Source organism: Mesorhizobium sp. HAY1-8B, from assembly GCF_056868045.1.
Genome location: NZ_CP200321.1, coordinates 5,937,920 through 5,995,590, shown reverse-complemented (window position 1 = coordinate 5,995,590; position 57,671 = coordinate 5,937,920). Strand labels below are relative to the sequence as shown.

The 57,671-nt window shown below is 64.4% G+C and carries 49 protein-coding genes (2 of these 49 running past the window's edge); 26 read left to right on the top strand and 23 right to left on the bottom strand.

Annotated features, from left to right (window positions below; all coding sequences use genetic code 11):
- Window positions 1-596, bottom strand: partial view of a MarR family winged helix-turn-helix transcriptional regulator gene (locus AC1VON_RS28780; protein WP_483125701.1) — the 5' portion only. 58 nt of this gene lie to the left of the window's left edge; only the first 596 of its 654 coding nucleotides appear in the window; it begins with the start codon at window positions 594-596; the stop codon falls past the left edge of the window.
- A 118-nt stretch (window positions 597-714) separates the two neighbouring features.
- On the opposite strand from AC1VON_RS28780, the gene AC1VON_RS28775 reads away from it, so the two are divergent.
- Complete coding sequence (locus AC1VON_RS28775) at window positions 715-2,241, top strand: MDR family MFS transporter (protein WP_483125700.1); 1,527 nt, start codon at window positions 715-717, stop codon at window positions 2,239-2,241.
- Between the two features lie 265 nt (window positions 2,242-2,506).
- Here AC1VON_RS28775 and AC1VON_RS28770 read toward each other — a convergent pair whose 3' ends face one another.
- Together AC1VON_RS28770 and AC1VON_RS28765 are read right to left on the bottom strand one after the other, a co-directional pair.
- Complete coding sequence (locus AC1VON_RS28770; RefSeq protein ID WP_483125699.1) at window positions 2,507-3,013, bottom strand: hypothetical protein; 507 nt, start codon at window positions 3,011-3,013, stop codon at window positions 2,507-2,509.
- A 323-nt stretch (window positions 3,014-3,336) separates the two neighbouring features.
- A complete protein-coding gene (locus AC1VON_RS28765) occupies window positions 3,337-4,230 on the bottom strand; it encodes a LysR family transcriptional regulator (protein WP_483125698.1) in 894 nt (297 codons plus the stop codon).
- Window positions 4,231-4,359: 129 nt separating this feature from the next.
- Here AC1VON_RS28765 and AC1VON_RS28760 point away from each other — a divergent pair, with 129 nt between their 5' ends.
- Genes AC1VON_RS28760 through AC1VON_RS28745 form a run of 4 tightly spaced genes read left to right on the top strand, consistent with a single transcriptional unit; the run spans window position 4,360 to window position 9,433 of the window.
- Window positions 4,360-5,601 (top strand): FAD-dependent oxidoreductase, encoded by a 1,242-nt coding sequence (locus AC1VON_RS28760; protein WP_483125697.1) that lies wholly within the window; start codon window positions 4,360-4,362, stop codon window positions 5,599-5,601.
- 11 nt (window positions 5,602-5,612) lie between these two features.
- On the top strand, window positions 5,613-5,864 hold the full coding sequence (locus tag AC1VON_RS28755; protein WP_202326476.1) for a sarcosine oxidase subunit delta: 252 nt from the start codon (window positions 5,613-5,615) through the stop codon (window positions 5,862-5,864).
- 1 nt (window position 5,865) lies between these two features.
- On the top strand, window positions 5,866-8,760 hold the full coding sequence (locus AC1VON_RS28750) for a 2Fe-2S iron-sulfur cluster-binding protein (protein WP_483125696.1): 2,895 nt from the start codon (window positions 5,866-5,868) through the stop codon (window positions 8,758-8,760).
- Between the two features lies 1 nt (window position 8,761).
- Window positions 8,762-9,433 carry a hypothetical protein gene (locus AC1VON_RS28745; protein WP_483125695.1) on the top strand — a complete coding sequence of 224 codons (672 nt, stop codon included), beginning with the start codon at window positions 8,762-8,764 and terminating at the stop codon, window positions 9,431-9,433.
- Window positions 9,434-9,529: 96 nt separating this feature from the next.
- Here the strand turns inward: AC1VON_RS28745 and AC1VON_RS28740 are convergent, their stop codons facing one another.
- Window positions 9,530-10,744, bottom strand: a complete 1,215-nt coding sequence (locus AC1VON_RS28740; RefSeq protein ID WP_483125694.1) for a pyridoxal phosphate-dependent aminotransferase — start codon at window positions 10,742-10,744, stop codon at window positions 9,530-9,532.
- Window positions 10,745-11,064: 320 nt separating this feature from the next.
- Here AC1VON_RS28740 and AC1VON_RS28735 point away from each other — a divergent pair, with 320 nt between their 5' ends.
- The 8 genes from AC1VON_RS28735 to AC1VON_RS28700 all read left to right on the top strand — a co-directional run bounded on the left by AC1VON_RS28735 (window position 11,065) and on the right by AC1VON_RS28700 (window position 20,882).
- Entirely contained in the window at window positions 11,065-13,089 is a 2,025-nt protein-coding gene (locus tag AC1VON_RS28735; protein WP_483125693.1) for a CocE/NonD family hydrolase, read from the top strand.
- Between the two features lie 66 nt (window positions 13,090-13,155).
- The gene (locus tag AC1VON_RS28730) at window positions 13,156-14,106 is read left to right on the top strand and encodes an ABC transporter permease (RefSeq protein WP_172349260.1); all 951 of its coding nucleotides are present in this window, start codon (window positions 13,156-13,158) and stop codon (window positions 14,104-14,106) included.
- A complete protein-coding gene (locus AC1VON_RS28725) occupies window positions 14,090-14,977 on the top strand; it encodes an ABC transporter permease (protein ID WP_483125692.1) in 888 nt (295 codons plus the stop codon). Before AC1VON_RS28730 ends, AC1VON_RS28725 begins: the two co-directional genes overlap by 17 nt.
- Window positions 14,974-15,939: an ABC transporter ATP-binding protein gene (locus AC1VON_RS28720; RefSeq protein ID WP_483125691.1), complete on the top strand. Its 966-nt coding sequence runs from the start codon at window positions 14,974-14,976 to the stop codon at window positions 15,937-15,939. Before AC1VON_RS28725 ends, AC1VON_RS28720 begins: the two co-directional genes overlap by 4 nt.
- Window positions 15,936-16,964 (top strand): oligopeptide/dipeptide ABC transporter ATP-binding protein, encoded by a 1,029-nt coding sequence (locus tag AC1VON_RS28715; protein WP_483125690.1) that lies wholly within the window; start codon window positions 15,936-15,938, stop codon window positions 16,962-16,964. Before AC1VON_RS28720 ends, AC1VON_RS28715 begins: the two co-directional genes overlap by 4 nt.
- Window positions 16,965-16,980: 16 nt before the next feature.
- A complete protein-coding gene (locus tag AC1VON_RS28710) occupies window positions 16,981-18,528 on the top strand; it encodes an ABC transporter substrate-binding protein (protein ID WP_483125689.1) in 1,548 nt (515 codons plus the stop codon).
- Between the two features lie 141 nt (window positions 18,529-18,669).
- Complete coding sequence (locus tag AC1VON_RS28705) at window positions 18,670-19,350, top strand: TetR/AcrR family transcriptional regulator (RefSeq protein ID WP_483125688.1); 681 nt, start codon at window positions 18,670-18,672, stop codon at window positions 19,348-19,350.
- A gap of 110 nt (window positions 19,351-19,460) precedes the next feature.
- Window positions 19,461-20,882: a hypothetical protein gene (locus tag AC1VON_RS28700; protein ID WP_483125687.1), complete on the top strand. Its 1,422-nt coding sequence runs from the start codon at window positions 19,461-19,463 to the stop codon at window positions 20,880-20,882.
- 41 nt (window positions 20,883-20,923) lie between these two features.
- Here the strand turns inward: AC1VON_RS28700 and AC1VON_RS28695 are convergent, their stop codons facing one another.
- Window positions 20,924-22,462, bottom strand: coding sequence for a trimethylamine methyltransferase family protein (locus tag AC1VON_RS28695; protein WP_483125686.1), 1,539 nt, complete (start codon window positions 22,460-22,462; stop codon window positions 20,924-20,926).
- A gap of 71 nt (window positions 22,463-22,533) precedes the next feature.
- Window positions 22,534-24,636, bottom strand: coding sequence for an oxidoreductase (locus AC1VON_RS28690; RefSeq protein ID WP_483125685.1), 2,103 nt, complete (start codon window positions 24,634-24,636; stop codon window positions 22,534-22,536).
- 318 nt (window positions 24,637-24,954) lie between these two features.
- Here AC1VON_RS28690 and AC1VON_RS28685 point away from each other — a divergent pair, with 318 nt between their 5' ends.
- From AC1VON_RS28685 to AC1VON_RS28670, 4 genes are all read left to right on the top strand, one after another.
- Window positions 24,955-25,245 (top strand): YciI family protein, encoded by a 291-nt coding sequence (locus AC1VON_RS28685; RefSeq protein ID WP_206681914.1) that lies wholly within the window; start codon window positions 24,955-24,957, stop codon window positions 25,243-25,245.
- 118 nt (window positions 25,246-25,363) lie between these two features.
- Window positions 25,364-26,425, top strand: a complete 1,062-nt coding sequence (locus tag AC1VON_RS28680) for a maleylacetate reductase (protein WP_483125684.1) — start codon at window positions 25,364-25,366, stop codon at window positions 26,423-26,425.
- 30 nt (window positions 26,426-26,455) lie between these two features.
- Window positions 26,456-27,373: an intradiol ring-cleavage dioxygenase gene (locus AC1VON_RS28675; RefSeq protein WP_246740937.1), complete on the top strand. Its 918-nt coding sequence runs from the start codon at window positions 26,456-26,458 to the stop codon at window positions 27,371-27,373.
- 91 nt (window positions 27,374-27,464) lie between these two features.
- A complete protein-coding gene (locus AC1VON_RS28670) occupies window positions 27,465-29,162 on the top strand; it encodes an extracellular solute-binding protein (RefSeq protein ID WP_483125683.1) in 1,698 nt (565 codons plus the stop codon).
- 4 nt (window positions 29,163-29,166) lie between these two features.
- Here AC1VON_RS28670 and AC1VON_RS28665 read toward each other — a convergent pair whose 3' ends face one another.
- From AC1VON_RS28665 to AC1VON_RS28615, 11 genes are all read right to left on the bottom strand, one after another.
- Complete coding sequence (locus AC1VON_RS28665) at window positions 29,167-29,973, bottom strand: SDR family NAD(P)-dependent oxidoreductase (protein ID WP_172349270.1); 807 nt, start codon at window positions 29,971-29,973, stop codon at window positions 29,167-29,169.
- Between the two features lie 11 nt (window positions 29,974-29,984).
- Complete coding sequence (locus AC1VON_RS28660; RefSeq protein WP_483125682.1) at window positions 29,985-30,842, bottom strand: sugar phosphate isomerase/epimerase family protein; 858 nt, start codon at window positions 30,840-30,842, stop codon at window positions 29,985-29,987.
- Between the two features lie 12 nt (window positions 30,843-30,854).
- Complete coding sequence (locus AC1VON_RS28655; RefSeq protein ID WP_172349272.1) at window positions 30,855-31,652, bottom strand: SDR family NAD(P)-dependent oxidoreductase; 798 nt, start codon at window positions 31,650-31,652, stop codon at window positions 30,855-30,857.
- Window positions 31,653-31,718: 66 nt separating this feature from the next.
- The gene (locus AC1VON_RS28650; RefSeq protein ID WP_483125681.1) at window positions 31,719-32,696 is read right to left on the bottom strand and encodes a sugar ABC transporter substrate-binding protein; all 978 of its coding nucleotides are present in this window, start codon (window positions 32,694-32,696) and stop codon (window positions 31,719-31,721) included.
- A gap of 203 nt (window positions 32,697-32,899) precedes the next feature.
- Complete coding sequence (locus tag AC1VON_RS28645; RefSeq protein ID WP_172349273.1) at window positions 32,900-33,856, bottom strand: ABC transporter permease; 957 nt, start codon at window positions 33,854-33,856, stop codon at window positions 32,900-32,902.
- A gap of 29 nt (window positions 33,857-33,885) precedes the next feature.
- A complete protein-coding gene (locus tag AC1VON_RS28640; protein ID WP_483125680.1) occupies window positions 33,886-34,851 on the bottom strand; it encodes an ABC transporter permease in 966 nt (321 codons plus the stop codon).
- Window positions 34,852-34,886: 35 nt separating this feature from the next.
- The gene (locus AC1VON_RS28635) at window positions 34,887-36,398 is read right to left on the bottom strand and encodes a sugar ABC transporter ATP-binding protein (RefSeq protein ID WP_483125679.1); all 1,512 of its coding nucleotides are present in this window, start codon (window positions 36,396-36,398) and stop codon (window positions 34,887-34,889) included.
- A 182-nt stretch (window positions 36,399-36,580) separates the two neighbouring features.
- The gene (locus AC1VON_RS28630; RefSeq protein WP_483125678.1) at window positions 36,581-37,720 is read right to left on the bottom strand and encodes an alpha-hydroxy acid oxidase; all 1,140 of its coding nucleotides are present in this window, start codon (window positions 37,718-37,720) and stop codon (window positions 36,581-36,583) included.
- 1 nt (window position 37,721) lies between these two features.
- A complete protein-coding gene (locus AC1VON_RS28625; protein WP_483125677.1) occupies window positions 37,722-38,567 on the bottom strand; it encodes a Rossmann-like and DUF2520 domain-containing protein in 846 nt (281 codons plus the stop codon).
- 89 nt (window positions 38,568-38,656) lie between these two features.
- Window positions 38,657-39,754 (bottom strand): isocitrate/isopropylmalate dehydrogenase family protein, encoded by a 1,098-nt coding sequence (locus AC1VON_RS28620; protein WP_483125676.1) that lies wholly within the window; start codon window positions 39,752-39,754, stop codon window positions 38,657-38,659.
- A 27-nt stretch (window positions 39,755-39,781) separates the two neighbouring features.
- On the bottom strand, window positions 39,782-40,525 hold the full coding sequence (locus AC1VON_RS28615) for a glucose 1-dehydrogenase (protein ID WP_483125675.1): 744 nt from the start codon (window positions 40,523-40,525) through the stop codon (window positions 39,782-39,784).
- Window positions 40,526-40,667: 142 nt separating this feature from the next.
- Between AC1VON_RS28615 and AC1VON_RS28610 the strand changes: the two genes are divergently transcribed.
- Window positions 40,668-42,164, top strand: coding sequence for an aldehyde dehydrogenase family protein (locus AC1VON_RS28610; RefSeq protein WP_483125674.1), 1,497 nt, complete (start codon window positions 40,668-40,670; stop codon window positions 42,162-42,164).
- A 165-nt stretch (window positions 42,165-42,329) separates the two neighbouring features.
- Here the strand turns inward: AC1VON_RS28610 and AC1VON_RS28605 are convergent, their stop codons facing one another.
- The 6 genes from AC1VON_RS28605 to AC1VON_RS28580 form a co-directional block, all read right to left on the bottom strand.
- Window positions 42,330-43,226 (bottom strand): LysR family transcriptional regulator, encoded by an 897-nt coding sequence (locus AC1VON_RS28605; protein ID WP_172349280.1) that lies wholly within the window; start codon window positions 43,224-43,226, stop codon window positions 42,330-42,332.
- Window positions 43,227-43,350: 124 nt separating this feature from the next.
- Window positions 43,351-44,847 carry a sugar ABC transporter ATP-binding protein gene (locus tag AC1VON_RS28600; RefSeq protein ID WP_172349281.1) on the bottom strand — a complete coding sequence of 499 codons (1,497 nt, stop codon included), beginning with the start codon at window positions 44,845-44,847 and terminating at the stop codon, window positions 43,351-43,353.
- A gap of 4 nt (window positions 44,848-44,851) precedes the next feature.
- On the bottom strand, window positions 44,852-45,946 hold the full coding sequence (locus AC1VON_RS28595) for an NHL repeat-containing protein (protein ID WP_483125673.1): 1,095 nt from the start codon (window positions 45,944-45,946) through the stop codon (window positions 44,852-44,854).
- The gene (locus AC1VON_RS28590; RefSeq protein WP_172349283.1) at window positions 45,943-48,060 is read right to left on the bottom strand and encodes an ABC transporter permease; all 2,118 of its coding nucleotides are present in this window, start codon (window positions 48,058-48,060) and stop codon (window positions 45,943-45,945) included. Before AC1VON_RS28590 ends, AC1VON_RS28595 begins: the two co-directional genes overlap by 4 nt.
- Before the next feature lie 12 nt (window positions 48,061-48,072).
- Window positions 48,073-49,089, bottom strand: coding sequence for a sugar ABC transporter substrate-binding protein (locus AC1VON_RS28585; RefSeq protein WP_056570822.1), 1,017 nt, complete (start codon window positions 49,087-49,089; stop codon window positions 48,073-48,075).
- Between the two features lie 36 nt (window positions 49,090-49,125).
- Entirely contained in the window at window positions 49,126-50,130 is a 1,005-nt protein-coding gene (locus AC1VON_RS28580; RefSeq protein ID WP_483125672.1) for an ABC transporter permease, read from the bottom strand.
- Window positions 50,131-50,392: 262 nt separating this feature from the next.
- On the opposite strand from AC1VON_RS28580, the gene AC1VON_RS28575 reads away from it, so the two are divergent.
- The 8 genes from AC1VON_RS28575 to AC1VON_RS28540 form a co-directional block, all read left to right on the top strand.
- The gene (locus AC1VON_RS28575; RefSeq protein WP_483125671.1) at window positions 50,393-50,704 is read left to right on the top strand and encodes a hypothetical protein; all 312 of its coding nucleotides are present in this window, start codon (window positions 50,393-50,395) and stop codon (window positions 50,702-50,704) included.
- A gap of 150 nt (window positions 50,705-50,854) precedes the next feature.
- Window positions 50,855-52,009: a GNAT family N-acetyltransferase gene (locus AC1VON_RS28570; protein WP_483125670.1), complete on the top strand. Its 1,155-nt coding sequence runs from the start codon at window positions 50,855-50,857 to the stop codon at window positions 52,007-52,009.
- 14 nt (window positions 52,010-52,023) lie between these two features.
- Window positions 52,024-52,851: a MurR/RpiR family transcriptional regulator gene (locus tag AC1VON_RS28565; protein ID WP_140710033.1), complete on the top strand. Its 828-nt coding sequence runs from the start codon at window positions 52,024-52,026 to the stop codon at window positions 52,849-52,851.
- Window positions 52,835-53,731, top strand: coding sequence for an N-acetylmannosamine kinase (locus AC1VON_RS28560; protein ID WP_483125669.1), 897 nt, complete (start codon window positions 52,835-52,837; stop codon window positions 53,729-53,731). Before AC1VON_RS28565 ends, AC1VON_RS28560 begins: the two co-directional genes overlap by 17 nt.
- 64 nt (window positions 53,732-53,795) lie before the next feature.
- Window positions 53,796-54,503, top strand: a complete 708-nt coding sequence (locus tag AC1VON_RS28555; RefSeq protein ID WP_483125668.1) for an N-acetylmannosamine-6-phosphate 2-epimerase — start codon at window positions 53,796-53,798, stop codon at window positions 54,501-54,503.
- Window positions 54,500-55,522 (top strand): Gfo/Idh/MocA family protein, encoded by a 1,023-nt coding sequence (locus AC1VON_RS28550; RefSeq protein ID WP_483125667.1) that lies wholly within the window; start codon window positions 54,500-54,502, stop codon window positions 55,520-55,522. The genes AC1VON_RS28555 and AC1VON_RS28550 overlap by 4 nt, the downstream gene beginning before the upstream one ends.
- Before the next feature lie 62 nt (window positions 55,523-55,584).
- The gene (locus tag AC1VON_RS28545; RefSeq protein WP_483125666.1) at window positions 55,585-56,877 is read left to right on the top strand and encodes an ABC transporter substrate-binding protein; all 1,293 of its coding nucleotides are present in this window, start codon (window positions 55,585-55,587) and stop codon (window positions 56,875-56,877) included.
- 74 nt (window positions 56,878-56,951) lie between these two features.
- A protein-coding gene (locus AC1VON_RS28540; protein ID WP_483125665.1) for a carbohydrate ABC transporter permease crosses the window boundary here: on the top strand, window positions 56,952-57,671 show its 5' portion. It continues 156 nt past the right edge of the window; only the first 720 of its 876 coding nucleotides appear in the window; its start codon is at window positions 56,952-56,954; the stop codon falls past the right edge of the window.

Below are 57,671 nucleotides of genomic sequence, written 5' to 3'. Positions count from 1 at the left end.
GCATCCGCCGACCTGCGCATCCCCGCTTCGTCGATGGCCCAACCGGCGAAGCGTTCCAGCAGGGTGGCGAACGTCACCAGTTCCTGCTCGTCCCATTGCGCGAGTGCTCCGGCGAAGATCCGCAATTTGGTCTGGCGCACCGCCGTCACCAGGCGCTCGCTCTTGGCGGTGAGTTTCAGGCAAATGCGCCGGGCATCGAGTTGCGATGCGACGCGGAAGGCGTAACCGCGTTCGACGAGATCGGCCGAGATGCGGCTGGCGCGGGAGGGATCGATCCCCATGCGTTCGGCGATGATGCCGACCGTCACCTCGTCCTGCGGCGTGTCGCCGACGATCGCGCTGAGCGCTATGATCGCATCGAGATGGCTCACTTCCAGCGAGGGATCGATGCGCTCCAGGATCAAGCGACCGAATTCCCGGCGCTGCACCGAGCGGCGCACCTTGTTCATTACCGCATCGATGGCGGCGACAGCCTCGGCCGCCGCTTCCGACAGGCCACTGCCGCGCGCCAGATCCGCCAGATCCTGATCGCCATGCGTCTGGCACGGTGTGGAAAATCGGTCGGGCTTGCCCGGCCCGGTATCGTTGCTGCTCATATCACAGCGCGCTAACAAAAATACATGTCGATGTCAATTACATGCTAATGGCATATATCTGATATTGACATATATCTGCCGTGAGCACATAAACCGCGCCCAGCCTGCGGAGATACCGATGACTCTCGACTCGACCCTTCCGGATGCGGCGCCCGTAGAGGACGCCGGGCCCGACATTGCGACGCTGATCGTCTATTTCGGTGCGTTGATCGCCATGTTCATGGCCACCATCGACATGCAGATCGTGGTCACCGCCTTGCCCACCATCGCCGGAGAACTGGGCAATTTGCATCTGTTCGGCTGGGTCGGCGCCGCCTACCTGCTGTCGACGGCCGCGGTCGCGCCCTTCTACGGCAAGCTCGGCGACATGTATGGCCGCAAGAACGTCGTGTTGACGGCGATCACCTTGTTCCTGCTGGGCTCGCTGGTCTGCGGCACGGCATGGTCGATGGAGAGCCTGATCGCCGCGCGCGTCCTGCAGGGTCTCGGCGGCGGCGGCCTGATGGTCTCGGCCTTCGCCATGATCGGCGAATTGTTCGGGCCGCGCGACCGCGCCAAGTATCAAGGCTACAGTTCGGCGGTGTTCGCCCTGTCCTCGGTCCTTGGTCCGTTGGCCGGCGGCTATATCACCAGCCTGTTCGGCTGGCGCTGGGTGTTCCTGGTCAATCTGCCGATCGGCATCGTCGTGCTGGCGGTGCTGGCGTTCGCCATGCGCAGCCGGTTCAACGAGAAGAGGCACCGCATCGACTATCTGGGCGGCTTGCTGCTGGCCGTCGGCACCACGGCAATCGTCTACTGGGGCTACCATGTCTTGGACCCGGCCGGGCCGGATCTGCTTACCTTCGTGCTGCCGGCCCTCGCCTTGGCGGCAATCGCCTCGTTCATCATGGTCGAGCGGCGGGCCGAGGAGCCGATCGTGCCCTTGCGGCTGTTCGGCATCTCGACGGTGCGTATCGTCTCGGGCGTGTCGGTGGTCGCCGGATCGGTGACGCTCGGTATGTTCTTCTATTTCGCGCTCTACATGCAGACGCTGACCGGACTGAGCCCGGCCGAAGTCGGCTTCCTGTTCCTGCCGGCTTCCCTGACCTCGATGGTCATCTCGATCGTGGCCGGGCGGGTGATTGCCGCGACCGGCCGCTACAAATGGATGCCGGTGGTGGCGATGGGTATTGGCGGGCTGCTGATGATAGGTTTTGTCTTCATCAATTCGCACACGCCGATCTGGGTGCTGGCGGTGATGATGGGTCTGTTCGGCATCAGCATGGGCCTGCAGTTCCAGGTGCTGATCGTGGCGATCCAGGCCGCGGCGCCGCTGCAGGATATCGGCGCGGTGACGTCGCTGATCACCCAGGCGCGAACGATCGGGGCATCATTGGGACTGGCGCTGAACGGCGCGGTGATGACATGGGCCCTCAACCGACAGACTTCGGAGCTTCCGGCCGATGCCGCCGCGCTGCTGCCGGACGGCCTGACCGGGCTGAACCCGCATCTGGCCTCGAGCCTGCCGGTCGCGGTCCGCGATGTGGTGCTCGGCCACTACTCGAGTGGCTTCAACGTGATGTTCCTCTGGGTGGCGGCGCTCTACTTCGTCGCCATGGCCCTGACGCTCCTGCTCGAGGATATCCAGATCCCGAAGCGGGGCTGAGCCCGAGCATCGGCAAGTGGGGTTGGGCCTGCCGAGGTGAACCTGGCAGCAGGTGGTTGGCTATGGCTGGCGGACCACTTTGCTGCCCGACGTTCTCGGCGCGCCGTGGCTATCGATCGGTTCGATCAGAGTTGCGCGCGTCTGTTTTCGATTGCACAAAGTGTCAAACATTCACCAAGGGCAAGCGACCTTAAGTTCTCGCATCGCCTCGTCGTAGTTATTCATTCTATATTTTGACTTGCGAGACCAGCTTCCATCGTTGGCTTCATACCGTATTGAGAGAGAGTGCAGACTTGCTAGAGAGTTCTAGAAACCGCCCAGCTTCCGCGGTCTTCCAAATGCCAGGCAGCATCCGCTCTACGGCCCAGATCTCCTTGCGCTCCGAACCTTCATCCCGACGGACAAAAATATCGTGGAACTCGCCGCTGATACCAACGTCCGACACCAGTGCGACTGTCAGGTTACCCGCCTTGCAGCCCACTGAAATCAGAGAAGAAGTTGGCGAAGTAGCTTTCTCCGGCTCATCAAGCCAAGGAACGAGAAACGCGGAAACTTCAGGCGCCCCCATCGCGTCCTTGGTTTTCGTAATGAACCACGCGCTGCGCGAGCTACGGTCCACTTGCGATTGTTTGGCGTCAGCAAGGCGTGCGGCAAACAGAGCAGCCAACATCGCACCGAACGCCAACTTCAGCACTAAGGATCGCTTCGGACTGTTGTGCAGAATCGCCGCGTCATTTGACGAACTGCCCCCGGCGAAATATCGGTTGCGCATAGAACCCCACCGCTTATGGTTGCCGGCGCCAACAGTATTGTTTCGAAACACTTAATATTCTATGGCTTACACTTCTATATGATAACAGGATCGATACCTCAGATCCACTTGTTCTGCAATAAGGGTTTCCTTGATATAAATGATATTTCGTCGGACAGAGCCATTCGGTGCGCTCCTTATCGAACGATGGAAACAAAGGGCTATTTTCTGAGCCATACTTCTAACGAGATTTGCATCCTATCTTGCCGATGGGCTTCCATGGCATGTCGCGCTACCCTAGGACGGAAGACCGATCTCTTTTGAGCCGAGCAAGGATCGGTGAGCTAGATCTCGCCGTGGAGCGGGATCTCCCCTGACAGCCATTGCACGAACAGCGTCGCCGACCGCGAGAGGCGGCGGTGCTGATTGGGAACCACATGCAAGGCAACCGGCAGGATTTCGCCCGCGCCGAATGGCGCCACCAGCCGCCCCGAGGCCAGATAGGCCGCCGCATAAGTCGACATGACCGCGGTGATGCCGCCCGCGCATGCCGCAACCTCCAGTGCCGCCGCCGCATTGTCGGCCTTGATCGGCGCCTTTTGCGGCGCGATGACGATGTTTTCCTGCTTCGCCCAAAGATCCAGCAGCTGCATCCTGCCCTGGACGTAGATGAGCCGGGCGGCGTTGAGCCAGTTTGCGCTGGGTTTCGCTGCGGCCTGGCGGCCGGTCTCGGGGTCGCAGAGAAGCATCAGCCGCTCCTGTCCCAATTGCACGGCACCCGCTACCGGCTGCAACGGATCGAGCGCCAGAATGCTGAGATCCGCCAGTTCCACATTGGGGTCGGTCCAGATCGTGCTGTTCAGCCGCACCTCGATGCGCGGATGGGCAGCGGAGAAACCAGCCAGGTGCTGTGCGAGCCACAGCGTGACGAAGCTGAGCGGGGCTGAAACCGTCACGCTGGTCCGCGCCTGTGCGCCGAGCATACCTTCGGTCGCTGCCTCGGCCCGATCCAGGGCCTCGGCTATTCCCGGCAGATAGGCCGTGCCGACTTCGGTGAGTTCCAAACCGTTGCTGCGTCGGTGGAACAGCGGCCGGGCGAAGAATTGCTCCAGCGCCCGCACCCGTTGGCTGATCGCCGCCTGGGTGCAGTTCAGTTCCTCGGCGGCCCGGGTGAAGCTCAGATGCCTGGCCGCTGCTTCAAAGGCTTCGAGATAAATGAGATGCGGCAGGTTTCGCACGGAGAGACCTCATTCAGATTTCTCATGCATTACGGAAACGTGGTCACTGGGTAAAGAACGATTTCTTGCGCCAGGTCCGCCCGGCGGGTTTTCTGAAAGCCATTCCCAGCCGCTGAACCGCAGGAAACCATGCCTTTCTCTCTGCTGAAATACGGCCTGCGTTCCAGGCATGTTCCCTTTCGCGACATCCCTGCGACGCCCGAGCTGAAACGATCCTACGACGTGGTGATCATCGGCGGCGGCGGTCACGGCCTCGCGGCGGCTTACTACCTGTCCAACGTGCATGGCATCCGCAATGTCGCCGTGCTGGAAAAGGGCTATCTCGCCGGCGGCAATACGGCCCGCAACACCACCACGATCCGCTCGAACTACATGACCGAGGAATCGGTCCGCTTCTACAAGGAAGGTGTCGAACTGTTCGAAACCATGTCGCGGGATCTTGGCTTCAACGTCATGTTTTCGCAGCGCGGGCAACTGACGCTCGCGCATTCCGAGGCGACGCTGCGCAGCTTCCACCTGCGTGCCGAGATGGGCAAGCATATGGGCACAAGGATCGAAGTGGTCGATGTCCGGACGGTGAAGGAGCTTTGCCCGCATCTCAACCTAGATCTCGGCGGTCAGCACGAGGTGATGGGCGGGCTCTGGCATGCCGACGGCGGCACGGCCCGCCATGACGCCGTGGCTTGGGGCTATGCCAGGCATGCCGGCGCGCGCGGCGTGGAGATCCACCAGCGCACCGAGGTGACCGGCTTCGACCACGCCGGCGACCGGGTCACCCGCATCAGGACGAACCGTGGAACGATCGCCGTGGGCCAAGTGCTGCAGGCAGTCGGCGGGCTCAACGGCCAGGTCGCCGCCATGGCGGGCATCCGGCTGCCGATACGCTGCTTCCCGCTGCAGGCGATGGTGACGCAGCCGCTGAAGCCATTCCTGGACATACTCGTCTCGTCGGCCAATCTGCACACCTATCTGGTGCAGTCCTCGCGTGGCGAGGTCGTCATCGGCGGCGGCTCCGATCCGTACCAGCTGGCTTCGACGCGCTCGACGCTGGACCAGAAGGAACACCTCGCCGAAGGCGCGCTGCACCTCTTCCCCTTCCTGCACAAGGTCAAGCTGTTGCGGCAATGGGCCGGGATCACCGACATGACGCCGGATTACAGCCCGATCATGGGCGCCTCGCCGTTGCGGAACTATTGGCTCGACTGCGGCTGGGGCACCTGGGGCTTCAAGGCGACGCCGGTGGCAGGCAAGCGCATGGCCGAGACCATCGCCAGCGGGCGCGTGCCCGATGTCCTGAAACCGTTCGACCTGCGCCGGTTCGACAGCTTCGCGCTGCTGAACGAAATGGGCGCCACGGCCGCCAGCCACTGACGAGTACTCCGATGAAGCTCTTGACCTGTCCGGTGAACGGCCCGCGCAACATCACCGAGTTTCAGTATCTCGGACCGGTCCGCGAGGCCAGCGCCGACCAGCCCGAGCAACTGATCGAAGCCCTGTTCTATGCCGAGAACCCGCTCGGCGTGATGCGGGAGTGGTGGCGGCACACCCCGTCCAACACCGTGCTGATCGCCGAACGCCACACCGTCAGCGACCAGATCCTCGCCACCTATCTTCCCAATCGAAAGCCTGCCTGACATGACCGAACGGCTGCCGCTTCCGTGGGGATCGCGCCTCGACCGCACCCAAAAAATCCGTTTTGATTTCGACGGCCGACCGCTCGAAGGTTTCGCCGGCGACTGCATTGCCTCCGCCATGGCCGGCAGCGGCCGCTGGATCCTGTCGCGCTCCTTCAAGTATCACCGTGCGCGCGGCATCCTCACCATGGCCGGGCAGGACGCCAACACGCTGGTGCAACTGCCTGACGAACCGAATGTGCGGGCTGATCTGCGCCCGATCGCCGAAGGGCTGAGGGTCACTGCCCAGAACGTCAACGGCACCGCCGAACGCGACCGGGGCGCGGTGCTCGACAGGTTGGGCCGCTTCATGCCCGTCGGGTTCTACTACCGCAGCTTCTTTGGCCCCGGCGCGAAAAGCTGGCTCAAATTCTGGGAGCCGTTGATCCGCAGGTCGGCCGGTCTCGGCAAGGTCGATCTCACTGCCGGTCATGGCCATTATATCAGGGAAAACCTGCACACCGACGTGCTGGTCGTCGGCGCTGGCCCGGCGGGGCTTTCGGCGGCCATCAAGGCAGCCGAGGCGGGCGCCGAGGTGCTGCTGGTCGACTTGAACCCGGAAATCGGCGGCGCCTTGACCTATGCGCGCTTCGACCTCGAGACGGCGGAGGCCGAGGCGACCTTGCAGGCGTTGCGCGACGCGGCCGAGAAACTCGGCAATCTGCGGGTGCTGACCGGCGCCACCTGCAATGGGTGGTTCGCCGACAACTGGCTTCCGGTGCTGCAGGGCGAGACGCTCTATCGCGTTCGCGCCAAGCAGGTCGTGGTGGCCGCGGGATCGCATGAACAGCCCCTGGTGTTTCGCAACAACGACCTGCCCGGCATCCTCCTGTCGTCCGCGGCACAGCGGCTGATGCGCCACTATGCGGTTCGCCCTGGCCGGCGCGCCGTGGTCTTTGCCGGCAACCGGGATGGATATCTCGCCGCTCACGACCTTCTCGACGCAGGCGTGTCATTGGCCGCCGTTCTCGACCCGGCAGCCAATGCGTCCGACAACACCCTCGCGCAACACCTCGTCGAGTGCGGCGTCCGGATCATCCCGAATGTCACCGTCACGGAAGCGCTGGGGACCGGGGGCAATCGCCATATAAGAGCCGTCCGCTTCAGCACGCCCGAACATGGCGCGGAGCTGCTGGAGTGCGATCACCTGGTGGTGGCGGCGGGCTACACGCCGTCTTACCAGCTGCCGCTGCATGCCGGCGCGAAGCTGGGATTTGACGAGACCAGCCGGCAATTCGTGCTGAGCAATCTGCCGGAGGCGTTTCATGTCGCCGGTTCGGCGGCAGGCTGTTTCGAGCTGAACTCGGTGCTGCGCAGCGGCGAGATCGCGGGCGCGGCGGCGGCGCGGGGGGCGGGGCATGATGCCGAACTGCCGGCGATCATCCCGGATGCCGGCGCGGCGGCGATGAACCATTTTCAACCGTTGTCCGCGCACGCGAAGGGGCGGGACTTCGTGGATTTCGACGAGGATCTGCAGGTCAAGGATATCAAGAACGCCGTCAGCGACGGCTATAGCGAGCTCGAGCTGGTGAAGCGCTATTCCACCGTCGGCATGGGGCCGTCGCAGGGACGGCATTCCGCGCTGGCAACGGCCAGGATCGTGGCGGCGGAGACGGGCCGCTCAGTGGGCGAGGTGGGTATCACCACGTCGCGGCCGCCATTCGGCCCGGAAAAACTGGGACTGCTGGCCGGCCCGAACCATGTGCCCTACCGGCATACGGCGATCCACGCCGAACATGTCGCAAGCGGCGCGAAGCTGACACCTGTCGGTGCGTGGTGGCGACCGCTGCACTACGGTGGAGATGGCGATGCCGGCGGGACGATCTCCGACGAGGTCAGGCTGGTGCGTGACAAGGTCGGCATGCTTGACGTTTCGACCCTGGGCAAGCTGGCGATACGAGGGCCGGATGCCGGCGCTTTCCTCGACCGCATCTATACGATGGCGCATGCCAGGCAGCCGGTGGGGCGCGTGCGCTACTGCCTGATGCTGAACGACATGGGGTCGGTCATCGACGACGGGGTGGCTTATCGGCTGTCCGAGACCGAATTCTACGTGACCGCCACCACCGGCGCCGTTGCCCGCGTCTTCACCGACATGCTGTTCGCGAACACGCAATGGGGCATGCGGGTCGATATCCAGAACGTCACCGCCGCCTTCGCAGCGATCAATGTCACCGGCCCTTCGGCACGCAAGGTTCTTGAGGCACTCGGCGGGGACATCGATCTCTCCCCGGAGGGCTTCCCCTACCTCAATGGCCGCAGCGGCGTGATCGGCGGATGCCCGGTCCGGGTCATGCGCATCGGCTTCACCGGCGAACTGAGCTACGAACTTCACGTGCCGCAATCCTTCGGCGCGGCACTCTGGCGAAAGCTGCTGGAGGTGGGGGCGCCCCACGGGCTGCAACCCTATGGGCTGGAAGCCTCGCGCATCCTGCGTCTGGAAAAGGGGCACATCATCATCGGCCAGGATACCGACGCGCTCTCGACCCCCGACGAACTGGGCATGGGTTGGGCGCTGTCGAAGGCCAAGACGCGCTATGTCGGCAAGACTGCCATCGAGGCGCGGGGCGGGCTGGGCCTCAAGCGCAAGCTTTGCGGCTTCGAACTGCCCGAGGGACACGGCATCCGGCTGGCGGAATCCTGCCTCGTGCTGCGCGACGGACGCCCGGTGGGCTTCGTCACCTCGACCTGCTTCTCGCCAACGCTGGGCAAATGGATCGGCCTGGCCTACGCCGACCCGCGTGACGCGGCGCCGGGATCCAGCCTGCGCATACGCGGCCTGTGCGGCAAGGAACTGCAGGCCAGGGTGGTGCCGACACCGTTCCATGACCCCGAAAACCAGCGGCAGGAGATGTAGCATGCCCCCGAGCAGCCATTCCGCGTCGGTCGGTCATCCCGAGGGTATTGATCCCGGTCTGCGCCACCACGCCCTGGCGCGGCGCCTCGCGCGCAGGGATGGGCCGCCCGGAGCGCAGGAGAACGTCGTGCTCGATTGCACGCCGACCGAGCGGTTCGGACTGCGTGGTCCCGGCACAATGGACTGGCTCGGTGAAGCAGGTCTTTCGACACCGGAAACGGTGAATACCGCCATTGTCTTGCCTTGCGGCACGTCGGTGCTGCGACTTGGCCAGCAGGAGGTGCTGCTGGCGGCGCCTCCCGGCGGCGGCGGTGCGCGGTTGCGCGACCTGCGCAAGGCCTGGCACGACAGTGAGCTTCCCTCCAAGGGATATGACGCCTATCGCGACGAAGGCTGGGCGTGGTTCGTGATATCGGGTCCGGCGGCGCCCGCGCTGATGCGGCGGATCTCGATGGCCGATCTGAGGCCGGAAAGCCTTAAGGCCGGTGATCTCTCCCAGACCCGCGCCTTGCATCTGGACGCGGTCGTGGCCCGCTTCGACCGTTTCGGCGCGATATCCTATGATATTTTCTTCGACATCGCCTCGGCGGCGTTTGCATTGGATGTCCTGACCGAGACGGCTGCCGGAACGAATGCCGGCTTTCAACTGGCGGCTCTCCACCCCGCGGAATAGTTCGGTCCTCGCCTGTTTCCTGCTCGGGTCGCGGTGAACATCACGCCGCCATGCCGCGTCGCGGGGAGGCCCGTTGTTGATCCTAACTGTTGCCGCTCACGCGCGATATCGGTCGACGAGGGTCACCAGACGCTCGCAGGCCGCAACAGCGGCGGCGTGATCCTGCGAAAAGTTCAGGCGGACGCTGTTTTCGGAAAACGGACTGAATTCCGTTCCGGGTGTCACGATGACGCCCGCCTGCAGGCGCAGGATGCGGACAAAATCACCACCTGCCACGGCCAGGCGGGGCAGAGCCGGAAAGATGTAGCTGCCGGCCTCGGTCGTGCGGACCTGGATTCCGGAAGTCGCGCGGAAAACCTTCAACAAATCGTCGCGGATCGCCTGGTGCTCGCGGATGCGCTGGTCCATCCAGCCGGCCGGTTCGTCGAACCAGCTGCGCAAAACGGCCTGGCTATAGCCACCGGCGCGCAAGGAGACGATGGCCTGCAGCTTCTCCATGCGGGCAATGATTTCTTTCGATCCGAAGGCCACCCCCAGCCGATAACCGCTGAGCGATTCCGTCTTCGATGGCCCCATGATGGTCACGACGTTTTCCGCGTCCAGCTTCTGCGCGCGCAAGTGGGTGTAGTCCATGCCGGAGTACAGCAGGCGCGAGTAAAGCTGGTCGACGATGACGGTCGCGCCGTACTGGCTTGCCAGCGCGGCAATCGCTTCGATCTCCGCTCGGGAGTAGACCACGCCGGCCGGATTGTTTGGGTTCGAGAACAGGAAGATTTTTGCGCCCGACCTGAATGCGTCTTCCAACTGGCCAAGATCGAGGCCCGAACGGCCTTCGGTCGTTGCGTAGTCCATCCGGACGGGAATCATTTCGCCTTCGCAGAATTCCACCAGTTTGCGGTTGGCAAAATAATCGGGCTGGACGATCGCCACCTTGTCGCCCCGCGACACGGTGGAGGCGACGGCCAGGAACAGCGCGCCCTGGGTGCCGGGGGTGATGATCAGGCCGTCGCGCGCATCGACAGGGGCTCCGGTAAAGCCTGCCAGCCGCGTGGCGAGTTCTTCGCGGATGCCAAGATCGCCGCGATATTCCGTGTAGGCCTGCCTGCCGCCGGCTTCGACGCCGGCCGAGAAGACCTCGAACGAGCCCGGTGTCGGGGTGAACGCGTCCACGTCACCATGCGAAAAATCCACCGGCCGGCCGGTGATCACGTCGCCCAGCAATACGGCGTCGATCCCGCCGGACAACTGGCGGCCCTCCTGTCCGGGCGCCGCGTCGGTGCCGAGGCCGCTGAATTTGCTCTGGATCGTCATCGGAAATTCCTGATTGGAGGCACTGCCGCTGCCGCGATGCCATAGCAGCACATATCAAGCAATGAAATTTAGAAGATGGAACCCCCCGATTTCCGGAGCGCTTTCCGACCCTCGCGGATGCGGTTCGATCGCGAAGGCATACCGGCTGTACTTCAACATCGCGATGACAGACGCCGGCCTCCACCCGACCAGGAAGCCCAACGGCGCCTCACGGCCGCCGAAGAACGGTTCGCATTCGGCGTCAAAAAAGCGAAGCGGGATTGCGCCGCAAATGCTCTTGTTGTACGAACGTTCAACAAGAGCATTTGCGGGTACCTGCCGTGGTACGAACCGAGTTTCCCTTTGCCGTCGAAACCGTCGATCCGCTGTGGATCGCGCTGGCCGACGGCACCCGCATTGCCGCGACGCTGTGGCGTCCGCGCACCGAGGGCAAGGTGCCTGTCGTCGTCGAGATGGTGCCTTATCGCCGCCGTGACGGCACCGTGGCGCGCGACATCGACATCCACCCCTGGCTTGCCGGCCACGGCATTGCCTGCGCCCGGATAGACATTCGCGGCAGCGGCGATTCCGACGGTGACCTGGCCGATGAATATCTGCCGCGTGAACAGGAAGATGCCTGCGAGATCATCGCCCATCTGGCGGCGCTTCCCTGGTGCAACGGCAATGTCGGCATGACCGGCATTAGCTGGGGCGGCTTCAATGCGCTGCAGGTCGCGGCGCGCCGGCCGCCGGCCCTGAAGGCGATCATCGCCAATTGCGCCACCGACGATCGCTACGCCGACGACATCCACTATATGGGCGGCGCGCTGCTGACCGAGCAGGAGATGTGGTCGAACTTCATGCTGGTGAAGAAGGCGATGGCGCCTGACCCGCGGATCGTCGGCGACGCCTGGCGCGCCATGTGGGAAAGCCGGCTTGCCGCGACAAGCTCGCTCTCGGAAGTGTGGCTCGCGCATCAGCGCCGCGATGACTATTGGCGGCAAGGTTCCGTCTGCGAGGATCATTCCGCGATCGAATGCGCCGTCATGGCCGTCTGCGGCTGGGAGGACAGCTATTCCAACTTCGTGCCGCGCCTGCTCGAGCATCTGCCGGGGCCGAAGCTCGGCATCGTCGGGCCGTGGTCGCATGCCTATCCCTGCCGCGGTGCGCCGGGGCCGCTGATCGGCTATCTGCAGGAGGCGCTGCGCTGGTGGCGGCATTGGCTGTGCGGCGAAGACACCGGCATCATGGATGAGCCGCTCTACCGCGTCTGGATCACCGGCGAGGAGAGGCCGCGGCCATTCTATCTCCCCGATCACGCCGGCAACTGGGCCGCCGAGGACCATTGGCCGTCGCCGCGCATCGAGCGCCGCACGCTGCATCTGAACGCCGCCGGGCTGGGCAGCGAACCCGCGCCGGGAGCGACGCTTTCTGTGCGCTCACCGGCGACCGCCGGCCGCGACTGCGGCCGCTGGGGCGGCTATGGCGGCGCCTGCCCGGACATGCCCATCGACCAGCGCCGCGAGGATGGGATGGCGCTATGCTTCGACACGCGACCGCTGGATGATGATCTGACATTGCTTGGCGCGCCGGAACTGGACCTGCTCGTCAGCGTCGACCAGCCGCATGTCAATCTCGCCGCGCGGCTGTGCGACGTCTATCCCGACGGCACCTCGGCGCTGATGACCTATGGCGTGCTCAATCTCAGCCACCGCGACAGCCATGAGCATCCGACACCCTGTCCGGTCGGAACGCCTTTTCGCGTCAAGCTGAAGCTCAATGATTTCGCCCGCACCGTGCCCAAGGGCCATCGCATCCGGCTGGCGCTGGCCAACCAGCACTGGCCGATCCTGTGGCCGCAGCCGAAATTGTCGACGCTGTCGGTATCGAGCGGCGACAGCACCATGATGCTTCCGGTGCGCCCGTCGTCGCCGCGCGATCGCGACGTCCGTTTCGGGCCTGCCGAAACCGCGCCGCCGGTGCCCACCACGACGCTCGACGAGGGCTTCGACCGCCGCGTCGTCACCGACGATGTCGGCTCGGGCGTGCAGACCATCGCGCTGACCTCGGACCACGGACGCCGGCGCTATGACGATCGCGCCATCACCGTGTCTTCCGCAAACAGCGACACGATGAGCATCCGCAGTGACGATCCGCTGTCGGCAAAACTCGTCACCGAATATCGCTGGGCGATTGCCAGCGGCGATGCCGACACCGAGGCGATCGCAGTGACCGAGCTGACATCGGACGAAACCCATTTCAACCTGAGTTGGCGGCTCGAGGCCCGAGAACGGGGCACGCTCGTCCACAGCGCCTCAACAACGCGGCGCATCAGGCGCGATTTCGGCTCCAAATCAAAGAGATAGAGCATGATGTCGTCCGAAAACCGCTTCACACTTTTCGGCATCATGCTCTAGGGAGGAGAGGAGGCCATGCTCGCATATGCAGTGAAGCGCATCGGTCTCGGCCTTCTGATCCTCGTTCTTGTCATGGTCGCCATGTACGCGGCCGTCTTCCTGGTTCCCGGCGATCCGGCTACCGTGGCGCTCGGCCCGCGCGCCACGCCGGAACTGAAGCGGCTGCTGATCGAGCGCATGGGCCTCGACCAGCCGGTCTGGTGGCAGATCATCGAATTCTTCCGCAACGCGCTGACCGGCAATCTCGGCTACGATGTCTGGTCGAACCGGCCCGTCTCCACCCTGGTGCTGGAGGCTCTGCCGAACACGCTGATCCTCGGCCTGACAGCGCTGGCCGTCGCGCTCCTGATCGGCGTGCCGCTCGGCTGCCTGTCGGTGATGCGGCGCGGCACGGCGGCCGATGCCGTGATCGGCGTGCTCTCGGTCGGCGTCATCGCGGTGCCGTCCTTCGTCGTCGCCATCTATTCGCTGCTGGTCTTTGCCGTCACGCTGCGCTGGCTGCCGGCCATCGGCGCCGGCGAGACCGGCGACTTCATCAGCCAGGCCAAGGCGCTGGTCATGCCGGCCGCCGCCATCGCGCTCGGCTGGATCGGCTACATCGCCCGCATGGTGCGTGCCTCGATGATGGAGGTGATGGGCGAACCGCACATCCGCACCGCGCGCTCGTTTGGTTTGCCGGAATGGAAGATCGTCTCCAAATACGCGCTGCGCATCGCCATCATCCCGACCATCTCGCTGGTCGCAGTCGGCCTCGGCAGTATCCTGTCCAGCGCGGTCTTCGTCGAGGCGGTGTTCGCCCGGCCAGGCATCGGCAAGCTCATCACCGACGCCGTCAACACCCGGAATTATCCGGTCGTCATGGGCACGGTGCTGATCATGACCGCCATCTATGTCTCCATCACCATCGCCGCCGATCTCTTGATCGCGCGGCTCGATCCGAGGGTGCGCGATGTCTTCCGTGGCTGATGCCTCGTTGTCCACGCCTGATCGACAAGTGTTTGTCATGCTGCGCACGCTGCTCGCCGATCCGTTCACCTGCGTGGCGCTGATCCTGGTCACCGGCTTCCTCGTCACCGCGATCTTCGCGCCGTGGCTGGCGCCTTATTCGCCGGTCAAGATCGACGTGCTGCACAAGCTGCAGCCGCCATCGGCGGAACACTGGTTCGGGACCGATCATCTCGGCCGCGATCTCCTGTCGCGGGTCATATACGGCGCGCGTACCGCACTCACCATCGCCATGGTGTCGGTGGCCATCGCCGGCGCCATTGGCCTGATGCTCGGCCTGATCGCCGGCTACGGCCCGCGTTGGCTCGACGCCATCCTGGTGCTGAGCTTCGACAGCCTGAACTCGCTGCCGATGATCATGTTCGCGCTCGCCATCATCACCGTGCTCGGCGCCGGCACCGGCACGCTGATCATCGTCATCGCCGCGACGTCGTTTCCGAGCTATGCCAGGCTTATCCGGGCGCAGACGCTGGCGCTGAAGAACAGCGACTACATCCTCGCCGAGCGCCTGATCGATGCCAGTGCGGCGCGCATCATCCTCGTCCATCTGCTGCCCAATGTCGTCGGCCCGCTGATCATCCTTCTGTCGATGGATATTCCGGTCGTCATCATGGTCGAGGCCGGCTTGAGTTTCCTTGGCCTTGGCGTGCGTCCGCCGACACCATCCTGGGGCTCGATCCTCTATGATGGCTACACCAGCATTCGCGCGGCGCCCTTTATGGTCATCTTCGGTGGCCTGCCGCTGGTGCTGGCCACACTTGGCTTCACCTTCCTCGGCGAAGGCCTGCGCGACTATCTCGATCCGCGCCTGCAGTTGCGGAGACCGGCATGACCGGCTCGCTTGCCGCCAGCGATCTCAGCGTCCGCTACGAGACGCCGCATGGCGCGGTGCACGCTCTGCGTCATGTCGACATCGAGGCGCATCCGGGCGAAGTGATCGGCATCGTCGGCGAGAGCGGCTGCGGCAAGTCAACGCTGGTCACTGCCCTGGCCAATCTCCTGCCGGCCAATGCCCGCATCGACGGCTCGATCTCCTACAACGGCGTCGACCTGGCCAAGCTCGACGCGTACCACCAGCGCCTGCTGCGCGGCGACGAGATCGCGCTGGTCAGCCAGGATCCGATGACGGCGTTCAACCCGGTGCTGACCATCGGCGACCAGCTCGTCGACTTCCAGCACCACCGCAAGGACCTTGGCCGGTCGCAGAAGCGGGCGCGCATCGCCGCCATGCTTGGCCGCGTCGGCATTGCGGACGCCGAACGGCGCATGCAGAGCTATCCGCATGAACTGTCCGGCGGCATGCGCCAGCGTGTCGCTATTGCCGCCGCGCTGCTGACCGATCCCGGGCTGCTCATCGCCGACGAGCCGACGACGGCGCTCGACGTCACGATGGAGGCGCAGATCATCCATCTGCTGCGCGAGCTCAGGCGCGACTATAACGGCATCATCATCGTCGTCTCGCACCATCTCGGCGTCATCGCCGAGCTCTGCGACCGGGTCTATGTCATGTATGCCGGCGAGGTGGTCGAGGGCGGCGAGGTCGACGCGATCTTCCACGATGCCAGGCATCCCTACACGCAAGCGCTGCTCGCCTGCGATCCCGCCCGCTTTCACGAGCGGCTGGACAGGCTGCCGACCATTCCCGGCTCGCTGCCGAACCTCACTCAGCCACCGTCCGGATGCGTCTACGCACCGCGCTGCGACCTTGCCTTCGCACCGTGCACCACCGTCGCGCCACCGCTGGTGAAACTCGCCGCTTCCCATGTCGCGCGCTGCCATGCGGTGACACCATGAGCCCGCTGCTCGCCGTCGAAGACCTTTCCGTGAGCTTTGTGCGCGGCGGCTTCCTCAACCGGCTGGTCAATCCGTTTCCGCTGCCGGGCTTCAACGTCATCGATGGCGTGACGTTGTCGCTGATGCCGGGCGAGACGCTCGGGCTCGTCGGCGAATCCGGCTCCGGCAAGACGACACTGGCCCGCACCATTCTCGGGCTCATCCGGGCAGCCGCCGGCCGCATCGTCTTCGAGGGCAGGGAGGTGCGGACGCCGGCCGATTTCCGCGCCATGCGGCGGCGATCGGCGATGATGTTCCAGGACCCTGTCGCCTCGCTCAGCCCGCGCCTGCGCATCGGCACGCTGCTCACCGAACCGCAGATTATCCAGGGGTTGCCGATGCCGGACCGCCGCGCCGCGGCAAAAGCGCTGCTGGCGCTTGTCGGTTTGCCCGCCTCCTTCGTCGACCGCTTTCCGCATGAGCTGTCAGGCGGGCAGGCGCGCCGCGTCGGCGTTGCTCGGGCCCTGGCGATGAGGCCGCATCTGCTGCTCGCCGACGAGCCGACCGCCGGCCTCGATGTCTCGGTGCAAGGCGACGTGCTGAACCTGATCGGCGAGCTCAAGCGCGAACTCGGTTTCGCCGCCATGATCGTCACCCACAACCTGGCCATGATCCGCCACGTCAGCGACCGGTTGGCCATCATGTATCTCGGCCGGCTGGTCGAGACCGGACCGACGCAGGCCGTGTTTTCCGCGCCGATGCATCCTTATACCGCGACGCTGATCCAGTCCGAGCCGATACCCGATCCGCGCCGGCGCAGCCATAACCCTGCCGTCACCGGCGAGATCCCGAGCGTGTTCCGGCGGCCTTCGGGCTGCGAGTTCCACACGCGTTGCCCGATCGCACGCGAGCGCTGCAGGACCGAGGCGCCGGTCTACCGGCCGATGGGCGCCGATCGCATGGTGCGCTGCCATTTCCCGCTGCAGACAGGCGGGCAAGAACGGGAAGCCTTCTCACGCGCTTCCATCAACCAAAGGGGAAACTGAGATGTCAGAATGGACCATGGACAGACGTGCATTCCTGAAGGCGGCCGGCGTACTGGGCGCCGGCCTGGCGATGAAGCCGGGCTTTGCCTGGTCGGCGTCCGGCGACACGTTGCGCATCCGCATGGAAGGCGATCTGCAGTGCCTTGATCCCGCCTTCATGAATGGCGGCATCGAGGATGTCATGATGCGCGGCATCTATGTCTCGCTCAACCATTTCGGCGACATCAGGAAAGGCTCGCCGTGGTCGCTGTGGGGCGCGGAAAAGCTTGAGCAGAAAGACCCCAAGACCATCGCCTTCACCCTGATCGACGGGCTGAAATGGTCTGGTGGCTTCGGCGCGGTGACGGCCGACGACGTGAAGTTCTCGTTCGAGCGCATCGCGGACAAGGCGCTCGCATCGCCCTGGGCCTATCAATTCGAGAAGCTCGATCGCGTTGAAGTCGTCGATGCCCGCAATGGCATCATCCATCTGAAGGAACCTTACCAGCCGATCTTCGTCACCAGCCTGCCTTACTATGGCGGCCACATCATCAGCCGCGCCGGCACCGAGAAGGCCGGCGGCAAATTCACCACGCAGCCGCCGGCGACGTGCGGGCCCTATCTCTTCTCGGACTGGCAGCAGAAGCAGAAGGTGACGCTGACGGCCAACCCGGACTGGCCGGGCCCGAAGCCGGATTTCTCAAAGGTCGAGATCTATGTCGTGTCGGACGATCAGGCAGCGCAACTCGCCTATGAAGCCGATGCCTTCGACTACACCAAGATCGCCATTTCGGCGACCAAGGCTGTCAAGGAGAAGCCGCCAGCGGACACAAACCTGATTGAGGCGCAGTCGACCCGTTATGTCTGGCTGACCATCAACATGCTGAGCCCGCGGCTCAAGGATCCGAAGGTGCGGCAGGCGGTGCAATATGGCGTCGATGTCGGGCAGATCCTCACCGGTGTCTATGACGATCTGACCAAGCGCTCCACCGGTGTCGTCCAGCCCGGTACCAAATTCGCGCGGGCCTCGAATCTGATCGCGGCGCCCGACTATGAGAAGTCGGCCGCACTCCTCAAAGAGGCTGGCGTCGGCGACCTGTCACTGACCCTGACGGTGATGAACGATTCCATCCGCACCGCGACTGCGCAGATCATCCAGGCCAGCCTTGAACAGGCCGGCATCAAGGTCGAGATCCAGCCCTATGACGAAGCCGCCTTCTGGGGCGTCGGCGACAAGACGCAGGGTGACGGCTACAAGAACATCGACCTGGCGCTGATGGACTTCGCCGGCGGCATCGATCCGTCCGAAAACCTGGTCTGGTTCCGCCCCGACCAGATCGGCGCCTACAACTGGTCGGGCTTCGACAGTCCCGAATTCGAGACCAGCTACCAGCAATTGGTGGCCGAAAGCGACGAGGCCAAGCGCATCGCCTTGTCGAACCGGATGGAGGATTTGATGGAGCAGTCCGGCGGCTTCGTCTTCATCTGCCACCAGCCGCTGGTCGCCATCCACAAGACGGCGTTCGACCCGGTCATCTATCCCGACGGTCACCCCAATCCGGTGCTGTTCAAGAAGAAGGCGTGAACCGAACCATGATCCCGAAAAGTGGGAACCGGTTTTCGGATAAGATCATGGTCAACAAGGAGATAGAGCCCCATCCCGATGTCATCGGGATGGAACAGGCTCTATGTGGACAGGATGGGCATTATCGATTAGCTGGAGTCCATGACGGAAGCCCAACCAGAAGATGCAAAAAGGAAGCGCGGCGCGAAAAAGGCTCCGCCGCGCTTCAGCCGCGAACAGGCTGATGTGCGCCGCTCCATGCTGATCGAGGCGGCGACGCGCTGCCTGTCCGTCGGCGGCATCGGCGCCTTCACCATCGACCGCATCTGCAAGGAGGCCGGCGTCTCGCGCGGCCTCATCAACCATCATTTCGAAAGCCTCGACGGGCTGCTGGTCGAGGTCTACAAATCCTCGCTCTACGCCAGCGTCAACAACCAGATCGCCGAGGCCAAGCGCCGTCGTGCGGAGACTTCCGATTGGTCGCCGCAGGCCGCACTTGCCGCCCTGGTACACTCCAATTTCTCGCCGGAATATTTCAGCCGCGAGAACCTGCTGATCTGGCTGTCGCTGTGGGGCGAGATCGCCGTCAACCCGCGGCTCAAGGCGGCGCATCGCGAACTCTACGATGCCTATCGCGCGGAACTCGCGGAGGACATCGCCGCTGTCGCCATACCGCGCGGCAGGCAAGTCGATGCGCCGGCGCTGGCGCGCAATTTCATCGCCCTGGTGGACGGGCTGTGGCTCGAATGGTGCCTCGATGAAAGTGTGGTGACGCCGCAGGCGGCGGAGGCGGCTGGGTTCGAAATGCTCGAAGCGCAGGTGGGGCCCTTGCGGGGCGTTTAGTTCAAAGGCACATGGCATACAGGTTTGGTCCGCTCGTGCTCGCTTCTCCCGAGTCTTCGACCCGTAATTAGTATTTGGTCACCGAAACTAAGCACGGTAGATTCGTCGGTATGGCTCGAAAATATGACACTCCGTCACAGGTACGAATATCCGGATCTGGCGGTGAGATAGCTGCTTCTGTGATTTTTCATCAGGAGCAGCACTACCTACATCCGAACCTCATGTATGTCTTTGGCACTCGGGAAACTGAAATCGAGACAATGAGATTGGACGTTGGAGGAGATCTCAAATGGGAGACTGTAACCAACCCTAGATGGTCATATGGGCCGAAAGAATCCTATAGCTCTACGAAAACAGGAGTGGGATACCTCCACTCTAGCGGAGCAGCAGGTGGTCAAAATATTGATGACCAGACCATCCAAGCTGTCGCCGAGATTCATATCCTCAAAACAATAGAACGACATCGCGGCGAGGGCTTGCGTGGTCCGACCAGAGCGATCTATTGGTTTCTCCAGCGTACGCCCTATTGGCGCGTCTTTCCTCGCCGCCCACGCCGAGGACATCATGCAACAAGAGCTGGCGATTGGACCGCTCTAAAATCTCTTGGCCTCAAGTTCAAAGTCGTATCGCTCTCGCTTGACCGTGATGACCCTCGATTGTCTGCCGAGCGAGAAACCTTGGAAATTCCCGGTGTTCAGATCGAGTCTATAGATAGTAGCGTGGCGTCCGACAGGTTTTTTGCTGCGGCGGACGCGCTTTGGAGCTGCCTACGAATACTTCTAACAGTGGAGCTTCGCCAGCATATTGCAACGCTAAGGGAAGATCGAACCTCACCCGAAGAAATATCAACCACCTGGCATTCAGTTGCAGTTCGACCAAAAAAGAAGATAACAGGAAGGCCGGACGACAACCTATATTACGGTCAAAGAATTGAAAGTTTTCTCAAGAAGGGATTATTATCGTTAACGATTCATCCGGAGCAGCATGAACTGCTTTATGCTGCTGCGCACGGATACGTCAATTCATTTGATCCTCTTATCTGGGAGGCCGGGTTAACCAGCGCAGTCGAGGCGATCGAGCGATTAGTCAGTTCCTTCGAGCAGACGAGATCAGTGTCTCGGGAGCTGGTCTCAACGAAAAATTGGAAGCCTCTGGCAAAGGTCATCAAGGGTGCGATTTCTAGCCTTGAAATACCGAGCGACATTGTGGCCAGAGTGAAGCGACAGCTGAGCTCCCCACCAACTTTGGTACTGGAAGAGCGTATTCTACGGATGGCAAAGGGATTTAGACACAAGCCTGATACGCAAAAATTATTCATTGGATTAGAGCGTCTAATTAAAGCAAGAAATGACATCGTTCATGGTCGACTGATAGCTGATCATAACCTCACCTATGTCGAACTCCTTCGCGCCAGAGCAATCTTCGAGCGACTGTTCTTATGCTATTGCGGCTGCGCCAGCTTCGAATCGAACGGCTATGCGTTGCATGTTATAGCAAGCTATGACCATCGAAGAGCCAATCAACAATCTTAAGGTGCAATCTCGGCTGGCTCCGCAGGTGGCTGACCGCTCTGCTAATTCAACGGCGACCCACCCTCGCGCTTGCGGCGCTCCATATAGTCGCGCAGCGCCTCGTCGATGCCGGGATCGATCGGCGGCTGTTGGTATTCGGCGACCATGCGCTTCCACACGACATTGGCCCGCTCGCGCGCCGTGACCTGGCCGCGTTCGACCCAGGTATCGTAATTGTCCCAGTTGGACACCAGCGGTGAATAGAAGGCGCGCTCGTAGCGCTGCATGGTGTGCGCGGCGCCGAAGAAATGCCCGGCCGGGCCGACCTCGCGCACCGCCTCCAGCGCGAGCGTGTCGATGTCGACCACGGGCGGATCGAAATAGGCCGACATCATCTGCAGCATCTCGGCATCGATGACCAGTTTCTCGAACGATGCGGTGAGCCCGCCGCCGAGCCAGCCGGCGGCATGCAGCACCAGGTTGGCGCCGCCCATCAGGCAGCCCCACAGCGACATCGCGCTTTCATAAGCGGCCTGCGCGTCGACCGAATTGGCGGCGGTGACATTGCTGGAGCGGAACGGCACGCCGATCAGCCGGCAGAGCTGCCCGGTGATCTGCGCGGCCTGGGTGTATTCGGGCGTGCCGAAAGCCGGCGCGCCGGTCTTCATGTCGACATTGGAGGTGAAGCCGCCATACATGACAGGCACGCCCGGACGCACGATCTGGGTCAGCACGATACCGGCCAGCGCCTCGGCATGCTGCTGCGACAGCGCGCCCGCAAGCGTCACCGGGCTCATCGCGCCGGCCAGCGTGAACGGCGTGATGACATTGACCTGGCCATGCTCGGCCAGCGCGATCAACCCTTCGGCCATAGGCTCGTCGAGCTGCAGCGGCGAGTTGGTGTTGATGATGCCGGTGAAGACCGGCATCTCCCGGGCAAGGTTCTCGCGCGTCGTGCCGAGCGAAATCGCCACCATCTCCAGCGCGTCGATGGCGCGCCCCTGACCAAGGGTTTGCGGCTGCCAGTTCTTGTCGAGCAAGGTGATCTCGGCATAGTAGAGGTCGAGATGACGCGTGTTCTGGTGCAGGTCGAGCGGCTCGAACGGGCCGCCGCCTTCCTGGTGCAGCACGTTGAACGACTGGATGAGTTTCAGATAGTCGCACATCTCGGCATAGGTGCCGGAACGGCGGCCGCGATCATTGTCCATGACATAGGCCGGGCCGCCGACCGACGACAGGATGCAGTGCCGGCCGCCAACCTTGACGTTCTTTGCGGGATTGCGGGCGCGCAGCTCGAAGGACGATGGCGCCATGGCGACGCGCTCCATCACCATGGCGCGGTCGAAGCGCACCCGCATGGCGCCTTCGTCGACATCGCAGCCGGCGGCGCGATAGAACTGCCGCGCCTGCGGCTGCAGCACGCGCATGCCGATCTCCTCCAGGATGGTGAGGCCCATTTCGTGGATCGTCCGTACCTGATCGTCGGACAGGATCTCGATCGGCGCATAGGGCCGCGTCAGCTGCTTCCACGGCCGCTGCTCGATGCCGCCGATCTCGCGCTGCGGGCGGCCGGGTCTGCGACGTGCGGCGGTGCGTTCCATGGCCTTCTAGACCTCCCTTTTTGACGCAATTCCTATGGGAAAACCGCTTCACACTTTTCCCGGAATTGCTCCTATTCGGCTGCCGTGCGCATATCGAAATCCGCCACCGCGTCGACGATCGGCGTGTCGCGTCTATAAGGCTGCCAGCGAACCTTTGTACCGATCTCTCGAGCCAGCTTGTGACCGCTGTGAACGGCGTGGGCGATGGCGCCCGGCGCGAGCGTGTCGCCGATACGATCGACGCTGCGGATGCCGACGGCCGCAAGCGCGTCCGCCCGTTCCGTCAACGCCTCGAACAGCTCGTTGCGCGGCAAGCGCAGCCCGACGATCAGCACCGAGCGGCAGGCAATGCGGCTCTCCTCGCCGGTGAACAGATGCGCCAGCGTCGCCGTATCGCCATCGAAGGATTTCAACAGATGCAAGGTCGTCACCGGCACCTTGCGGCGCGCCAGCGCGCGATGCACCAGCGGCAGCTCGTTGGTCATGATCGTCCATGCGGACGCCTGGCCGGCCGGTGTGACATAGCTGACCGGAACGCCCTGTGCCGCCAGATGCTCGGTCAGGGCGCCGCCCATGTAGTAATTGTCGAAATCGAAGACCAAGGTTGGCCCCTGCGGGAGCCGGCCGGCGGCGATGTCATCGGGTGTGAACACACGGGGATGATCGAGCGTGCCAACCGGAATCTCCAGGGAGGAATAGAGCATGTCGGTCCAGCGTGCGCCGGTCGCAAGCACGACCCGGTCCGGCGCCAGGTCGATGATCTCGTCCGCGCCCAAGACACTCTCGGGATAGAGCGAGACATTGTTCATCTCGCCGAGCCGTCCGAGCCGGTACTCGACGACGCGGTTCCAGGCCGACAGGCCAGGCAGGGTCTTTTCGAAGGTCAGCCGGCCGCCGAACGTACGGCTGCTGTCGGCGAGTGTCACTTCATGGCCACGCCGGCCAAGCGTCAGCGCGCATTCGAGCCCGGCCGGTCCGCCGCCGACAACCAGGATGCGCTCCGGTCTGTCGACACGCTCGACACGTTCGGGGTGCCAGCCGCGCCGCCATTCCTCGCCGGCGGTCGGGTTCTGCGTGCAGCGCACCGGCACGCCGTCATGCCAACTCGAAATGCAGATGTTGCAGCCGATGCATTCGCGGATTTCGGCCTCGCGGCCCTCGCGGATCTTGGCCGGCAGGAAGGGGTCGGCGATCGAGGGCCGCGCGCCGCCGATGAAGTCGAGCACGCCGCGCCTGATCTGCGAGACCATGGTGTCGGGAGAGGTGAAGCGCCCGACGCCGACAACCGGCTTTTTCGTCAGCGACTTGACGAAATCGATCACCGGCTCATGGCTGCCTTCGCCGGTGAAGCGCGACGCCGAACAGTCGGTCGGGCTGGAATCCATCTTGACGTCGAACAGGTCGGGCAGGTCGGCCAAAAGTTCGATCAGCTCATGCGCTTCCGAAGGCTGGTTGCGGCCGGGCCGGCCGCGCAGTTCCTCAAGGCTGACGCGCAGCGCGACGCCGCAATCCTTGCCGACGGCATCCTTGGTGACCTCGATCATCTCGCGCACGAAGCGCACGCGGTTCTCGATCGGTCCGCCGTACTCGTCGGTGCGATGGTTGTACTCCGGCAGCAGGAACTCGTAGCCGAGATAGCCCATGCCGGCATAGACGTAGACCACGTCGAAGCCGGCCGTGCGCGCCTTGCGCGCCGCCTCGGCCTGGCATCGCAGCACCTCCTTCATGTCGGCCTTGTCCATGGTCTTCGGCCGCAGATTGCCCATGAAGCCGACATGCGTGGCCATCCAGGGAATTCCCGATGGCGAGAGCGGCGGCAGCCGGCTCGTCCTGTTCATGACGGACGCGCCGCCATGCCAGAGTTCCACGCCGGCAAGCGAGCCATGGCGGTGGACGGCCTCCGTCATCAGCGCATGGGCACGGATATCATTGTCGTCCCACAAAGTGGCGAAAGGCAGCGGGGCGTCGTCCGAACTGGGATCGATCGAACAGGCGCCGGTGCAGATCACGCCCCATCCGCCCTCGGCCTTGGCTTCGCGAAAGGCCGCACGCACCCTTGGAAGGGCGTTGGTCATGCCGCTGGCATGCGGCACCTGGTAGAAGCGGTTCGGTGCGGTGACCGGCCCGATCCGCATCGGCTCGAACAGGATTTCGTAGCGGGGATTGCAGGTCATCGGGACTCGGCGAATATGCTTGTTGAACGATCGTACAACAAGCATATTCGCCGGCATTGCAGAACGCAATGGCCCAAAGCAACGGCATGGGGGATCGGTTCGAAAGCAGGGCCCATGCGACGGCGTTGGGAGGGGTGGTTCACAACACCATCGCATTTGTCCAAATTGGACAGATCTTGAAACCGGTCAGCCCTATTTCGGGCTAACCTCTTCTGGCCCGTCTTTCGTCGCCAGCCCCCTAAGGTCATTCGACCCGTTTTGAGGGTCGTTCGTTCCGATCGCTGGCAACGGCCTGCCGGGCCTTTTGGGAGGAATGTCGTGACACTGTTTGCCGTCCACTGTCTGGACCACGCCGATGCCTTGCCGAGGCGCCTGGCCAATTATGACGCGCACAAGGCGCATCTTGCGCAGGGGCGTGTGAAGACCGTCATCTCCGGTCCGCTGGTGGCAGAGGACGGGGAGACGATGATCGGCTCGCTCTTTGTGTTTTCCGCCGAAAAGATCGAGGATGTCAGGGCATTCAATGCCGCAGACCCCTTCAACGCGGCCAATGTCTGGCGGTCCGTCAGCATCAACCCGTTCCTGATGCGCGTCGACAACCGGAGCTAGAGCAATTCGCCGTTTCACGGGACCGGCGAACTGCTCCAACTATTTGTTTTGACGCAATTCCTGTGGGAAAACCCGTTTCACACTTTTCCTGGAATTGCTCAAAGCCCGAGGCGAATTCATGGACCCCTTCGTCTATAACGGCCAGCCGGCCCGCGTCATTTTCGGATCCGGCACCATCCACCAGCTGCCGGCGGAACTGGACCGGCTGGGTTTGAAGCGGGTCGCGGTGCTGGCAACGCCGCCGCAGGAGCCGGAAGCGCGACGGCTCGTCGAACAGCTCGGCGGCCGCGCCGCCGGCGTCTACGCGCGGGCAACGATGCATACGCCGGTGGAAGTCACCGAGGATGCGCTGCGTGTCATTCTGGACCTCAAGGCCGACGGGCTCGTCGCCGTGGGCGGTGGCTCGACCACGGGCCTTGCCAAGGCCATCGCACTGCGGACCGACCTGCCGCAGATCGTGGTGCCGACCACCTATGCCGGCTCGGAAATGACGCCCATCCTCGGTGAGACCAGAGACGGAGTGAAGGTCACCCAGTCGAGCCTCAAGGTGCTGCCCGAAATCGTGATCTACGATATCGACCTCACTCTGTCGCTGCCCGCGGCCATGTCCGGCACCAGCGGGCTCAACGCGATCGCGCATGCGGTCGAAGCGCTTTATGCACGCGAGCGCAACCCGGTCATCAGCCTGATGGCGACAGAGGCGATCGGCGCGCTTGCCGCGGCCCTGCCGACAATCGCCGTCGAGCCCGGCAACCGGGAAGCGCGCGCAAAGGCGCTCTACGGCGCCTGGCTTTGCGGCATCTGCCTGGGCTCGGTGGGCATGGCGCTGCACCACAAGCTTTGCCATACGCTCGGCGGCAGCTTCGACCTGCCGCATGCTGAAACGCATGCGATCGTGCTTCCGCACGCGCTTGCCTACAACGCTCCGGCGGTGCCGGACGTGATGCAGAGGCTGCGCGACGTGCTCGGCACGGACGACCCGGCCATGGCGCTCTACGACCTTGCCGGCAGGGTCGGCGCACGGCGAGCGCTCGCGGATATCGGCATGCCTGAAAATGGCATCGAGCTTGCGACGGACAGGGCGCTGTCCAACCCCTACTGGAACCCGCGCCCCCTTGAGCGCGAGGCGCTGAAGGGGCTGATCGCCCGGGCTTATGCAGGCGAACGGCCGCGCTCCTGACGCGTGGCGACATCTGGAGGAGGATCGATCTTGGGCAAAGCAGAGGCCAGCCATGCGCGGCCGCCGAAATATCCGTATTTCGAGGAGGAGACCTCGGTCGACGTCGTCAACGCGCGCATGGGGCCGGACGTCGATCCGCGCCTGCGCGAGGTGATGAGCGTGCTGGTCAAGCACCTGCACGCCGCCATCAAGGAGATCGAGCCGACCCATGAGGAATGGCTCAAGGGCATCACCTTCCTGACCGAAGTCGGCCAGATGTGCTCGGAGTGGCGGCAGGAATTCATCCTTCTGTCCGACACGCTCGGCGTCTCGATGCTGGTCGACGCCATCAATCACCGGCGTCCGAATGGCGCGACAGAGAACACGATTCTCGGACCGTTCTACGTGCCCGAGGCACCGCGCTACGAGCACGGCACGAACATCTGCCTGGACGGCAAGGGCGAGCCGCTGGTGGTGCGCGGACGCGTGGTGGATACCGAAGGCAAACCGGTCGCCGGCGCGCTGATCGACGTCTGGCAGACAAATGACGACGGCTTCTACGACGTCCAGCAGAAGGGGCTGCAGCCGGACTGGAACCTGCGCGGCGTGTTCACCAGCGGCGAGAACGGCGACTATTGGTACCGGGCCGTCAAGCCGCGCTACTATCCGATCCCGGACGACGGACCCGTGGGCAAGATGCTTGCCGCGCTGGGACGCCATCCGAACCGGGCCGCCCATATCCATTTCATCATCAGCGCGCCGGGCTACGACCCGGTCATCACCCATATCTTCACGCCTGATTGCCAGTATCTCGCCGAGGACGCGGTCTTCGGCGTGAAGGATTCGCTGATCGCGGATTTCAAGAAGATCACGGATCCGACAAGCGCGGCGGAGCTTGGTTTCACGTCTCCCTATTGGGCGGTGAACTGGGATTTCGTACTGGCGCGCAAATCGGCGGGCACCGCCTAAGACCCGATAGTCCTCCGACGCCGCTATAGTTTCGTCCATTTTGGACTAAATCATAGCGTCGCCCTGTTTGGCGCGACCCAGAGGAGGTCTCATGAACGACCACGAATTCCTGCGCGTCTACGATTTCGTCGACCGGCTGAGGACGCCGTTCCTCGGTGTCGCCGATGTCGAGGACGAGGCGTCGTGGCGCATGGTGCACTACATCATGCGATCGGAGCTCGAAGGCTATCCGGTGACGATGAGCAAGCTCGCGCTGGTCTCCGGCCTCAGCCATGGAACGGCGATCCGGCGCATCCAGGACATGATCGGCAAGGGGCTTGTCGAGCGTCGGCCGTCGCCGGACAAGCCGAGGAGCTTCACGCTGCATCCCACGGAGGAGCTGACGACGCTTGCGGTCAACTATGCGGCGGAAACCAAGGCTCTGATCGCGGAGATCCTGGGCGGGCGCGGCACGGAGGAACACGAAACCAACTACTATTTCGGCGCACCGCGACGCGGCAATCCTGTCATTCCGCCGATCAACCTGCTGAAGAGCCGGATCACCGAGGGCGTCGAGCTGCAGTTCCTGCTCAACGACGACAATTATTTCGCGGCGATGCGCAACATGTGGTCGGATTTCCGCAACAACCTCGCCAGTGCCAGGAGCTTCAAGCTCGTCCACCAGAACGACCTCTACCGCGAAGGTCTGGCCAACGGCCAGCGCGCGGTGTCGGCCTATGACATCATCGCCATCGACATGCCCTGGCTCGGCGAGTTCGCGGGCAGGGGCCTGGTCATGCCGATCGGCGACATGATCCGCGAATCCGGCATCAATCCAATGGATTTCCACCCGTCGATCTGGTCGACGACGACCTGGCAGAGGGTTGAATACGGGGTACCGATCTATTGCACCATCGAGGTGCTCGCCTGCCGCAGCGACCTTTTCGACGGTGCCGGGCTTGCCCTGCCCAGGACCTTCGAGGAGGTGATCTCGGCCGGCCGGGTCTTCCACAATCCGTCCGCGGAGCGCTACGGCATTGCCTGGAACGCGGCGCGCATGCCGCTTGCGTCAAGTTTCATGTTCTTCCTCGGCTGCTGCGGCCAGACAGTGCTGTCGATCCGGCGCACGCCGACCGGCTACTCGACGGAAAATCTCGACCGCCAGCACATGCGGCCGCAGATCGACAGCGAGGCCGCACTCACCGTGCTTGACTACATGCACCGGCTTCTCGAGATCGCCCAGCCGGGCGCGCTCGATGCGCATTGGGACGATTCCTGCGCGGTGTTCCTGAAGGGCCAGAGCGCCATGGGCTATGTCTGGACCATGCGCGCGGCGCAGTTCGAGGCGGAGGTGCGCTCGGCCGTGAAGCGCCGGGTCTCCTATGTGCCGCAGCCCAGCGGGCCGGGCGGCACCAACACGTCGCCGATCGGCGGCTTCCTGCTCTGCATCCCTTCCAACATCGATCCGAAAAGACTGCCGCTGGCAACGGAGGCACTTGCCTGGATGGCCTCACGCGAAGCGATGAAGGAGCATGTGAAGAACGGCTTTCCGGTCGCGCCGCGCTTTTCGGTGAGCGCGGATCCCGAGGCCACCGGCCGTTCGCAGCTGGTGCGCTTCGTCGGCAACCTCGGCAACCGCAACCTGCTCAGGAACTGGCAGCGGCCGCCGGTTCCCTTCTACACCGACATGGAGCGCATCATCGGCGAGGAAATCCATGACGCGTTGTCCGGCGGAAAATCCGACCGGGCGGCTCTGAAGGACGCGCAGAACCGCCTCGACCGGATCATCGACAGCACGATCGGCGTCTAGCCTATCAAGCTATGGCGCGGATCGAGCCGCCATCCACGCCCCAGACCGACGACGTGACGAAGGACGCAAGGTCGGAGGCGAGGAAGACGATCACATTGGCGACTTCCTCGGGCTTGCCGAGCCGGCCGAGCGGAAGCTGGCGCAACGACATTTCGTGTTCGACCGCCTTCTGCGGTTCCATATTGTGGAACTTGCCCATGGTCTCGGCAAAACCGCCCGGCTGCGTCCAGAAAGGCGTCCAGACCGGGCCCGGCGCCACGGCGTTGATGCGGATGTTGTTTGCGCCTTCGCTGCGGGCCAGCCCCTTGGTCAGCGCGAGCACCGCCGCCTTCGAGGCGGAATAGTCGATCGGCACGCCTTCCGGCTGCCGGGCAAGATCGGAAGCGTTGTTGACGATCGCACCCTTGCCCTGCTTGCGCATCACCGGCAGCACGATGCGCGTGGTGCGCACATAGCTCATGAAATTGAGCGAGAAGGTCTTGTCCCACTCGGCATCGGTCAGTTGGTCGAAGGTGCGGACCGCGCCCGAGCCGACATTGTTGACCAGGACGTCGAGCCCGCCACCCAGGTGGGCGATCGCCGCGCCGACCTTGTCCTCGATATCGCCGGCGGAGGAAAGGTCGGCCTTGAAGGCCGTGGCCTGTCCGCCGGCCGCGGCGACGGCCTCCACCGTTTCGGCAAGGCTTTCGGCATCGATGTCGAGCAGCGCCAGGCGGCTGCCCTCGCGTCCGAAGGCGATCGCGGTTTCCCGGCCGATGCCCTTGGCGGCGCCGGTGATCAGTACCGTCTTGCCCTTGAGATTGGTATCCATCCTATCCTCCCTTATGTCCCGGCGAACTGCGCCATGGTGGTTTCAAAAGAGCGCCGCGCCGCTTCCTCGAGCGGCAGGACGCGGTGTTTCCTGGAGATCACTTCGACCGAGTAGAAGCCGTCGAAGCCGGTACGCTGGATCGCGTCGATGAAGGCCGGCGGATCGAGCACGCCTTCGCCGCAAAGCCGCCGCTGATAGATCGTGTCTTCCCAGAGCGTGCCGACGACATCCGCATCGGCGTCGTCCAGTTCGACGGAGACGACATATTGCCGGGGGACCTTGGCCACCGCCTCATAGGGGATGCCGCCGCGGCCGATATGCCAGATGTCCAGCAGCAGGCCGCCATTGCGTTGTGCCGCGCCTTCGACAATAGCGCATGCGGTTTCCAGCGTGCCGACATTGGAGAACGGCATTACCTCCAGCGCGATGCTGGTTCCGTATCGTGCCGCATCCTGGCAGATCTCGGCGAAGCTGTCGGTCACATGCGGCAGGTCGATGGTCCTGGCGTCGAATTCGGGTGCGATCTTGACGTCGCGCGCGCCAAGCGCCTCGGCCGCCTCGAACAGTTCCCTGCGCACCTTGTCGGAGGCAAGCTTCAGCTCGCCGCCGGAGAACCAGTGCGTGATGAATTCCAGCTCCACATGCGGCATGCCGTTGGCATCGAGAATGCGGCGCATTTCCTTGAGGCCGATCTGCTCGCGCGTGGCCTGGAGGTCGGCGTGGATGAGACCGACGCCCTTGTAGCCGGCCTTCGCCGCCGCCTCGACGCGTTGGGCAAAGGGGAAGGGGCTGATCTCGTTGGGCGCGAAAGGATAGACATCGCCCGCGATCGTCCAGTAGGCGGCAACGAGTTCCGTGCTCTTGGTCATGGTTCGCCCCCTTCAGACCGATGCGCCTTCGGACCCGGTCCGGAAGTCGAAGCTGGTCGTCAGGCCGCCATCGGCGACGATTTCGGCGCCGTTGAGCGCGGTCGAGGCGTCACAGAGCAGGAAAAGCGCCGCGCGGGCGACTTCGCCCGGATCGAGGATCCGGCCCGAAGGCTGGCGATTGGCGCGCGTGGCAAGGAAGCGGTCCGGGTCGCTGGCCGACTTCATATGCCGTTCGAACAGGCCGGCCAGCATGGGGCCGGGGCTCAGCACATTGGCGCGAATGCCCTGTCGGGCGTGGTCCATGGCCACGGTCCGCGTCAGCTGGCGCACGGCCCCCTTGGAGGCGGCGTAGATCGCGAGCTGCTGCTCGGCGAAGGTCGCGTCGATGCTGGCAACGGCGACGATCGGGCCGCCGCCGCGCGCGATCATCAGCGGCAGCAGCGCGCGGAAGGCGAGTGCCGTGCCGATGAAGTTGACGGACATGGTTTTTTCCATCGCCGCCTTGTCGAACTCCAGCACGGTGCCGACGTTCAGCATGGCGGCCGAGGTGACCAGTCCGAGCGTTCCCGGATCGATGGCGGTCACGGAGCGGGCGATGTCGCTCCAGGTCTCCTCGAGCGACACGTCGCCCCGCACATGCGTGTAGAGCTCGCTGGAGAGCTCGGAAGGCGCCGGCGCGAGATCGAGGCCGATGGTGCGCACGCCGCTCGCGACCAGAAGATGGGCGATCTTGGTGCCCAGACCGGAAGCCGTGCCTGAAACCACGACGAGTTCAGGCAGAACATTGGTAAACAGTGGCTCCTCGGCCATGGGGTACTCCTCGGTTCCTAAGTCAGATTGGAAGGCGCGGCGGGAGGCCCGCCGCGCCCGATGGAATCAGCGCCCGATGGCGGCGTCGCAGTCGGAAATATTGGCCTTGGTGACGATCTCGTGCGGCAGGAAGATCTCTTTCTCGACCTTCTTGCCGTCGAGGAGATCGATCACCGCCTTGGCCGCGTATTTGCCGTCATCGATCGGCGACTGCAGCACGGTCGCGTATTGCGTGCCGTCCTTGATCTGGTTGACGCCTTCGATCGAGCAGTTGGACCCGACGAGCACGAGGCTGGCCGGATCGATTCCGGCGCGCTTGGCGGCCACGATCACGCCCGACATCATGTTGTCGGCCTGGGCGTAGACGCCCTTCACGTCGGGACCGACCTGGGTGAAGAGCGCGGCAGCGGCGTCGGTGGCCTTCGTCTGGTCCCAATTGCCGTTCTGCTTGCCGGCGACGACGATGCCCTTGGCCTTCTCGGCCAGCACCTCCTCGAGGCCCTTGGAACGCGCGATCTGGGGCGGTGTTCCCGGCACGCCCTCGACGATAAAGATCTTGCCTTCCGTGCCGAACTTCTTCTCGGCGAAACCCTTGATCATGGCCTCGCCGGCGGATTGGCCGTTGCCGATATCGGAGGGGCCGGTGAAGACGTTCCAATAGTCCGCGTATTTGTCGTCGGGCTTCGAGTTGGTGATGACCAGCGGAATGCCGGCCTGGTTGATCTTGCGCAGCGAGGGCACGATGGCGCTCGCGTCCGCCGGCCACAGCACGATCGCGGCCGGGTTCTGGGCAAGCGCCTGGTCGACCTGCGATGCCTGCTCGGCGGCATCGAAGTTGGTGATCTTCACGTCGAGATCGATGCCGGCGGCGCTGGCGACTTCCTTGAAGGCGCGCTGGTGGAGGGCGCAGTATTCGCATTCCTCGCTCACCGTCAGCAGGATCACTTTCGATCCCTTGGCACCGGCGAATGCCATGCCGGGCATGGCCAGCCCCGTGAACACGCTGGCCACCAGCGCGAGTTTGGTCAATTTCGCGGTATTCATGTCGTCATTCCTCCCGTTTCAGGTTGCACGTCGCCCATCCCCGCCGCCCAACACGGCGCAGGCAGAACTGGGTTTCGTCGGTTACTTCCGCTAGAGCATGATGCCGAAAAGTGTGAAGCGGTTTTCGGACGACATCATGCTCTATCTCTTTGATTTAGAGGCGGATTCAGATTTCAGATCGATTGATCTGAAATCATCCGACTCTAAGCGGAATGCCTGGCCCGCGATGCCGCGAACCGTTCACTCATCCATGCCCCCAACTGTCCATCGAGCAGCACGATTCCCATCAGCACGAGCCCGTTCGCGAACAAGATTCCCGTCGCACCCATGCCCATCAAACTCAGTCCATTGTTCATCACCGTCAGGATCAGCGAGCCGATCAGCACATGCAGCGGCGAGCCGGCTCCGCCCGACAGGGCCACGCCGCCGACGATGGCCGCCGACACCGCCTGCAGCATGAGATTGTTTCCCGTGGTCGCGGCCGCACTGGCCAGGCTCATCGACAGAAGGCTGCCCGCAAGGGCGGCGCAAAGGGCCGAGACGATGAAGGCGATATAAAGCGACAGCCCGACCTTCGCCCCACTCGCCGCCGCCACCAGCCGCTTGCTGCCGATGACGCGGATGTCTCGGCCCATCAGCGTGTGGCGCATGAACAGTCCGGCCAGGAGGAAAGCGGCCAACGTGATCACGCTGCGCCAGGAGAGGACCGTCAGGATCGGATTGTCGAGGGCAAAGCCCAGGTCGAAATTGTCGGTGCTGATCACCTTGCCGCCGGCAAGCCAGAAGGCAAACCCCGAAAGCGCCATCATCGACCCGACGGTGACCACCAGCGAGGATACGTTGAAGCGGTTGACGACGAAGGCGTTGGCCGCGCCGATCACCACCGCGAAGGCCAATGCGACACCCATGCCATGGACGAGATTGCTCCCGCCCGCGACCAGCGTCAGCAGGCCGCCGACCGCGACCATGGAGCCGACGCTGAGGTCGAATTCACCGGCGATCATGGTGAGCGACAAGCCGAGCGCCACCAGGCCGAGCAGCGCGAATGACTGCGTCAGCGCGTAGATGTTGCGGCCGCTGATGAAGGCCGGGTTCCACAGCGCGAAGGCAACGACCAGGGCGATCAGGAGCGCGATGCGCAGCAAGGTGGCCGTGGACATGGACTGTGACTTCCTTGGGGAGGCCATGGTCATCTCCTCCCGCCGAGCGCCAGCGCGCCAAGGATGACCGAGGCGATCACGACCAGGCCCTTCACGATCAGCTGGATTTCCAGCGACAGGCCCTTGAGCAGCAGGATGTTGGTGATGATGGCCAGGAAAACCGCGCCGATGGCCGCGTCGAGGATGCGGCCCTGGCCGCCCTTGATCGCCACCCCGCCGACGAGCACGGCGGCGATGGCGTCGAAATCCAGCCCGGCACCGAGCTTGAGGTTGCCCTGCGCGGCCTGCGAACCGTAGAGCGCACCGGCAAAGGCGGCGGCCGCCGCCGCCAGTACATAGGCGATCACCAGGGTTCGCCCGACGCGCAGGCCGGTGAAATGCGCGGCCTTCGGATTGAGCCCGATCAGGCGCAATTCGCGGCCGAAGCGGGTCCGCTCGACGATGAAGCTGAAGACGAGCGCCGCAAGCAGGAACAGCACGATCTGGTTGGGGAGGCCGGCCATGCGGCCGATGCCGAGCCAGCTCGCATCGCCTTGCCCGACAATGGTCAGGCCGCCCGAATAGAAGGAGCCGGCGCCGGTGATGATCGAAGCCATCGCAATGGTGGTGATGATCGGGTTTGTCTTGAAGACACCCACGGCAATGCCCTGGGCAAGTCCGAACAAGGCACCGACCAACACCACCACGACGATGCTCGGGAGGAGACCAAGATGAAGAAAGGAGGCAAACACGATCGTCGAAACGGCCGCCGTGGCGCCCATCGAAAGCATGAAGAGGTTGCCCGAGAGGGTGATGAACGCCATGCCGACGGCAGCGATGCCGACCGCCGATGTCGAATACATGATCGCCGAAATGTTGGCGCTCGACGCAAAGCCGGGCACCGCGGCACTGGCCCAGATGGCCAGAAGGATGGTGCCGATCCAGACGGCCGTCGATTGCACACGCTCGGGGCTCAGCAATGCCGCGCCCACCGACTTCATCTCGAGAGCGGCCAAGCCGGAACCTCCGCTTCCTGTCCTCGTTTCCACGCTCATGCCGCCCTCGCCGTGGCTGGCCCGCGCAGGACGTCACCCAGGATCGAGTCCATGGCGGTGTCCTCGACCGGCAGATCGTTGACGATCTCGCCGCGGAAAACGGTGATCACGCGCTGCGACAGTTCGCGGATTTCCTCGAGGTCGGTCGAGAAGAACAGGACGACCAGCCCCTGGCGCGCAAGCGCCTGGAGCTCGCGGTAGATCTCGGTCCGCGCCCCAACATCGACGCCGCGCGTCGGCTCGTTGAGCACCAGCACTTTCGGCTCCAGCGCGACGGACTTGGCAATGGCGACCTTCTGCTGGTTGCCGCCCGAAAGCGTCGACGCCGCCGCCGGCAGCCGCCGGCCGTCGATCTGGAAACGGCGCGCGAGGTCCAGCGCCCGCTTGCGGGCCTCGCCGAGGGAAAGCACGCCGGCGCGGTTCAGGCGGTCGAGTATGGCGGATGTGAGGTTGACCTCGATCGGCGCGCCGAGGAACAGGCTCTTGCCGCCGCGATCTTCCGGGACATAGGCAATGCCGCAGGCCATCGCCGACGACAGCGAGGTGACGTCGATGGCGGTGCCATTCAGGAACACGGTGCCTTCATGGCGGCTTTCCAACCCTGCCAGCGTCTCGATCAGTGCATTGGCGCCCGATCCAAGCTGGCCGATGACGCCGACGACTTCGCCGGCGCGGAAATCCAGCGTCACCGGCCGGTATTTTCCGGCCACCGCGAGCGCCTTGAGTTCAAGAACCTTGGCGGCCTGCTGGAGATCGGCCCGGTCACGCACCGAATGGGCGGATTTTATCTCCCGGCCGATCATCTCGGCGACCAATTCCTCATTGGTCCACTGCGCCGTCGGTTTGGTGAGAACCCGCTGGCCATTGCGGAAAACGGTGACGCGGTCGGTGAGCGCGAAGATCTCGGGCAGACGATGGCTGATATAGATGACGGCGGTGCCGTTTTCGCGCAGCCAGCGGACCGTCTTGAAGACGCGCTGGATCTCTGCGTCGGAAAGGCTCGCGGTCGGCTCGTCCAGGATCAGGATGCGGGCGCCGCGCATGACGGCGCGGCAGATTTCGAGCAGTTGCTGCTCGGCGATCGCGAGGCGGCCGGCCTCGATATCGAGCGGCACTTCGGCCAGGCCGAGCTGGTCGAGGGTCTGGCGCGCGCGGGCTGCATAGCGCTTGCGGATATAGAGCTGACCGACATCGGGATCGCCGAGAAGAACGTTGTCCAGAACAGACAGATGCGGAATGATCGACAGTTCCTGGTAGACGACCGAGACCTGCCTGACGCTGGTCAGTTGCCCCGGCTTGAGCAGATTGCCATCGACGCGGATTTCTCCTTCGTCCGGGCTCATCAGCCCGGCGATCATCCGCACCAGCGTGCTCTTGCCGGCACCGTTCTCGCCACACAGCGCATGGATCTCACCGGCCTCGAGATCGAAGTCGACGCCTTTCAGAGCCTGGACTCCTCCAAAAGATTTCCGCAGGCCTCTGACCGTCAGAACGGCTGGCGTCTCCATGATTTCCTCCCACAACCGTTTGAACGGCGTGAGGGCTACGCTACAGAATGATGGTGGGTGCGATGACGGCAATTTGGTCCATATTGGACTAACGGATTTGCAGCGTCATCGATGGGCTTTCGGGATTGGTCCAAGGCGGCGGCGATCACGCCCACCGGTCCTGCCGTCGATGCGAACCCGTCTCACGCGATCAGGTCGGGACCGATCTGGCTGAAAGCTGGCGTGCCCGCGAGCTTCAGGCCGTTGGCGATGTCGTCCAGCAGGATGTCGAGCACCTTGGCCACGCCGGCTTGGCCGGCCGCCGCTCCGAACAGGGCGGCTCGGCCGATCGCCGCGGCGGCAGCGCCGCGCGCCCTGGCCTTGATGACGTCCATTCCGGTTCGGATGCCGGAATCGATCAGGATCGGAACCTCGGCGGCCACCGCCTGGCGGATGGCGGGCAGCGCGTCGATGCTTGATATGGCGCTGTCGAGCTGGCGACCGCCATGGTTGGAGACCCAGATGCCGTCGGCGCCGGCCGCCACCAGGCCGGCGGCATCGGCGGGGTGCAGGACGCCCTTTACCAGCAGCCGGCCCTTCCACCAGTCGCGGATCCGGCGGAAATCGTCCCAGTCGAAACCGGCGTGGAGATTGCCGCCGACACGCGCGGCGATGGTCAACCCGGCGCTGGTGTCGCCAAGATAGCCGCGAACGTTCTCGAACTGCGGCAGCCCGCCGCGCAGCAGGCGCAGCGACCAGCCGGGATGAAGCATGCCCTCCCAGAGATGGCGAGGCGAGGGGCGCAGCGGGATCGATATGCCGTTCCTGAGATCCTTTTCGCGTTTTCCCCCGGCCTGCAGGTCGACGGTCACCACCAGCGTCGAATAGCCGAATTCTTCCGCCCGCCGCACAAGCTCGCGGTTGAAGTCGAATTCCCTGAGCACATAGAGCTGGAACCAGAGCGATCCCTGCACGGCCCTGGCCATGCGCTCGATGCTGGTCGTCGACATGGTGGACAGCGTGTAGGGAATGCCGCGCGCGGTCGCCGCCCTGGCGATGGCGATGTCGGCCTGCGGCCAGACCAGCGCGCATGAGCCCATTGGGCTGATCACCAGTGGTGTGGTGAAGGTTTGCGACCATAGCGATGTGGTCAGGTCCGGTCGCGATACGTCGGTCAGCACGCGTGGCAGCAGCCGGATACGCTCGAAATCGGCGCGGTTGGCGCGGAGCGTCAATTCCTGTCCTGCCCCGCCATCGACGAATTCGAAGATCGACTTCGGCAGGCGGCGGCGGGCAAGGGTGCGGAAATCGTCGACTGAAACCTTGCGCGCGAGAGCGCCCATCTCAAACCCCGCTTGTTTCGAGCGTCGTGCCCGTCCGCTTGAGGCGGCCGGCAAGGAGGCTGAGCTCGGCATAGGCCCTGCCGGCGTCCGGATGCCATGAGCGCACCGCCGCCTCCTGTTGCGCGACGATCGCGAGATCGCCGCGCGCCGCCGGTCCGGTCAGCGCCGCGGCCGGCCCCAGCCTTCCGACATTCTCGGCCGTGGCGGCAAGCAGGCGCGCGTTCAGTTGCCCGGCGATTTCCTGTGGAACGCCGGCGCGCGCCCAGGCTTCCCGCGCTACCGCCTGCAGCACCACGGTGAAATTGTTCGAGAACACGGCGGCCGCGTGGTAGATCGCCTTGTATTGCGAGCTGAGCGGAAACGGCTGGCCGCCAATGCCGCGTATCAGCGCATCGACAACCCCGGCAGCCTCGGCATCGCCTTCGACGCCGCAAAGTGTCCCTTCGAACTGTCCGACAGCCCTTGCCGGATCGGCGAATGTCAGCACGGGATGGACGCTTGCCAGATGCCAGCCGAGGGCACGCAAGGGCTGCATCTCGGACGCCGGCAGGAAGCCGCTGCAATGCACGGCGATGGAGGGACTGGCCGGGGCCAGTTCCGCAAGACGGGCCGCCACGTCCCCGATCCGCGTGTCTGACACGGTGAGCAACCAGAGATCGGCTGGTCGCATGTCGGCCATCCCGGAAACGGCGGTTCCCGCGCCGATAAATTCAACCGCCCGGGAGGCAGTTTCCGCGGCGCGGCCGGCAATGTCCTGAACCTCGTGCCCGCCGGCCAGGACGATCCGGCGCATGAGGGTCTGGCCGACCTTGCCGGGCCCAATCAGATTGATCTTCAGCTTCGTCATTTCAGCCTCATTCGACATTGGCTGAAGGCTATATGATCGGCTTTGGCAAAACAGGCGGAAACTTGTCCCGGCGGCTCTGGCGTTACACCTCACGCCGCGGCCGCGAGCCGGTCGCAGACTGAATGGGTTATCTGGCGGGTCGACGCGCTGCCTTTCAGGTCGGCGCTGAGCAGGCCGCCGGCAAGGCAGGCTTCCGTCACGCTTCGGATGCGCTCGGCTGCCTGGTTGAGCTTCGCGTCGGCATGCTTGTGGCCGAGCCAGTCCAGCATGGAGGCGGCCGACAGGATGGTGCCATAGGGATTGGCGATGCCTTTGCCGGCAATGTCGGGCGCCGAGCCGTGTGCTGCCTGGAAAAAGCCGTTGGCGTCGCCGATCTCGGCCGAAGGCGCCAGGCCCATGCCGCCGACGGTGGCGGCTGCAAGGTCGGACAGGATGTCGCCGAACATGTTCTCGCTGACGATGATATTGAAGTGGCCTGGCTTCAGCACGAGGTGCATGGCCATGGCGTCGACCAGCGCATATTCGGTCGCAATGTCGGGATAGTCCTTCGCCACCTCGTCGAAGACGGAGCGGAAGAAGGCATAGCTGCGCAGCACGTTGGCCTTGTCGCAGCAAGTCACCCGGCGCACGCCGTCGCGCGGCGCGCCGCCCGACTGGCGCGCCAGTTCGAAGGCCTTGCGGACGATACGTTCGATGCCGGTACGGGTCTGCACCAGCGTATCGACCGCGACCTCGCCGCGCAGCAGCGCCCCCGAGCCACGCGCGGCGTAGAGCCCTTCGCTGTTCTCGCGCAGGATGATGTAGTCGATGTCGCCGGCCTTCACGCCGCGCAAGGGGCTCTCAACACCCTCGAAGAGCCTGATGGGGCGGATGTTGGCGTAGAGGTCGAGCTCGAAGCGCAGCTTGAGCGTGAAATCCAGCCCCGCTTCGGTACCGTCGGGATGGACGACGCCGGGCAGGCCGCCGGCGCCATGCAGGATGGCGTCCGCCGCCCGGCAGGCCTGGAAGGTCGGTTCGGGAAAGCTCTGGCCGGTCTTCAGGAAATGCTCGGCGCCGGCCGGATATTCGCTGAAGCGCAGCGGGCTGTCGGGCCCGAGTGCGGCCTTCACCACCTCGATCGTGGCGGCGCAGACTTCCGGGCCGATGCCGTCGCCATGCACCACGGCGATTTCGTAGATATCCTTCATCGCCAAAACCTCATGGACAACAGTTTTTCAGATGCACTTGCCGCCATCGACGTTGAGGTCGACGCCGGTGATCATGCTGGCCTCGTCCGAGCACAGGAAGGCGGCGGCGTTGCCCATGTCCTGGGGCGTCGACAGCCGGCCGATCGGAATGGTGGCGACGACGCGGGCGCGGTTCTCCTCGCCGGAGCCGATGAAGGTCGACAGCAGCGGCGTGTCGCCGGCGACCGGGTTGATGGCGTTGACGCGGATGCCGAAGGGGGCGAGTTCCACCGCCATGGCCCGCGTCGCGGCGATCGCCCAGCCCTTGGAGGCGTTGTACCAGGTGAGGTTCGGGCGCGGCGAGACGCCGCCGGTGGAGGCGACGTTGAGGATCGCGCCCGATTTGTTGGATTTGAAATGCGGGACCACGGCGCGGGAGCCATTGTAGATCGAGCGCATGTTGACGTTGGCGATCCTGTCGAACAGGTCCTCGTCCATCGTCTCCAACGGCAAGGGCGGCTGGGCGACGCCGGCATTGTTGACCAGTATGTCGAGGCCGCCAAAGGCCGACCGGGCGAGGTCGGCGGCCGCCTCGAAGCTTTGCAGTGTCGAGACGTCACCGGTGATCGGCCGCACCTTTTCGCCGATCTCGCCCGCGACCCTGGCCGCTGCCGCCTCGTCACGGTCCATCAGCACGACCAGCGCGCCCTCGGCGACGAATTTCCTGACGATGCCTTCGCCAAATCCCGAACCGCCACCGGTGACGATGGCGACCTTGCCAGCAAGTCTCATATCTGTTCCTCCGTTGCCGGCACCATCGGGGAAGTCGCCGTGATTGCACAGTCCGATTATCTGAACGCCCTTTTAGCTTTCCTTGTTTGAGGTCGCCGGCAGCGGGAGTAATAGTCGCCACGGAATTCGTGAGGAGGACGCGATGACGCTGAATTTCGACCCGAGGGCGAAGGCCACGACGCTCTACCATGGCGAATTCCGGCCGATGTTCATCGGCGGCAAGTGGGTGCCGGCGCAGTCCGGCCAGGAAATGCAGGCGCTCAACCCGGCAACGGGCGAGGTGCTGGCGACGGTGCCGCGCGGCGGCGCGGCCGACATCGATGCCGCGGTCAAGGCGGCACGCGCGGCCTTCGAAGGACCTTGGTCAAAATTCTCGCCCTACGAGCGGCAGTGCGTGTTGCTGCGCATCGCCGATCTGTTCGAGACGCATTGGGAAGAGCTCAGCGTTTCCGACACGCTCGACATGGGCCTGCCGATCACGCGCACGCTGGCCAACCGGCGCCGCGTCATCGGCATGCTGCGCTTCTATGCCGGCATGGCGACGGCGCTGCACGGCGAATCCATCGACAATTCGATCCCAGGCGAGATCGTCTCCTTCACAAGGCGCGAGCCGGTAGGCGTCGTCGGCGCGATCATTCCCTGGAACGCGCCGACCGCCGCCTCGATCTGGAAGATCGCGCCGGCGCTCGCCACCGGCTGCACCATCGTGCTGAAGCCTTCCGAGGATGCGTCGCTGACGCCGTTGCTGATCGCCAGGCTGATGCAGGAAGCCGGCATGCCCGATGGCGTCGTCAACATCGTCACCGGCACCGGAGCCGAGGCCGGCGCGCGGCTGGCCGAACATCCCGATGTCAACAAGATCGTCTTCACCGGCTCGACGCTGACGGGCCAAGCGATTGCGCGGGCAGGGGTCACCAATCTCAAGCGCGTGTCGCTGGAGCTCGGCGGCAAGTCGCCGATCATCGTCTGCCGCGATGCCGACATCGACAAGGCCGTTCCGGTCGCGGCGATGGCGGTGTTCGTGCATTCCGGCCAGATCTGCATCGCCGGCTCGCGCCTGTTCGTGGCGCGCGAGATCCACGACGAATTCGTGCGCCGGGTGGCCGAGTTCGCCAGCAAACTGCGCATAGGCCACGGCATCGAGGCGGAGACCGAAATCGGGCCGCTCATCAATGCCAGGCAGGCCGGCAAGGTGGAGGGCTATATCAAGGCCGGCAGCGACGAGGGCGCGGAACTGGTCGCCGGCGGATCGCGGCTGACGGGCGAGCTCTACGATGGCGGCAATTTCATCGCGCCGACGGTCTTCGGCGCGGTGTCGGACAAGATGACCATCGCGCGCGAAGAGATTTTCGGGCCGGTCATTTCCGCGATGCCGTTCGACACGCTCGACGAGGCGGTCACACGCGCCAATGCCACGCCCTATGGGCTGGCCGCCGGCATCTTCACCACCCATCTCGGCACGGCGCACAAGCTGGCGCGCCGCGTCAAGGCCGGCTCGGTCTGGGTCAACATGTACCACGCCATCGATCCCGCCGTACCGTTCGGCGGCATGAAGATGTCCGGCTACGGCCGCGAGGGCGGCATCGAGCACCTGCATGAGTATCTGGAGACGAAGGCCGTCTGGATCCAGACCGATTGAGGGTATGCCGATATTCAGGTGAGGGCGGCCTGCGAACGGTGGCGTTCTGCGCTTCCGGTGCTCACGTACTTTAGTACGCTCCGCTCCGGTTCTCGAACGCCACCATTCTCGACTCGCCCTGACCTGAATCTCGACACACCCTGGCGCGTGTGCCGGGAGCGGTGCTCAATGCGCCAGTTCGCGCAGGTTGGTGCGGATGAGGTTCATCAGCTGTTCGGAGAAGGAGTGGTGCACATAGCCCCGCGCCGTGATGATGCCGACGGAGCGGTGGGCGTCGCGGTGGTCGATCGGCACGACACGCATGCGCTCGTCATTGCGCGAGATGGCGATGCCGGGCACGACGCATACGCCCAGTCCGGAGGAGGCGAGCGCCACGGCGGTCTGCGCGCTCTCGACCTCGTATTGCGGCTTGAGTTCGATGCCTTCGGCCGCGGTAAGCCGGTCGACGAGGCCACGCACCGCCGTCTTGCGGTTGAGCAGGATCAGCGGATAGCGCAGCAGGTCGGAGAGCAGCAGCTTCTTCTCGCCGCCGTATATTTCCGTGGGGATGCAGGCCATCAGCGGATCGTCGAGGATGGATTCGAACTGGAAGTCGGTCAGGTTGGGCAGTTCGGGGCCGATGTAGAACTCGACCTCCTGCTGCTGCAAAAGGCCAAGGGCCGCCTGCGGCGGGGTCTCGATGACCTCGACGACCGAGCGGGGATAGCGCAGCTTGAAGGTGGCCAGTATGTCGCCCAGCCGGCTCGCGGCAAGCGTCGGGGCACAGGCGATCTGCACCTTGCCCTTGCGCCGCGCGGCGATCTCGGTCAGCCGGTCGAGGCTGGCCTGCACCTGCGACATCGCATTGGCGATCTCCTCGAACAGGATCTGGCCTTCCGGCGTCAGGCTGGCGCGCTGCGCGGTGCGGATGAAGAGCGAGATGCCGATCTGCTCCTCGAGGTCGCGTATCTGCATGGAGACCGCCGATGGCGAGCGGTTGCTCTCTTCGGCGGCACGACGGAAGCTGCCGTTTTCGGCGGCCAGCAGGAACGTCTGCAGAAGTTTGAGGTTGATGCTGGACATGTCCGCTCGGGCAGGTGATCTGACCTCCTGACCTATTCAGACGCGGAACCGATTGCAAGGCAATAGGCCTCGCCAGGCATTGGTCCTGGCTTAGCCAGCAAAGACATTCCCCTGCAACCGGGGCTCAGTGGACCGCGGCGAACATGACGCGTTCCTCGGTCGCGTCCGACAGCATCATCTCCTCGACCACGCGGCCGCGCTTGACGACCAGGATGCGGTCGGAAACGGCAAGGATTTCAGGCAGATAGGAAGAGATGACGACGACGGCCATGCCCTGGTCGGCGAGATCGCTGATGAGCTGGTGGATCTCGACGATGGCGCCGACATCGACGCCGCGCGTCGGCTCGTCGAAGATCACCAGCTTCGGCTTCTGGATCAGCGACTTGGCGATCACGACCTTTTGCTGATTGCCGCCGGAGAGTTCGATCATCCGGGCGCGGTCGCTGGTCTGCCGCAGGCTCAGGCGCTCGCCCCATTCGCGGGCAAGCTGCCTGGCGCGCGCCAGCGATACCATCGAGACCGGGTTGGCGCCCTCGGTGAGTTCGCCGATCTGCAGGTTCTCGCCGGCCGTCATGGTCTCGAAGAAGCCGTCGAGCTTGCGGTCCTCGGTGACATAGACGATGCCGTCGCGCACCGCCGGCCTTGGCACGCGGTAGCGCACCGACTTGCCGAGCAGGCGGATTTCGCCGCCGTGGAAGATGTTGCGCTTCAACAGGCCGGCAACGACCTTGGCCATTTCGGTGCGGCCGGCGCCGACGAGGCCGAACATGCCGGTGACCTGGCCCGAAAAGACCGAGAAGGACGAGTTGCGCACCAGGCCGGCGCAGGACAGGTTCTCCACCGAAAGCACCTTGTCGCCATAGGGCCGCGCCGCGCGCTTGACCTCGCCATGCAGCGTTTCGGTCAGGGTGCGGCCGACCATCGCCTGCACGATGGTGGCGCGGGTGAAGCCCTTGGCGTCTCCCGAAGCGACGATCTCGCCGTCGCGCATGACGGTGATGCGGTCGGCGACATCAAGCGCCTCTTCCAGCGCGTGGCTGATGAAGATGATGGCGATGCCTTCCTTGACCAGGCGTTGCAGCAGGTTGAAGAAGTGGCTCTTTTCTTCAGGCGTCAGCGTCGCGGTCGGTTCGTCGAAGATGATGACGCGGGCCTTGTGGTGGACGGCGCGCGCGATCTCCACCATCTGCTTGTGCGCCGCGCCCAGCGTGCTGACCTGCGCGGTCGGGTCGACCTGGAAGCCCATGCCGGCGAGGAACTGACGCGCCTGGATGTAGAGGCCGCGCAGCCGGTTGAACATCTTCTCTTCGCCGAGATAGAGGTTCTGCGCCACGGTCATGGCCGGCACCAGATTGGTTTCCTGGAACACCATGGCAATGCCGGCGCGCAGCGCTTCGGCGGGTGTGGCGAAGGACACGTCCTTGCCGTCGAAGGTCATCTTGCCCTCGGTCAGCTTGAACACGCCCGCCATGACCTTGGTCAGCGTCGACTTGCCGGCGCCGTTTTCGCCGAGCAGTGCGTGGATCTCGCCCTTGCGCAGGTCGAAATTGACGTTCTTGAAGGCGGGGATGCGCGAGAAGGCCTTGGTGGCGTCCCTGAGCTCGATGATGTTATCCGACATCCGCTTAACCCCGCTTGCCGCCGGCGGCCCCGGCCACGCGCACCACCCTCGAGCCGCCGCGCGAGGCGACCAGCAGGTCATCGCCCGCCTCGCAGGCGCTCACGGTGCCGTGCACCGTGCCGTCGGCGCGCGAATGGAGACTCGACAGCGGCTTCATGTTCTGGTCGCAGTGCACCACCAGCCCGTAGGATCGGGTGACCGCATAAGGCTTCAGCACATTCATCTGCTTGAGCTGGCTGCCCTGCATCGGTTCGCGGTAGTCGCGCCATGAACTCAGCGACGGTGCCATCCAATAGGCTTCGGGGACCTCGGTCAGCATGCGCTTGCGGTAGGCCTCCTCGCGCAGGATGAACTCCACCAGCTGGTTGCGGACGGAATAGAAGGTCAGCCAGTAGCCGGCATTGAAGGCGGGGGCTATGCGCGCGGGATAGGCCGGAAGGTGTTCCAGCACCGGCATTGTCGCCTTGGTGGCGAGGTCGATGGCCAGCACGCGATGGCGCCAGGCCTCGGTGACGTAGATGCGGTTCGAGCCGGTGGTGGCGATGCCGGCTGGCCAGGCCAGGCCGTCACGGATCAGTTCCAGCCGGCCGCTCTTCAGGTCGAGACGCCAGAGCGAACCGGACGCGTTCTTCTGCATCAGGTCGCGGCGCCAGCCGGTCGCGGGTACCGACGCCGAGCCATTGGCGATCAGCAGGCTGTTGCTGTCGAGGAAGGTGAGGGCGGTGATGCAGGAGAGCCGCCGCGCTTCGTCCCCTGTCGCTTCGCGCCCGTCATGCAGGCCGCCTCGAATGACGACACCCTTGCCGTCGATCGCCAGCGCGGTCATGCCTCGGGCATGGGCAAGTGCCGTGATCTCACCGGGGAATTCCTGCAGCACCTCCGCATGGCCGTCGGCGCCAAAACGCACCAGCGCGGCGGCACTGCTCGCCAGCACACCTTTGTCGGTGCGCACGAGATTGTCGGCCTCGGCGAGGCTGGCGAAGGTCCCGGCTTCCTCGAGACCCTGGTTGGGCAGCAAGGGGCCGTCAAGCGTCGGCACCGTCACCGCCCAGTCGCCACGGCCGAGAAAACGGTCGAAAAGCTGGCTCACGGCGCTCATGCCTTTTTGCCCCAGTAGGAATCCGAGCTGAACCAGTTGGGATCGACGCCCTTGAGCGGCAGCGTGCCCATGCGGTTGTTGAAGATGCCGCAGAGATAAAGCACGCCCTTGTGCTCGCGCATCGAGGTGATCATCGGATGCTTCTCGCCGGCGCGGTCCCATAGGCTTTCGAGAATCTGGCCCTTTTCGTCGAAGCGCAGCACGCAGCCGGTGTTGAGGTTGGGCATCAGCCAGGCATCTTCCGAGACGCGCCGCGCCATGCGGCGGCGGAAGCCCGGCATTTCCAGCGACAGGTCGAGCGCCGGCGTGCGCATGCCCATCAAGGCCAGCCAGTAGGTGCCGTCCGAGGCGCGGTTGATGTTGTCGGGATAGCCGGGCAATCCCTCGATGACCCGCTCGACCTTGCCCTTCTTCGGGCCGTCGAAATAGTAGCGGCTGATGCGGCAGGCCCAGCTTTCGGCGAACAGCACGGACTGGCCGTCGAAGGCCGTGCAGATGCCGTTCGGGAAGACCAGGTTCGACAGCAGCGTGCGGGTCGAGCCGGATTTGGGATCGTGGACGATGATGCGCCCGTTGCCGCGGCTTTCCAGCGCATCGGCATACCAGTCATGCATCTCGAACCGCACGGTGGCTTCGGAGAAGACGATGCGGCCATCGGGAAGGATGTCGCAATCGTCGGCGAGCTTCATGGTCGAGTCGTCGACGACCGATGTCAGCGAGCGGTTGGTCTCGGCCGTCAGCAGCTTCACATCGCCATTCGGAGCGACCCGGTAGAGGCCCATGCCGGCGACGCAGATGACCAGATTGTCGTCGCGGTCGAAGGCCATGCCGAGCGGCGAGCCGCCAATATGGGCGAACACTTCACTCTCGGTGTAATGCGGCGGCTTGAAGCGCAGTATGTCGCCCTGGCGGGTGCCGGTGTAGAGGCGGTCCTGACGGTCGAAGATGACATCCTCCGCGCCGTCGAGGATGCCAAGGCCGATGACGCCGACATCCTTCAGCCGGTCGTTCACCGCTATCGGCGTGCCCGGCGCTGTCGAGATCGGCTCGCGCATCTTGGCGAAGGTCGGCGAGATGTACACGCTGCGCAGGATCTTGTGGCGGTTCTTCACCCAGCGCACGTCGAGCAGGACCGAGAAAAGCAGCACCAGACCGAGGATCAGATAGTTGACCGGGCCGGACACGGCCAGGGCGAGCAGGCTGTTCGACAGGACGAGCACGAAGATCGTCCCCATGAGCGCCTTGGCCACCGAGCCGCGCCCGCCGCCAAGCGAGATGCCGCCGAGCACCGTGGCGGTCAGCACCTGCAGTTCCAGCCCGGTGCCGATATCGGAAGCAGCACTGCCGATGCGGGCCGAGAAGAAGAAGCCGGAGAGCGCGACCAGCACCGAGCACAGCACGTAGGCGCTGAACAGGGTGAAGCGCACATTGATGCCGGCATTGTAGGCGGAACGGCGCGCACCGCCGACCGCGAACAGCCGCCAGCCATAGCGGGCGCGCGACAGGACGAGATGGATCACCAGTGCGATGACCACGAAGACGACGAAGGAGGTCGGCACGCCCCAGATCGTGCCGAAGCCGAGAAAATCATAGATCGGGGAATCCGGCCCGCTGGTGACGATCGGCGTCGAGACCTGCGGGAAGATGACGTCGAAGGTCGAGCGGTAGATGATGAGCGTGACCAGCGTGGTCAGGAAGGCCCGCATGCGCAGGAAGCCGACCAGGAAGCCATTGATGGCGCCGCAGACCACGCCCAGCCCGAGGCAGGCAAGCAGGCCGGTACCAAAACTCCATTGCCCGACATTCATGCCGTAGAGCGTCACCAGCACGGCCAGCGCGAAGGTCGAGCCGACCGACAGGTCGATACCGCCCGAGACCATGACGATGGTCATGCCGAGCACGACCAGGCCGAGCTCGGCGGTCTGGCCGCTGAGATTGGTCAGCGTCGCGACGCTCCAGAAGCCCGGCACGATCGAGCCGAAGATCGCGCACAGAATGATCAGCGCCGTGAAGGGGATGACGCTGTCGATCCACTTCTTGGTCAGGATCTCCCCGACCACGTGGTCGGGGAGCAGGCGGTAGCGCCAGCGCACAAGGCTTTCGGCCATGCTCATCAGGACAGTCCGTTACTTGAGCTCGTCCAGCTTCCAGCAGTTCCTGCCGGTGGCGTTGGTCTTGTCGACGCGGGTGATCGGACCGAAGAAGATGGTCTTCTCGCTGCCCGCCTGCCGCTCGGGATGCTGCAGCAATTCCGAAATCTGCTGCGCGGCGATCTCCGCCTGGATGGGCGAGTTGAAGTTGAAGATCACATCGAGCAGGCCGTTCTTGATGCTTTCGCAGCCGGTGGCGCTGCCCGCGCCATTGGTGACGATGGTCACCTGGTCCTGCTTGCCGGCGGCCGCGACGGCGGCACCGGCGCCGACTTCGGCGTTGTCCCAGATGCCCATGATGCCGCACAGGTCCGGATGCTGCTGGAGGACCGTCTCGGTGATCTGGCGGGCTTTTTCGCTCATGTAGTCGGCCGGCTGGTCGGAGACGAGCTGCAGTTCGGGATTGGCCTTCAGCACCTCATCGATGCCGGTGCGCATGTAGATGTTGGCCGCGCCCGTCTGGACGCCGGCAAGCCAGACCACCTTGTGCGAGACGGCATTCGGCCCGGTGCAGTGCTTGGCCAGTTCGCCCATTTCGAGACGGCCCATCTCGATCCAGTCATTGCCGACATAGGAGTCGGTCTGGGTCGCAGACTGCATGTTGACCTGCAGCACCTTGATGCCGGCGGCCTGCGCCTGCTTCAGCAAGCGGGCATAGGTCTGCACGTCGGGGTTCTGCACGATGATCAGGTCCGGCTTCTCGGCGATGGCGCCCTGCATGGCGCGGATGCCGGCATTGGTGTCGCCGTTGGGATCGCGCACCTCGATGCTGAAGCCGTAACGGGCGGCATGACGCTGCCATACCACCACCCAGGACTGGTTGAGGTCCATGCCTTGCGAGATCGGCACGAAGATCACCTTCTTGCCCTTGAGCGACTCCAGGTAGGGGGCGCGCCCGACCTGGTCGGTTTCCTGCGCCGTGGTGACGTTCGCGGCGCTGAGCAGCGTGAGCGCCGTCAGGCCCGCGAACAGGCAGTTCTTGAATAACTTCATGGTTTCCTCCCTGATTGATGTTTCGGCTTGATGTTTTCAGATGTCGCCGCTTTGCGAGGTCTGCTCGTCGCGCGGATTGATGATGGCGTCGATCGCCAGCGCACCCAGCAGGATCACGCTCTTGATCAGGTTCTGGCTGGTGTAGCTGAAGTTGAGGATCGTCATGCCGTTGGTCAGGATGCCGACCAGGATGGTGCCGACGATGACGTTGCGCACGCCGCCCTGGCCGCCGGAGAGGCCGATGCCGCCCAGCACCACGACCAGAAGCACGTCGTAGATCAGGCTGGAATTGTAAAGGCGCGTGTCGATGCCGGTGACAAGCCCCAGCATGATGATGCCGGCGGTAAAGGCAATGAGCGCGCTCAGCACATATTGCGTCACGATGATCGGGCGCGTCGGCAGGCCGGTGGTGCGGGCCGCGTTCGGATTGTCGCCGGTGGCATAGACCAGCCGTCCGAAGCGGGTCTTGCGCAGGAAGAAGCCCATCAGCGCCGCCACCGCCGCGAAGATGACCACGACCATCGGGATGCCGAGGATGGTGCCGCTGCCGATGAATTTCAGCCAGGCAATGTTTGACGGCGCGTAGAGCACGTCGGAGGCAAAGACGATGCGGCCCGAGCCGTAGACCGAGGAGGCGATGGCCAGCGTGGCGAAGATCGGCGGGATTTCGGCAATCGCAACCATGATGCCGGTGAACAGGCCAATGGCCGCGGCAAGAAGGGCGCCGCAGGCCACGGCCAGCGTGAAGTCCACGCCCCAGGTGGAAATCCAGATCGAGAAGGCGACGCCGACCACCATCACCGCCACCATGGTGAGATCGATGCCACGGCCGACGACGATGAAGCCCATGCCGACCGCCAGCGTCCCGAGGATGGAGACGTTCTTCAGGATGGCAATGATGTTGCCCTGGGTCAGGAAATTGTTGAGCGTCGCGGAGAAGGCGAGGAAGAGTATGACCGAGATCGCGACGACGACGAGCTCCTGGGACATCTTGATGCCCATGCGCGCGCCGTCGGATTTGCCCGAACCAGCCAATTTCATTCCTCCCTCGCTGCCAGCCTCAAGCGGCAGCTTGCCCGAGCGGACTTGCCGCTCCGGCGTTTCCTCCACAGCCCTGAGCCGGCTGCCTCCCTGAAGACCATTGCGGCTCGGGGCGGAAGGGGCAATTTCGATTTTCTGATACGCTGTGCAGTTCGCCCCGGCGGACGGCAAATCGCGGGACAGGTAACCGCTGCCTGGGAACCTTTGTTCGGCTGGTGATTTTGCCTATATAAGAATGCGAATAGCCAGAAGGGTGTTGCCGATGACGACGAAACGCTTTGCGATCCGCGCTCTTGCCCTGGCGATGGCCTGCGGCGTGTCCGCGCCGGCATTTGCCGGAGCCAAGCATCGCCACCACCACCGGCATCACCACACTCAGAGCCAATACTACAGTCAGGCCGGGTCCGAACGCTACGTTCCCGCCGATGACGATCTCATCGGCTTCCTGTTCGGTGGCCCGCGCTATTACGACCAGCAGCTGTTCACGACCGCCGCCGGCGCCTGCTCCTACGATAGGGTGAGCCCGGACGCGAACGCGACGAACAAGATCAACGATCATCACTGCGGGAAATGACCGGCTGACCTGCCTTCGGCCTGCACAGGCCGGTCTCCTCCCGGAAGCTTACGGACACGATGGCGACGGCCCGATGGCGCCGCTGTTTTGCTGCCCATTGCGCATTGGCGATTTCAAGTTATGATGAAAATCGCCAATCGTGAGACAGTTATGAAAAAAAACTCCAAATCCGTCACCATTGAAAAGGCAACGGTCGGGGATGCGCCGGAAATAGCGCGCCTGCTGAGCTGGGCTTTCGGCTTCAGCAAGGCACGATCCGGGGAATATATCGCCAGTGTCGGTCTCGGCTCGCTCAGGCTGCTGCGCGGCGAAAGCGGGCAGCCGGAGGCCTGCGCCTGCGCGGCACTGCTCGAAACGGCGCATATCTTTCACGGCAGACCGGTGCGGGCGGCAAATATCGCGCATGTGGCGATCGCGCCGGAGCGTCGCGGGCAGGGGCTGGCGGTGCCTTTCGTCGACGCGTTGTGCGCGGAGGCGCAGAGCAAAGGCGCTGTCATCGCCACGCTGTTTGCCTCGACGCGACCGGTCTATCGCAAGAGCGGCTTCGAGCTCGCCGGCCATGAGATCATCTATGAGGCCGACACAGTCAGCCTGCCGGCCACGAGCAGGCTCGCCTTCGAACGGGTCGAGCCGGACGATCCGCGCCTTGCCAGCGCCTATGCCATCAAGGCGGGTCGCGAGGCCGGGCTGCTCAGCCGTGGCCCGGCGCACTGGAACGAGTTGCGGCGCGAGCCGACCGGTGCGCTCGCCGCCTATCTGGCCGAAGGCGATGCGGCCTATCTGATCCTCGATATGGGCAACGAGGCCCGTCTCGATGTCCGCGACTGGTACGCCGCTTCGCCTGACGCCGCGCAAGGGCTGCTCTCGTTCCTGGCCAGGTTCCGCTCGGTCTATCCGGCCATGCGCTGGCATGGCGGCCCGCAGGACGATCTGGTGGCGGGGATGCCGGACAAGGGCTGGCGCCTCGCCCATCAGGAGGAATGGCTGTTGCGGGTGCTCGACCCGGCCGCGGCGCTGCGCCAGCGCGGCTACCATGCCGACGATATCAGGCTGGCGCTACGCATCGGGCCAACGGAGACGGCGCTGGAGATCGCGATCAGCGGTGGCGCGGTCGAGGTCCGCGAAGCGGCCGGCAGGTGCCCGACCGTCGCCATGCAGGCGCCGGCCTTCGTGCAGATATTCACGGGCTTTCGCAGCGCCTCGAAACTGGCGCAGTATGGCCAGGTGACCGGCGATGCAGCTGCCATACGTCTGTGTGACCAGCTGTTTGCCGGACCGCCGCCCTGGGTGGCGGAGCATTTTTAGGAACAGGGACATTCATGACACATGCGCTTATTGCCTCGCTGAGGGCGGCGGCCGGGGACATGACGCCAGCATTGGCGCGCGTCGCCGAGACGGTGCTGGCGCAGCCCGACGCCACCTTGCGCCAGAGCATCACCGAGCTTGCCGAGGCCTCCGCCTCGTCCGAGGCCAGCGTCATGCGCTTCTGCCGTGACCAGGGCTTTACCGGTTTCCAGGATTTCAAGCTGGCGCTGGCCAAGGAACTGGCGACCGACGAGCGGGCGCGGGACATTGGCCTGCCGACCGACGACATCCAGCGGCTGGTGGAAACCGCCATCATCTCGCTGCGCGAGACCGAGCAGCTGATTGTCCGCGAGGATATCGCAACCGCCTCGCGGCAGCTGCTGGCGGCGACGGCGATCGATTGTTTCGGCATCGCCGCTTCCGCGATCACGGCACAATACCTCGCCTACAAGATGACCCGCATCGGCAAGCTCAGCCGCGCGCTGGGTGACGCGCATCTGGCGGTCATGGCGGCGGGAACCACGCAGAAGGGCGCCGTGCAGGTGGTGATTTCGAGTTCGGGTTCGACCATCGACGCAGTGCGCATCGCCGAGCTTGCCCGCTCGCAGGGCGCCTTCGTCATTGGCATCTCGAACCGTTCGAAGAGCCCGCTGGTCGCCGCCTGCGACCTCGCTCTGATTGCTTCCTGGCCGGAAACGCCGCTCACCGGCGGCGCGTTTCCATCGAAGATCAGCCAGTTGCTGATTGTCGATGCGCTGGCGGCCGAGATGATGCGGCAGGATCCGGCGCGGCTCACGCTGCTCGGCCGCACGGCGGAGGTCGTGAGTGACCGCAGCTTCTGATCGTGCGGTCTTCGCCATCGACATTGGCGGGACCAAGATCGCCACCGCCGAAGTATGGGGCGGCAAATTGCACGACAGACGCCAGACCGCGACGCCGAGAACGGGCAGGGGCGACGATCTGGTCGCGGCGATCGCCGGACTTGCGCCCAAGCATGCGCTTGACGCCGTCGCAGTCGCCACCACCGGCATCGTCCGAGACGGCGGGCTGACCGCGCTCAACCCGCAGACCTTGCCGATCGAGAACGGCTATCCGCTGGCCCGGGCGCTCGAGACAGCACTTGGCGTGCCGCCTCTGGTCGTCAACGATGCGCAGGCGGCCGCATGGGCCGAATTCTGTGTCGGCGCCGGCCGTGCCTATCGCAACTTCGCATTCTTCACGGTTTCCACCGGCATTGGTTGCGGCCTGGTGATCGACGGTCGGTTGCAGATGGGTGCTGCCGGGCTTGCCGGCCATGTCGGGCACACAATGTCCGATCCCGGGGGGGTGATGTGCGGCTGCGGCCGGCGCGGCTGCCTGGAGACGATCGCTTCGGGCACAGCACTTGCGCGGCGCGGCAGCGAGCGGCTTGGCCGTCCGGTTGGTGCGCCGGACCTGTTCACGGCAGCCAAACAAGGCGACGCGATCGCCGCCGAGGTGATCGCCTCCGCCGGCGAGGCGCTGGTCAACGGCTTCGCCGATCTGACGGCATCCGTTGACATCGATGGCTTCGCGGTCGGCGGCGGCGTCGGGCTGGCGGAGGGCTTCATCGCGGCCCTGCAAGCGCGTTCCCGTGAGCTTCCAGCCGTGTTCCAGCGCCCGATCGTGACCGCGCAAGCCGGCGCCGATGCGGGTCTTTTGGGGGTTGCACTGCTTTCTGACGGAAATTTTCATCTAAAATAGTTTCTTGACAAAAAGTTTCATTCACGCTTGATTGCAGGGGTAACGCTCGAAGGAGAAACCCCAGGTGCAAGGCGATGTGCTCGCTCAGCTCGATGGAACGCTGGTCGTCTCGTGCCAGGCTGAATCCCACATGCCGCTCGACGCTCCCGAGCACATTACCGCCATTGCCCGGTCGGTCGTGCTCGGCGGCGCCACCGCTGTGCGCATCGAGGGTGCCGGCAACATAGAGGCCGTGCGCAGGCAGGTCGGCGTTCCCATCATCGGCCTGATCAAGGCGCGCCGTGGTGACACCGAAATCTACATAACCCCGACGCTTGCCCATGTGGCGTCGATCATCGAGGCCGGCGCCGACATCGTGGCGCTCGACGCCACCAACCGGCCACGCCCGACCGACCTCCAGACGATGTTCGGTGCGATCGCGCAAAAGGGGCGCCTGTCGATGGGCGACGTCAGCACGCTCGATGAAGGCAAGCGCGCCCTCGATGCCGGCGCTTCGCTCATCAGCACCACCATGGCCGGCTACACGCCCTATTCCAACCAGCAGCGCGGGCCGGATTTCCAGCTGATGGAACAGCTTGCCGGCGCCGGCCTGCCGTTTGTCGCCGAAGGGCGCATCTGGACGCCGCAGGAGGCTGTCCGCTGCTTCGAACTCGGCGCCCGTTTCATCGTCGTCGGCGGCGCCATCACGCGGCCCGACGCCATCACCCGCGGCTTCGTCGACCAGGTCGCGTCGTGGAGCGCCAATCCGCAATTGAAGAGGAACCAGTCATGATCAAGCGCCGCCGCGTCGCCGTTATCGGTGCGGGCTTCATGGGCTCCATGCACGCCGCGATCTTCTCCGACATGGTCGGCTGCGAACTGGCGGCGATCGTCGATCCCAATCTGGAGCTGGCCGGCGCCGTTGCCGCCAAGGCGCCGGGCTGCAAGGTCTACGCCAGCCACGAGGTGCTGCTGGCGGGCGAGCGCGATCTCGACCTCGTTTCGATCTGCACGCCCGACAATCTGCATCTGGCGCCGGCGGTTGCCGTAGCCAAGGCCGGCATCAACATCTTCGTCGAAAAGCCGATCTCCTCCACGGTCAAGGATGCGCAAGCCATCATCGCGGCCTGCGAGGCGGCCAAGGTCAAGCTCGGCATCGGCTATCTCCTGCGCTTCGATCCGCGCTACGCGTCGGCCAAGGAACTGATGACTTCAGGCAAGATCGGCGAACCGATCCACATCTACGCCCGCCGCAACAGTGCCCGCACCGAAGGTCCCAAGCGTTATGGCGGCAGGCTGCCGCTGGCACTGCATGTCACCGTGCACGATGTCGACATGGTGCTGTGGATGCTCGAGGGGCAGCATCCGGTTTCCGTCTATGCCCAGCAGACCGACATTCTGCTCGGGGCGTCGGGCACGCAGGACAGCCTGGCGGCGATCGTGCGCTTCTCCGGCGGCACGGTGGTGAATTTCGAAAGCGCCTGGTCGCTGCCGGCCGGCGCGCGCCACATGATCGACGCGCGCATGGAGCTGATCGGCACCGAAGGGTCGTTCGAGGTGCAGTGCGGCGACAGCGGCCTCTATTACGCCAGCAACGAGACCTCGCGCGAGATCGACACCCAGCATTGGCCTGTTGTCAACGGCCGTCTCGATGGCGACCTGGCGCGGCAGCTCGGCGGCCTGCTGGCCTGGCTCGATGGCGCCGCCATGCCGATCGCCAGCGGCCGCGATGGTCTTCGTTCGCTCGAGCTCACACTGGCGATGATGCAGTCGGCCGAGAGCGGCGAAATCGTGCGCCTCGGCCAGAGGTGACGATCAGACAGACAGAGAAAATTTGAAACGAGGCCAAAGCGGCCCACAATGGGAGACGAAAAATGCTGAACAGACGTAATCTATTGATGCTTGGCGTGGCCGTGGCCGCGCTCGCCACCGCCCTGCCGGCCCTGGCGCAGGACAAGCCGTTCGACGGCGTGCAATTGTCGGTGCTGCTGGAAGGCCATCCGACCACCGACGCCATCCAGAAGCTGCTGCCGGAATTCAAGCAGGCGACCGGCATCGACGTGGCGCTCGAAGTTGTGCCCGAGCAGGACATCACGGCCAAGGAGCTGCTGGAATTTTCCTCCAAGTCCGGCCGCTACGATGTCGTCCAGAACAACATCATCTATCTGCCGGGCTTCGTGAAGTCGGGCTATGTCGTGCCGCTCGACGATTTCCTGGCCAAGCACAAGGAGAATTTCGACAAGGCCGATTTCGTGCCCGGCTATTTCAACACCAACGTGGTCGACGGCAAGCTCTATGGGCTGCCGGTCTATGGCGAGAGCACTTTCGTCATGTACCGCAAGGACCTGTTCGAGCAGTATGGGCTGGCGGCGCCGAAGACGTTCGACGACATCGAGACCGCGGCCAAGACGATTTCGGAAAAGACCAACAAGCAGGTCGCCGGCATCACCATGCGCGGCCAGCAAGGCATCCAGGGCGTCTATGTCTGGGCGGCCTATCTCTGGGGTTTCGGCGGTTCCTTCCTCGACGGCAACGGCAAGTCGGCGCTGGCAACGCAGGAGGGCGTCGCCGCACTCGACGCCTTCACCAAGGTGCTGAAGGACTACGGTCCGGTGGGCGTCGCCAATTTCGGCTGGGAAGAAAACCGGCTGCTGTTCCAGCAGGGTAAGGCGGCGATCACGCTCGATGCCACCGTCAACGGCGCCTACAATGAGGACCCCACCGTCTCCACCGTGGTCGGCAAGGTCGGCTATGTGCCGGTGCCGATGAAGTCCGCCTCGCCGAAAGGCGGTTCGTCCTCGCTCGCCGTGCATTCCATGTATGTCTCGGCCGAATCCAAGAACCAGGAAGCGGCAGCACTCTTCGCCGCCTGGGCGACGGCCAAGGAGCAGCAGCTGAAGGCGATCGAGACCGATCCCAATTCGGGCGTGACCTCGCTTTCGGTGCTGAACAGCGACGCTTTCGGCAAACGCTACGGCGCCTTCAAGGATGGCATGATCGCGGCCATCAACGCCGGCAATCCGCAATATCTGCCGACGGTCGAACAGGCCAACGAGATCATCAACAACACCGGTATCGCCGTCTCCAAGGCGCTTGCCGGCACGGCCAGCGCCGCCGACGCCTTGAAAGAGGCGGACGAGGCCAACAACGCCGCGCTCGCCCGGTAAGCGGGCAGGCGTGCCCTGCCGCGTGCGCTCCCTGTGCGCGGCAGGGCGAAATCCTCAACTGATGGATTGAGACCGTGGCGACAACAGCGTCGGATCCGACGAAGCATTTCTTCCAGCCGATCATCGTCTGCCTGACCGTGGCATCGGTCGCGCTGACGCTGTTCGTGATCTGGATTTCGCTGCACGACCTGTCGCTGATGCGCGCCGGGCGTGAAAAATTCGTCGGCCTCGACAATTACCTCCGCTTCTTCGGCGATCCCCGTGCCATGGCAGCGCTTTGGCGCACGGTGCTGTTCACGACGCTGGCGACAATAATCGAGATCGCGCTCGGCCTTGCCGTCGTGCTGTTCCTCGACCGCGACTTCGCCATGAAGCGGCTGGTGCGGACGCTGCTTCTGGTGCCCATCATCATGACGCCGGTGGTCGTCGGCCTGACCTGGCGCTTCCTGTTCGATCCCGCCACCGGCATGGCGAATTATCTGCTGTCGCTGGCCGGCATTTCCCAGGTCGACTGGCTGGGCAGTCCGCAGATCGCGCTGTTTGCGGTGCTGATCGCCGACATCTGGCAATGGACGCCCTTCGTCATCCTGCTGGTGATGGCGGCGCTGGAATCGGCACCCACCGATCCGCTCAATGCGGCCCGCGTCGACGGCGCGCGCGAATGGCAGGTTACCTGGTATGTGCTTTTGCCGATGCTGCGCCGGGCGCTTGCCATCGTGGCGCTGATCCGGGCGATCGACAGCATCAAGGCCTTCGACCTGTTCTACATCATGACGCGCGGCGGACCGGCGCTG

Excerpts from the sequence above, each read along its gene's own strand:
- AC1VON_RS28775 (WP_483125700.1), top strand. The coding sequence starts at position 715 with ATGACTCTCGACTCGACCCTTCCGGATGCGGCGCCCGTAGAGGACGCC.
- AC1VON_RS28770 (WP_483125699.1), bottom strand. The coding sequence starts at position 3,013 with ATGCGCAACCGATATTTCGCCGGGGGCAGTTCGTCAAATGACGCGGCG.
- AC1VON_RS28760 (WP_483125697.1), top strand. The coding sequence starts at position 4,360 with ATGCCTTTCTCTCTGCTGAAATACGGCCTGCGTTCCAGGCATGTTCCC.
- AC1VON_RS28755 (WP_202326476.1), top strand. The coding sequence starts at position 5,613 with ATGAAGCTCTTGACCTGTCCGGTGAACGGCCCGCGCAACATCACCGAG.
- AC1VON_RS28750 (WP_483125696.1), top strand. The coding sequence starts at position 5,866 with ATGACCGAACGGCTGCCGCTTCCGTGGGGATCGCGCCTCGACCGCACC.
- AC1VON_RS28745 (WP_483125695.1), top strand. The coding sequence starts at position 8,762 with ATGCCCCCGAGCAGCCATTCCGCGTCGGTCGGTCATCCCGAGGGTATT.
- AC1VON_RS28740 (WP_483125694.1), bottom strand. The coding sequence starts at position 10,744 with ATGACGATCCAGAGCAAATTCAGCGGCCTCGGCACCGACGCGGCGCCC.
- AC1VON_RS28730 (WP_172349260.1), top strand. The coding sequence starts at position 13,156 with ATGCTCGCATATGCAGTGAAGCGCATCGGTCTCGGCCTTCTGATCCTC.
- AC1VON_RS28725 (WP_483125692.1), top strand. The coding sequence starts at position 14,090 with ATGTCTTCCGTGGCTGATGCCTCGTTGTCCACGCCTGATCGACAAGTG.
- AC1VON_RS28720 (WP_483125691.1), top strand. The coding sequence starts at position 14,974 with ATGACCGGCTCGCTTGCCGCCAGCGATCTCAGCGTCCGCTACGAGACG.
- AC1VON_RS28715 (WP_483125690.1), top strand. The coding sequence starts at position 15,936 with ATGAGCCCGCTGCTCGCCGTCGAAGACCTTTCCGTGAGCTTTGTGCGC.
- AC1VON_RS28710 (WP_483125689.1), top strand. The coding sequence starts at position 16,981 with ATGGACAGACGTGCATTCCTGAAGGCGGCCGGCGTACTGGGCGCCGGC.
- AC1VON_RS28705 (WP_483125688.1), top strand. The coding sequence starts at position 18,670 with ATGACGGAAGCCCAACCAGAAGATGCAAAAAGGAAGCGCGGCGCGAAA.
- AC1VON_RS28700 (WP_483125687.1), top strand. The coding sequence starts at position 19,461 with ATGGCTCGAAAATATGACACTCCGTCACAGGTACGAATATCCGGATCT.
- AC1VON_RS28695 (WP_483125686.1), bottom strand. The coding sequence starts at position 22,462 with ATGGAACGCACCGCCGCACGTCGCAGACCCGGCCGCCCGCAGCGCGAG.
- AC1VON_RS28690 (WP_483125685.1), bottom strand. The coding sequence starts at position 24,636 with ATGACCTGCAATCCCCGCTACGAAATCCTGTTCGAGCCGATGCGGATC.
- AC1VON_RS28680 (WP_483125684.1), top strand. The coding sequence starts at position 25,364 with ATGGACCCCTTCGTCTATAACGGCCAGCCGGCCCGCGTCATTTTCGGA.
- AC1VON_RS28670 (WP_483125683.1), top strand. The coding sequence starts at position 27,465 with ATGAACGACCACGAATTCCTGCGCGTCTACGATTTCGTCGACCGGCTG.
- AC1VON_RS28665 (WP_172349270.1), bottom strand. The coding sequence starts at position 29,973 with ATGGATACCAATCTCAAGGGCAAGACGGTACTGATCACCGGCGCCGCC.
- AC1VON_RS28660 (WP_483125682.1), bottom strand. The coding sequence starts at position 30,842 with ATGACCAAGAGCACGGAACTCGTTGCCGCCTACTGGACGATCGCGGGC.
- AC1VON_RS28655 (WP_172349272.1), bottom strand. The coding sequence starts at position 31,652 with ATGGCCGAGGAGCCACTGTTTACCAATGTTCTGCCTGAACTCGTCGTG.
- AC1VON_RS28650 (WP_483125681.1), bottom strand. The coding sequence starts at position 32,696 with ATGAATACCGCGAAATTGACCAAACTCGCGCTGGTGGCCAGCGTGTTC.
- AC1VON_RS28645 (WP_172349273.1), bottom strand. The coding sequence starts at position 33,856 with ATGTCCACGGCCACCTTGCTGCGCATCGCGCTCCTGATCGCCCTGGTC.
- AC1VON_RS28635 (WP_483125679.1), bottom strand. The coding sequence starts at position 36,398 with ATGGAGACGCCAGCCGTTCTGACGGTCAGAGGCCTGCGGAAATCTTTT.
- AC1VON_RS28630 (WP_483125678.1), bottom strand. The coding sequence starts at position 37,720 with ATGGGCGCTCTCGCGCGCAAGGTTTCAGTCGACGATTTCCGCACCCTT.
- AC1VON_RS28625 (WP_483125677.1), bottom strand. The coding sequence starts at position 38,567 with ATGACGAAGCTGAAGATCAATCTGATTGGGCCCGGCAAGGTCGGCCAG.
- AC1VON_RS28620 (WP_483125676.1), bottom strand. The coding sequence starts at position 39,754 with ATGAAGGATATCTACGAAATCGCCGTGGTGCATGGCGACGGCATCGGC.
- AC1VON_RS28615 (WP_483125675.1), bottom strand. The coding sequence starts at position 40,525 with ATGAGACTTGCTGGCAAGGTCGCCATCGTCACCGGTGGCGGTTCGGGA.
- AC1VON_RS28610 (WP_483125674.1), top strand. The coding sequence starts at position 40,668 with ATGACGCTGAATTTCGACCCGAGGGCGAAGGCCACGACGCTCTACCAT.
- AC1VON_RS28605 (WP_172349280.1), bottom strand. The coding sequence starts at position 43,226 with ATGTCCAGCATCAACCTCAAACTTCTGCAGACGTTCCTGCTGGCCGCC.
- AC1VON_RS28600 (WP_172349281.1), bottom strand. The coding sequence starts at position 44,847 with ATGTCGGATAACATCATCGAGCTCAGGGACGCCACCAAGGCCTTCTCG.
- AC1VON_RS28595 (WP_483125673.1), bottom strand. The coding sequence starts at position 45,946 with ATGAGCGCCGTGAGCCAGCTTTTCGACCGTTTTCTCGGCCGTGGCGAC.
- AC1VON_RS28590 (WP_172349283.1), bottom strand. The coding sequence starts at position 48,060 with ATGAGCATGGCCGAAAGCCTTGTGCGCTGGCGCTACCGCCTGCTCCCC.
- AC1VON_RS28585 (WP_056570822.1), bottom strand. The coding sequence starts at position 49,089 with ATGAAGTTATTCAAGAACTGCCTGTTCGCGGGCCTGACGGCGCTCACG.
- AC1VON_RS28580 (WP_483125672.1), bottom strand. The coding sequence starts at position 50,130 with ATGAAATTGGCTGGTTCGGGCAAATCCGACGGCGCGCGCATGGGCATC.
- AC1VON_RS28575 (WP_483125671.1), top strand. The coding sequence starts at position 50,393 with ATGACGACGAAACGCTTTGCGATCCGCGCTCTTGCCCTGGCGATGGCC.
- AC1VON_RS28570 (WP_483125670.1), top strand. The coding sequence starts at position 50,855 with ATGAAAAAAAACTCCAAATCCGTCACCATTGAAAAGGCAACGGTCGGG.
- AC1VON_RS28565 (WP_140710033.1), top strand. The coding sequence starts at position 52,024 with ATGACACATGCGCTTATTGCCTCGCTGAGGGCGGCGGCCGGGGACATG.
- AC1VON_RS28550 (WP_483125667.1), top strand. The coding sequence starts at position 54,500 with ATGATCAAGCGCCGCCGCGTCGCCGTTATCGGTGCGGGCTTCATGGGC.
- AC1VON_RS28545 (WP_483125666.1), top strand. The coding sequence starts at position 55,585 with ATGCTGAACAGACGTAATCTATTGATGCTTGGCGTGGCCGTGGCCGCG.